The organism is Enterococcus silesiacus (assembly GCF_001886225.1).
GTDB lineage: Bacteria > Bacillota > Bacilli > Lactobacillales > Enterococcaceae > Enterococcus_L > Enterococcus_L silesiacus.
The window spans coordinates 1-57671 of record NZ_JXLC01000014.1 but is presented as its reverse complement, the minus strand read 5'-3'; the positions used below and the strand labels follow the sequence as shown (position 1 = coordinate 57671).

Genomic DNA, 57671 nt, shown 5'->3' with positions numbered 1-57671 from the left:
TGGTAAGTACAAAGTTGCTGTAATAGCACCAATTGCTGAACTTCCATGAATACCAAACCACCATAAAATCTCTCCAAATCCAACGATGACCAACATCGTTATAACCGAATCACTCATATGTTTTAATGGAGTCTGTAATACTGTGTAGATTGCCGTGTGAATATCACCAAATGGCGTTGCCGCAAATAGGCCATTAAAAATAATTGCACCTGTTGCTAGTAAAATCACAGGAATCAGAGCAGAAAATGAATTTGCTACCATTGGTGGAACAGCATCTGGTAGTTTGATACGCCAATTTCGATCCAATATTTTTGAATATAAATAAGGAATCAAAATCGCTACAATCATCCCTACGAACATGCCTTTTGAGCCTAGCACACTAAAATCAAAAGCCTGAACTGTTTTTTCGCCAACTTTAACTGTTGTCGTTGGGGTAATGATAAAATAAACTAGAAAGGCTGACATGATTCCTTCATACTGGCTTCGTTCCAAATTTTTGGCCATCGCAGCTGATAAAGACAAAATCACATAAACTGTGATCAAGTCTGTCGTCATTGAAGAACCTAATTGCAGCAAATGTCCCAAGCCACTGCTTTCCAAGAAATCAAGATACCATTGAAATTGAATTCCATTTAATAAAATAGCAGCGATTGAACCGACCATCGTTACTGGTAAAATCCGAACCATCCCATTGGCAATCGTTCGAATGACCAATAAGTTGGTAAACTTCACAACAAATTGCTGTAGCTTTGCATTAAAATTTCCCTTTTTTGTCATTTTTATTCCTCCTCGTATAACCTGGGTAGTAACGTTCCTTTTAGTCTCCTCGTGTAATTAACATCAAGCATTGACTTCAGTGCACTTTTGCTCATTTTATTTCTAGCTTTTTTACGAAAGACTAGCTTGTACAAGTAGAGAGAGTTATTCGCTATATTTTTCCAAGGCCTTTTTTAAAACAGCAGCGCCTGCTAGACTGCCGTAATCTAGCCCATCAATCAGAAGAATCGGCATATGGTATTGTTCTTTTAAGGCTTCTTCCAAATGAGCGGTTTGTGGTGCTAGTAATAAAATATTGTAATGCTTAAAATAAGACACATCTCCTGTACCACACGCCTCAATCTGCACACGAACTCCTTGTTCGTCTGCGGCTTTCTGCATTTTTTGAAGCAGCATACTCGTTGAAAAGCCTCCTGCACAAACTAATAAAATGCTGCACATAGGATCAATCCCTTCTCTCCTTTAAATTTTCAATGATTTCTTTTGACAGCTCATTGACAGTTAAAGCATTCATCAAATGGTCTTGTGCATGGATTAATAGCAGCGAAATTGGGATTGATTGATTCGCTATCTCAGTTTGAATAAGTTTAGTTTGGTAATTATGGGCTTTTTTTAGTGCGTATTTCGCTTCTCTCATTAACATTTCACTCTTAGCAAAATCACCTGCTCTAGCAGCTCGAATCGCTTGTAAACTTTTAGCTCTAGCACCACCCCCCTCTGAAATAAGTGTCATAATAATCGTTTCTTCGTTCATTCAAATCCCTCCTGATTACATAGTGAGAAGAGAATCTGATAAAACTCTTCAAAGGAGGTCACTTGCAGTAACTGCTTCCTCAAATGATAATTTTCCATTATCGCTAACAACAGATTACTAATTTCTTTATACAAGAAATTATTGCCTTTTTTTAAGTTTAATAAAAAAATCAGCTGGACCTCTTTGCCTTGATAAATCAGCGGCTTCTCTAAAATACAAGCACCAATGCAGTTACGTTTGGCTTCCATTAACATACTATGAGGTCCTGCCACTCCATTTTCGTAAATCGTCGTAAACCGTTGTTCTCGCTGTAAGACCAATGCTGGAAATCTTTCATAGGCGTACTTTTTCTGGACCATCTCCTCTGCCATTTTTTCTATCACTTGCAGATAACTATCTGTTGAACTTTTTTTCAAATAGAAAAATTGCTCTGAAAATAGCTCAGTCATTTGATGTTTTTCAACACTGTTCATTTCTTTTTTCAGTAATAGTGCTTTCTTCATATAATTCAATTCAGCTTCTGAGGGAATCACAGGAATTGATAACATGGAATAGTTTTTTTCAAGTTCTGGCTCTGTCTGGGTTGCGTTTAAAATAATGTCGGCTTCCTCAAAAACTGGATTTGTAGCATCAAAATATGGATAGTGTAAAATTGACGCTTTCGGGAAAAGCTTGGTTATTTTCGAATTTAGTAAGTAATCCGCTGCGCGTCCATGATTAGACAACAGTACAACACGCTTAAATTGTTGAAAAAAAGCTTCTTGCGCTTTTTCTAAACTTGCCGCAAAATGTAATGCTAAATAACCAATTTCATCTCTGGATAATTGCAATACAATGTTATCCAATGTATGGGTTTCCCATAGTTGGGTAAACTTTAATGCAATCAGGAATGTGTTTGCATACTTAGTCGATACAAGGTCAATCAGCGGATTCGTCAATGTCAGTGAAAAAGCAATTCGCTTCATCATCGGATAAATATGTAATAACAAGGCTTCAATCAGCTCTTTATCATCCGAAAACGACGTTAAAAATTGCTGATCCAGCAACTTTAAGATTGCAGATATCTGCTGCCTGATCTTAATCGTATTTTCAATTGTTCCATTGGCAATAGATGTTTTGCCAATCAGTTGTGCTGCTAAATATTTTCTTTCTAACGCTGGAATTTGTATTTTATAATACTCTTCAAGCCTATTTGCTAACGCATCCGCTAATTCTAGGTAGCTGTTGTGAATAGGATTTTCCATTTGAAAATCAGAAATCCAATTTCTATTTTCCAATCGATAAATCAGAATTTCCAGATGGATAATCAGGGATGAGAACCCCGCATCTGATATACTAATTTTCTTTTGACGAAACATTTCCGATACCATAGGCTTTAATCCATATAGATCCATAGATGATCGGAAACAAAAAAAGTCATCTTGGGTTGGATAGTACTTATTTATTTCATTTAAATGATGAATAAAAGCTTTTCGATACGCTATTTCTGTTCCGTTGATTTTGACACCATAATGCGATTTTGATTCTAATTGAAGTTCTGCTTCTTGCAATTTTTTATGAACAAGCTGAAGATCTCTTTTTACAGTGGATTCGCTTACATTAATATATTTAGCTAATTCTTTAATTGTTATGTAGCCATGTTGCTGAAACAATAAAAACAAAATAATTCCGACACGAAACTGTTGATGATTGATTCTTTCATCTAATTCATTTGACTGGTCTAATAAAAATTGTTGAAAGTACGCTTGTTCTGTAACAAGTAAACGATAGCCCCTACCATAAATGGTTTTAATTTCGAATCCATGACTTCCCCCAATTTCTTTTAGCTCTTTTATTTGTTCTCTAGCTCTTCTTTCTGATACCCTCTCTTTCGTTTTTATTTCTGCTAAAGTCACCAGTTTAGACTGTTGAAACATCTTCAATAAGCGCTTGTTCTGTTTCATGATCTCCCTCCTTCATTTAATTCTATTCGAGATTACTTAGATAGAACAGAAGCAGTTTTGCAGTATCTTTCTGCAAAGTTAGCCTGAAGGATGATCTATCTGAATGATCTTTGCCCAATCTCATCTCATACAAACAGAAAAAGCACAAAACAATCTTCTAGAACAGAAGTCTGTTTTGTGCTTTTTCATGTTTTAGTTACTCATAATCGCCATCTTCAGCGAATTGGCTATTATATAATTTTTCATAAAAGCCGCCTTGCTCTAAAAGCTCAATATGCGTTCCTTTTTCAATGATTTCACCTTGGTTCATCACAAGGATCAGATCCGCTTCACGAATAGTTGATAAACGGTGAGCGATCACAAAACTTGTGCGCCCTTCCATAACTCGTTCCATCGCTTTTTGGATCAATGCTTCTAAACGAGTATCAACTGAACTTGTTGCTTCATCTAAAATCAATATTCTTGGATCAGAAATCACAGCTCTAGCAATCGTCAATAATTGCTTTTGTCCAAGGGAGACATTGTCTCCTTCAGAATTGATTTCCATCTCATAACCGCCAGGCATAGTTCGGATAAAATGATCAACATTCGCAGTCTTAGCTGCATCTACTACTTCATAATCAGTCGCATCCAATTTACCGAAACGGATATTATCAGCAATTGTGCCTTCATATAGCCAAGCGTCTTGCAAGACCATTCCAAAAACGGAACGGACATCACTACGATCCATTTTCTTCGTATCGATCCCGTCGACTTTGATTGCTCCATCAGTGACATCGTAAAAACGCATCAATAAATTGATCAAGGTTGTTTTTCCAGCTCCAGTTGGTCCAACGATTGCGACCGTTTGACCTGCTCTTACTTCAAAGTTCAAGTTTCTGATCAATGGTTTTGCAGGATCATAGCTAAAGCTGACATTATCAAACTGAACAGAACCCTGAACATTTTCCGGTAATGGAATATCGTGCTCGTTTAATTCTTCTTCTGGTTCATCTAAAATTTCAAATACACGTGTCGTCGCAGCTGAAGCACTTTGCAACGCCGCCGACAATTGTGTGATATTTCCCATTGGCTGACTGATCTGCCAAATATACTGGATAAAAGCTTGTAGCTGTCCAACCACGATAGCACCTGTAATAACATAGTAACTACCTAAAACGGCCATACCAATATACGTTCCATACGCTGTCATTTGGACAAGCGGCAACATCAATCCTGAAATAAAGGTTGCTTTAAAACCGAAACTATTTAGGTTGTGATTGACCTTTTTAAAGCCTTGTAACGTTTCTGATTCACGACCATAAAGTTTCAACACACTAAAACCAGTCATATTTTCCTGTACGTAGCCGTTTAAATTTCCAAGCGCATTTTGCATTCCTTGAAAGTATTTTTGTGAAATGCCAACAATCGTTTTTGAAATAAGTAATGATAAAGGAATCATTATGATCGAAATCAACGCCATCAGCCAATTGATATAAAACATCATTACAACGGCCATTACGATACCTAAAATAGCTGAAACGATATTAATGAAACTTTGCTGCATCGCATTGCTCACAGCATCCACATCATTGGTCACACGTGATAAAATATTTCCTTGTTGATTTTTATCAAAATAGGAAACCGGCAAGCGATTGATTTTTTCATCAATATCTCGACGCAAATCTCGCATTGAGTGTTGCACAACTGCCGCCATCAAAAAGCCTGATAAAAATTGAGCCACACAATAACCAATCCCAACGATCAAGATCCAAATTAAACATTGGATGATATATGAGTAATTCAAGCCTTCCCCTGCTGCAACATTTTTACTGATCTCAGTGATCGGCAAACCTGACACATAAGGCATCGCTGCATTAAATGCCACCGTTAGAACTGTAAACAAGATCACTAAAATAAAAGTCCCTTTATAAGGATTGATATATCTGCCTAAACGTCTAATAGAAGAGAGTGCGTTTTTCATGCTAATTCCTCCTCTGACAATTGAGAAGCGGCAATATCATAATAGATAGGGCAATTCTCAAGTAATTCACGATGGGTACCGATGCCAACGACATCCCCTTCGTTTAAAACAACGATCTTATCTGCATGCATGATCGTCCCCACACGTTGAGCTACGATCAATACAGTTGATTCTGTTGTTTCTTTTTTCAAACGAGCTCTTAAATTCGCGTCTGTCTGATAATCTAGTGCTGAGAAACTATCATCAAATATATAAACTTCTGGACGGCGGATCACAGCTCTAGCAATCGCCAAGCGCTGTTTTTGCCCTCCTGAGAAGTTTGCTCCACCTTCTGAAAGAAGTTCATCGTATCCATCAGGTTTTTGTGAAATAAACTCAGTTGCTTGGGCAATATCTGCTGCTAATTCCATTTCTTCGATCGTTGCATCTTCTTTCCCATAACGCATATTTTCTGCGATCGTTCCTGTAAATAGCAAAGCTTTTTGTGGAATATAACCGATTTTATTGCGTAATGCACTCAACTTGTAATCACGTACATCTACTCCATCCAGCAATACTTCACCTTCTGAAACATCATAAAAACGTGGAATCAATTGGATCAAAGTCGATTTCCCGCTTCCAGTACTACCGATAAATGCAACGGTTTCTCCAGGAGAGGCGGTAAAACTAACATTACGGATCACCGGACTTTCTGAATGCCCAGGATAAGCAAAAGTTACGTTTTTAAATTCTAAGTAGCCTTTTGTCTTCGTTTCTGTAATACCAGCTTCATTTTCACGAATCACAGGTTCCATATCAAAAGCTTCTTGGATTCGGCGAGCTGAAACAGCTGCACGAGGATACATCATAAAAACACTTGCAAATAGCATAAATGAAAATAGTGCATGGAAAATATATTCGATAAACGCAATCAGGTCCCCAACTAATAAGCTACCTTGATCGATCTGAAGTGCACCATTCCAAATAATCAACACCATCACGATATTAAATAGAAAGAAAAATCCTGGTTGTGCTGCTGCCATCAAGCGGAAAAGGCTCTTCGAACTTTTCGTATAGTCTTCATTAACTTTACTAAAACGACTTTCTTCAAACTTTTCGTTTACAAAAGCGCGAATCACTCGTAAACCCGAAAGATTTTCTCTTAAGATTCCGTTGATTCCATCTAAGTTTTTTTGCTGTTTATTGGATAACGGCTCAGATACTTTAGCAATCAATACCACAGCTGCTAATAGAAACGGCAAAGCACCTAAAACGAACCAACCTAATGACGGACTTGTTCGCATAACCATATATAAGCTGACAAAAAACATCATCGGTGTCATGAAACCGATTCGTAAAATATTCCCCATAAACAACATGATTTGATACGCATCATTCGTTGTTCTAGTAATCAATGAAGAAACACCTATTGTTTCATATTCACGATGGGAAAAAGTCTGTACTTTTTCAAATAGATCATCCCGAATATCACGGACAATATTTGTTGTCATTCGTGCGCCAAAATACCCCAACATAATGTTCATCACTACGCCAATAACTGTGATTCCGATCATGAACAAGCCTTGTTGTTTTACATAATCATAATCATTGTTTTTGATTCCAACATCGATCATTCGTGCTAAAATCGTTGGTAACCCTAGTTCTATCAATATAAATCCAAAAACACAAATGAAATCTAAAAACAATAATTTCTTATATCTCATCGTGTAACGCCACATCAATTTCAATCAATCATCTCCTATTCCAATTTTGATCCAGTGCTTCCACTATAGCATAAAACCAATAGTCAGGTAAATTATATTTGAATGAAAATCCCAGTCTTTTTTTTTGAATGATCAACTGGACCATTTTAACTATGTTATAATGGTAGCAACTTTAATTTTTTTATTAAAATAAACTGAAGGTGATGGGATCAAATTAATGAAAAAAATACTCTACATTTCTTTGGGTTCTCTTACGTTTGTGTTAGGAACTTTAGGCATTTTTCTGCCGATTTTGCCTACGACGATTTTTTATATTTTAACGGCATTTTTCTGGATGCGTAGCTCTGATTATCTATACACAAAATTTATTGAATCTACCTATTATCAAAGATATATTCAGGCATCAATTATAGAAAAGAAAATCACACCATTTGGGCGCGTAAAATTATTTTCAACGCTATTTATTGTTTTCGCGATCCCTTGTATAATCATCCGCAATCCCTTCATGACAACTACTTTGGCCATTGTCTATTTAGTCCATTTGGTTGCTTTAAATTTGTATTTCAATAAAAAGAAAAAAACACCGTTAAAAGAACCTAATGGATCGTAAGTTTTTCTTTAAAGCTGTAAGTCTGTTTCTATACTTATTTGCCTTTTTGTGATAAAATACGATTAATTGTTGTACAACACAACACGAGGAACGGTTGAAAGAAAGTACAGTTTCCATAAAATCAGTAAAGTGAAGCAAAGTCGAGGCTTCATGTCATCATCAACTGAAGTTTTTGATGCCAATTGTTTTTAAGGTGGGCAACCACCTCATTTTGTTGTGTTCAAATTTACAGTAAAACAATCTATAAAAATAAATAATTAACTGCTTAGGCAGATAAAGGAGAAAAAACTATGATTTATAAAGTTTATTATCAAGAAACAAAAACAAGAAACCCAAAAAGAGAAGATACAAAATCTATTTACGTTGAGGCAAAAGACGATGTTATCGTACGCCAACAAGTAGAAGAAAATACCCCATATAATATTGAATACATCCAAGCGCTTGATGAAAATCATTTAGCTTATGAAAAAGAACATGCGGAATTTTCTTTAACGGAGTTTTAATATGAAAGTAAATATTAAAAATAATGAGACTGGCGTTTTTGCGATTGGTGGCTTGGGCGAGATTGGGAAAAACACTTATGGGGTTCAATTCCAAGATGAGATCATCATTATTGATGCTGGAATCAAGTTTCCAGAAGATGATTTACTTGGGATCGACTACGTTATTCCAGATTACAGCTATATCGTTCAAAATCTGCACAAAGTCAAAGCGTTAGTTATCACTCATGGACATGAAGATCACATTGGCGGCGTTCCATATTTATTGCGTCAAGCCAATATTCCCATTTATGCTGGACCATTAGCATTAGCGCTGATCACCAACAAATTGGATGAACATGGTTTATTGCGTGATGCTGAGTTACATGAAATCAATGAAGATACCGTGATTCGTTTCCGAAAAACTGCTATCAGCTTTTTCAGAACCACCCACAGTATCCCTGATGCATTAGGTGTCGTCGTTAAGACGCCGTCTGGTAATATTGTTGCAACGGGCGATTTCAAGTTTGATTTCACACCCGTTGGAGAACCAGCAAACTTGCATCGTATGGCAAAATTAGGTGAAGAAGGTGTTTTATGCCTACTTTCAGATAGTACGAATGCAGAGATTCCAACGTTTACTAAATCAGAAAAAACGATTGGCTCTTCTATTTTGAAGATTTTCGAAAAAATCGAGGGTAGAATTATCTTTGCTAGTTTTGCTTCAAATATTTTCCGTCTACAACAAGCGGCAGATGCTGCCGTTGCAACTGGTCGTAAAATTGCAGTATTTGGACGCAGTATGGAAAATGCAATCGTTAACGGTGAACATTTAGGCTATATCAATGTGCCAAAAGGAACGTTTGTGGATGCTAGTGAGCTAAATCAGCTTCCTGCTGGCGAAACAATGATTTTATGTACAGGATCTCAAGGTGAACCGATGGCGGCTTTAAGTCGAATCGCTAACGGAACACACCGCCAGATTTCAGTACAACCTGGGGATACAGTGATCTTCTCAAGTTCACCGATTCCTGGAAATACAACAAGTGTTAACCGTTTGATCAACTTACTGTCTGAAGCTGGTGCTGAAGTTATTCATGGAAAAATCAATAACATCCACACTTCAGGTCATGGTGGTCAAGAAGAGCAAAAATTAATGTTGAGCTTGATGAAGCCTAAGTATTTTGTGCCTGTACATGGTGAATTTAGAATGTTGAAAATCCATGCATCGTTAGCACAAGATGTTGGTGTTCCAGCGGACAATTGTTTCATCATGGAAAATGGTGATGTTTTAGCTTTAACGGCTAATGAAGCTCGAATCGCTGGTCATTTCAATGCCAGTGATGTTTACGTAGATGGTAACGGTGTCGGTGATATTGGTAATGTTGTCTTGCGGGACCGCCGCATTCTTTCAGAAGAAGGCTTAGTTTTAGCAGTCGCAACAGTCGACATTAAAAACAAAGAAATTTTAGCTGGTCCAGATATCTTATCTCGCGGATTTGTCTATATGAGAGAATCAGGCGAAATGATTCATGAAGGACAGCGTGTACTATTTAATGCGATCCGTGAAGCATTACGTGATGAAAACTGTACAGAAGCGAAGTTGTGTGATGCTATAACCGCTGCACTACAACCCTTCCTATTTGAAAAAACAGAACGCCATCCAATGATTTTACCTATGATCATGACTTCATAAATTTAACGATAAAAAAAAAGAGCACTTGGGACAAAATACCAAGACAAACAAAATAGAAGGAGGATGGGACAGAAGTGTTTAACCCCGAGAAATAAGAGGGAATTCACGAAAATTGTTCTTCAAATTTTTGTGAATTTCAGCTTATTTCCGAAGGGATTGCTTCTGCTTCCACCGTTTATCCGGATTCCAAGTGATTGGGTCGTAACTCGTAGAGTTATGTCCCAATCACTTTTTTCATCTTTTTGCCAATTAATGTTATCAAAAAAAGAAAAAGCCTAACTTTTCAGGATCGCTACAATCATCAGGAAGCATAGAGCCTTTTTATTCATATGGTGATTAGGTATCATTTTTGACAGTATTGTACTATAGATACCTAAAGTCTATAATAAAGTACATACAAAGGAGGGGAAATTTGATGAATGAATCAATAAAAAAACTAACAGAGCATGCTTCAGTAAGAGACTTTAAAGAAATTCCTTTATCTGCTGAAACAAAAAAAACGTTGATAACTGCAGCGCGAAGTGCATCTTCTTCTCACTTCGTTCAGTCATTTTCGATTTTAGAGATTACAGATGAGGCGTTAAGAGCACAATTGGCAGAAATTACGAATAGTGCATCTTATGTCAACAAAACAGGTGCATTTTATGTATTTATTGCGGATTTGTATCGACAATCTAGACTATTAATTGAACAAAAAAAATCATTAGATGGGCTAAAAAATATGGAGTCTTTACTAGTCTGTGTAGTCGATGCAGCAATTGCTGCACAAAGTATGGTGGTAGCTGCTGAGTCCATGGAATTAGGAATTTGTTATATTGGTGGCATTCGTAATGATGTAAGGGAAGTTTCTAAGCTTTTGAAATTACCTAAGTATACGTTACCATTATTTGGATTAACAATTGGTGTTCCGGCTAGTAAGAATCAAATTAAACCTAGACTATTAGAAAAAAATCAAGTGGGTGAAAATTATTATCCAAAAGAACAATTTTCTGATTTAAGTGAATACGAAGATTTGTCAAAAAAATATTATGCCTCCCGAGAAAGTAATCAACAGGCAACCTCCTGGTCAGAAAAAAACATTGCTTTTTTTGAAGAAGTTAGAAGACCAGAAATTGCTGGATATTTAAAAGAACAAGGATTTGAATTGAATTAAACTGACAAATAGAGAAAAGTAATTGAAAACATAAACAAGCTTTCAATAAGCCGAAAGTAGGCGCAACGTCAATTTTTCGTTAGCGATAGATTTTACCTGTTTCTTTTTCTGAAGGTGGCTGTTGATTCGTTTTTTTCTAACTGAACGCTAAAATCTAGAGGAAGAACGACTTGATTCGTATTATAATTTTTAAGCATAAGAACATCTCACTAGTTTATTGGCTTAGTCACTTTTATTTTAGCAAAGGTGTTCTTATTTTTGTACAACAAAATAATCCAGATGCCAATCAAGTTGACTGGTATCTGAATTTTTCGTTCAGACTTATATCCCAAACCTTTTTGCTTTTTTTATTTAGCATTCGCAGTTACGAATTGCAGCAATTCTTTGGCAGCCATGGTACTTCCTTCCATTGACTGAAGCTCTTGCTGCAATTTTTTAGCTTGTTGCCTATAGATCGATTCTTCTAAAAGCTTTTGGATATTTTTTTTAAATAGATGTTGATCTTTCAATTTATTTTTCTTTATTTGGATCGCATTACCATACTTAACACAGCAGTCAATATTATATTCTTGTTCTTTTTGTAAGCCAATACCAATAAATGGTTTTCCAGCGAAACACGCCGTTTGAACAGTTCCTTCGCCGCCATGAAGAACACAAGCCATGACTTTATTTTGAACGGCCATTGCAGGCAGCCAATCAAAGAGATGAACATTCTTCGGAAGTTGCTTTATTTGTTCTTCTGTTAAGTAGCTTTTCATTGGGCTGATTACTTCAACAGCTAGTCCATCAAAGCTTTGTAACAGGTCAAAAATAAGTTGGTGATTAGCTGAGCTGCCCATACTACAATAAATGAGCGGTTTTGTACTTATCTCCAATAACTGCTGTAAGTCTCGAGGTATTTCTTCATTTAACTTTGCAAAAATGGGCCCTACATAGACGCTATTCTTTGGTAAAACAGGATTTTTCGTTAAGAGTTCCGGAGTCGTAATACAATTTAAATCTGCAGACATCGCATCAATTGTATATTCAAAATGGTCTTTCACTCCAAATTCTTTTATCAGCTTTTTAATGTCTTTTGGGAGCCATTTTAAGTTTAAAAGAAGTGCTTTCACTATTTTTTTTATATACGGCTTTGATTCTTTCATAAATAGTGGACCTTCTATATGCGCTCGGCTATAAGCATACGGTTTAACATAAATCAGTGGAACTTTTTTTACACGGGCACTGATTAGTAAACTGATCGTAGAACCGATAATGATTCCATCAGGGTCGATTTTTTCAATCAATTGCAATTCATTTTCGATCCTCATTCTCAACATATTATAAGTAAAAGGAATTCTGACGGTTTTCATTTGATCAAATTTCATAATATTTTGGATATCCGTCTCTGCTAAATGAGGCGTTAAATAGTTAAACTCAAAGCCTTCTTTCTCGATAAAAGTAGCAAATTTCCGACTATACCCCATAAAAATACAGATGGCTTGAGACTGACATGCTTTAGCGACTTCAATCATTCTAGTCGTTTCCGCTAGATTAAAGGTTTCAGGTGCAAATAATAATGTCTTCATTGGTCCATCGTTCCATTTTCTGAGATCATCTGATAGATTTCCTCAATGTATCGATCGATTTTGCTCTCGTCTTCCACATTGAAGTCGTTTATTTCCGGAATTTTTTCGAACAACGATAACATTTGCTTGTAGTAGTCGATTTTATCTTGAAAGAACTTTTTCTTTGAGTCAATTAATCGCTCTGTTTGTTCTTTGCAGCTAGCCGTGGTTTCTACTCCCATCATCTTCAAAATCAACTGCATTTCTTCAAGACTAAACTCACCATATTTCATGACTAATATGTACTTGATCATGATAAGATCCAGCTCTTGGTAAACCCGGTAGCCGTTTTCTTTTCTGGTTGGTTTTAGAAGATCGACTTTGTCGTAATACCTTAATGTTGATTTTGGAATATTAAGAATTTCCGCTACTTGTTTTACTGTTTTCCCTGTCATTTTATACCTCCGATTGCTTTTGTTGTACTATAACATGAAACCTAACTTTAATGTCAATATAAAAAAAGGCTGTGATAACAGTCGTTTAGGCATGAGCAATTGGACCAAAAGAGGCTGAGTCATAACTCGAAGAGTTACATCTCAGCCTCTTAAAATTCGGATAAACGGTAGTAACGTTAATATAACTCAAAGAGTTTGTTCCAGGTGTTTTGAAATACGCTGTAGCTTTTACACGATATTATTAACCACCAAAACATTGGCTTTCGTATGATTAACAACATAAGAAGTCGTTGATCCCACCATCAATCGTTCAAAACCATTTAACCCTGTTCTGCCGATTACAATCAGATCAATCGGTTCCTTTGACTCTGTAAAATCTGCAATCAACGATTTAGGATAACCGTACATAACATACGTAAATACATTCGTTATGCCCTGTTCAAGTGCCTTTGTCTCACGTTTTTTCATTTCTTCTTCTTCTCTTGAACGAAGCTCTTCCATCACTGTTCCCATCGACATCGTCAGTTCACCAAAGTAATTGCCCATCTCTTCAATAACAGACAATATATGCAAGGTAGCACCGTTTCGTTTAGCAATTTTTATTGCTTCTTGAAAAGCATTTTCTGACTGATCAGAGCCATCTACTGCAACTAAGATATTCTTGTATGATTCTCCCATGATAAAAACCTCCTTCTTTGCTAGTTCTATTATACTACGTAAAAGGGCTTTCACCAAAAAATACTACCGAATTAAAAAACTTTCTACTTTACACGGATAAAAAGCCATGTTATAGTAATCATGGAATTTCGTTATCAGATATCGTTGCCTTTCATAAGAATCAAGAGAGGAGAATTATTATGACATTTGGTAATAAAGTATTAAAATACCGTGTAGCACTTGATACAAAGAAAAATTTGTTTATGGCTATTGATGCAAATAACCAAGCAAATATCGCTTATGGTATCACAATTACACAAGCAGTAAAAGAATTGAAAAAATCTATTTAAGGAGTTATCAACCTAAATGAGCACTTCAAGTTCTAATACGATTTAAAGGCATCTCGTGAACGTTCGATCACAGATGCCTTTTTTGTTTGCTTATTTATGATTCAATGTTCTCCACGTTTTTTTCTTGATAGAATGTCGCCAGCTCATTTGGATAAATAGTACAATGAAAAAGAGTACGGCTATGATTGCAATTGATATCATCCTCAATCCAACTGTCTGCTCTGCGCCGCTTCCATCTACCACTCTATTTAAGAGATGAATAAGTCCACTGATAAATACTACCAACCAAACAACATTTACTGCCCACCATTTTTTCATTTTTCGGCCCCCTTTTATTTAACTATACTATTTTTTTCTAAACTAGGTAATCAGACTTTAGTCTAGTTTTTGACCCCTTAGGTTATTAGTCTTTAGGGATTGATAAAGTTATGTCCACGCGCTTAGTTTGATTGTGATAGACAAAAAAACATCTGACATATGTCAGATGTTTTGGAATGGATGAATTAGTTTTTTACTACGTTTACCGCTTGAGGTCCACGATCTGAATCTTCAACGTCGAAGCTTACTGATTGACCTTCTTCGATTGTTTTGAATCCTTCTCCTTGGATAGCTGAGAAGTGTACGAATACATCGCTTCCGTCTTCGCGAGAGATAAATCCAAATCCTTTTTCTGCGTTAAACCATTTCACTGTTCCTTGTTCCATTCTTTGTTCCTCCTCGTGCTTAAGCACTAAATATTGTAACATTGCCCGTGTACGATAGAGGGTTTTAAAATTAAAACTTCTATATTGTCCCAAACAAGATTACACCTACATTGTACATGTGAACCCTTATTTTTGCAAGAATTCTAGCTAGTCTGCAGCAAAAAAGTTTTCTTCTCTCATACTGATGTAAACTTGTTCTCCAATAATAATATGATCCAAAACCTCGATGCCCATCATTTTTCCACATTCCTGCATTCTTTGCGTAAAATGAATATCACTTTCCGAAGGTGTTGGATTGCCGCTGGGGTGATTATGCGCAAGAATCAAACGTGCAGCAGAATACTTTACTGCGCTACGAAAGATCTCTCTTGGATGCGCAACACTTTGATTTAATGAGCCTTTAAAAACAGTTTCTTGCTTGATCACTTCGTTTTTGGTATTTAAATATAAACAAACTAAATGCTCTTGCTGAAAATCTTGTAATTCGTAGATTAAACTTTGGGCAATTTGATAACTGGAGGAAACCCTTCCTAGCTTCAACTGAGTACTTTGCTGAATGCGGTACCCAAACTCGATAGCCGCCCTTAGTTCAATCGCTTTGATTCTACCAATCCCTTTGATCTCCATCATTTCAGTCAGTGTGGCATTTTTCAATTCGTATAAATGATTGAAATAATTCAAAAACTTTGAAGCAACTTCCATAACATTCCTATTTTTAGAGCCTGTTCTTAATAAAATCGCTAACAGTTCTTGATTGGATAAGGCCTTCTCCCCTACAACTTCCAACCGTTCTCGTGGTAAACAATCCTCCGGCATTTCTCTAATAAATAATTTTTCTTCTTTGATCAAAAAATCACTCCCTTATACGCTTCTACTTATAAAATACGCAAAGGAGTGATTCATTTATTTTATTTTTTTAAATAGGTAGGAACTTGGCTTAGGCTTTCAAATATCTCTATTGTTTTTTCTTTGATTTCATCGGTTGGGGCCAACAAGTCTGGTACCATAATCACAGGAATTCCAGCTGCATCGGCTGCTGTTACACCATGAAATGAATCTTCAAAGATCAATGTATTTTCTGCTTTTGTTCCCAAATTAGCTAAAGCTTTTTTAAATATTTCTGGATCTGGTTTTGCTCGAGTCACATCTTCTGCTGAAACGATCCCAGAAAAACGTTCTTTAATTCCAGCGCCATCTAATAATAACTCAATTGCTGGACGAACATTACTTGAAGCGACTATTTTGGGAATCTCTTGTTGCTCAAGAAAATCGAGTAACTCTAAGACACCCTCTTTTAACGGTACTTTCCCCGCTTCAAATACCTGATAAGTATCATCATATGAACGTTGGATAAACTCATCCACTTTTTCCTTACCGAAATCCTGATAAATTCGATGATAATTTTCTTGTACCTCTTCATCTGACACACCTAAAAACTCTAAATAAACTTCTTTGCTATAAGGAAAGTTCATCGCATCCGCTATTTTTTGGGTCGACTGATAATAAATCAGTTCCGTATCGAATAATAATCCATCCATATCAAATATTACGCCATCAATTTGTTTCATAATTTCCTCCCGTATAATAATTAATGATCAACAGTTTCTTTGAAGCTCTTGTACTTTCCAACATCCGTTCATTTTATGCATTGTATTTCAAATTAAAAGAGAAACAGACTCGTTCACTCTCGACAGGAAAATAGGAAAAAATAAATATGGTGCTCTTTACCACAATTATTTTTTATCTTTTTCCCGAGAGAGTAGCCCGCGTAGCTAGATAACATATAGCACACTCGACTTCGTCTTGTTGAGACTAGTCCTCATCGCCAGATCCTATGTTCAACAACAATTCCCTTACCTGTGAAACAAAATAAAGCGAGCCTGTCACTAACATCAAATCATCTGCTGACATTTTTTCTAAAATTTCACCTAACCCAAATTGCCACAGTGAAACGATTTCCGTTTTATCATCTTCAAAATGTTCCATTTTTGTTAATTCGATTGCTCTAGGATAATCAAAAGTGGTCAAATATAAATGAACATTAGGAACTTTTCTTAATATAGATATCATCTGATCAATATTTTTTGACGCTAGTGCTGAGAATAAAATATGGATCTCACGATTGGGAAATTCCTTTTTCAAATTGTCAGCCAAACGGCGCATTGCATGATCATTGTGCGCACCATCTAAAATGATCAACGGTTCATCACTGATTTTTTCCATTCGAGCAGGCCACTGAGCCTGAGCCAAGCCTTGATAAACATCTCTATCAGTAAAGTTGATTTGCTGCATTTCACAATAGAGATAAAATAATTGAATAGCTACTGCCGCATTTTCTACTTGATGACGACCTAATAAAGGTACTTTGACCTTAGGTAATTTGCCTGCTTCACCATAAAAATCAAAAATCTCGCCCCAATTTTTGTCTGGATGGCGGTATTCAGCCTTGTAGTCTTTTTCATAGCGATACACTCTGCTATTTTTTTTATCGGCGACTTCATTAATCACAACAAACGCTTCTTCTCCAATATTTCCAGTTACAACCGGTATGCCCTCTTTAATGATTCCAGCTTTTTGAAAGGCAATTTCTTCCAGTGTATCGCCTAAAATTTCTGTATGGTCTTTGCCGATCGTGGTAATTGCTGTTAGCATCGATTTTACTACATTGGTACTATCTAATAAACCACCAAGTCCTACTTCAACAATGGCGATATCGACTTTTTCATCTAGAAAATAATCAAGTGCCATCACAGTCAACGTTTCAAATTCCGTGATTCCTGCACTTGTTGGCTGTTGATCCATTTCTTTGATCAGCTCTTGATATTTTTCTACGTACTGAATGATATGATTGTCTGAAATGCCTTTTCCATTGATCGCAATTCGTTCATTGAAGTGTTCGATATAAGGAGAAGTGAACGTTCCTACCTTTAACCCCAATTCTTCTAACATACAGCGTAAATACGTTACTGTAGAGCCTTTTCCATTTGTACCAGCAATATGGATCGTTGGTACTTTTGCTTCTGGGTTCCCGACTCTGTTTAATAATGCTTCCACTCGATCAAGACCTGGTCTGGAACCAAATGGCAGTCTGCTATGAATCCAATTAATCGCTTCTTCTATCGTTAATGACATCTGATCAACTCCTCATTATCTATTATATCGAAAGCTGAAGTGCTTTTCACTAATTAACGTCTATAATTCCATAAATGATCAATTTGCTGTAAAAAAAGAACGATTCTATAAAAAAGAGTAAACAAATAACCCAGCACTTTTAAATAAAAACGGTTGTGATAAAATAAATGAGGTATCTTCTAAAGTGAACACTGATTCTTTTGCATCTTTACCAAGTCACATGATAGACTAGAATCTTAGATAGATAGCCAAATAAACTTGATTAAAAAATAATTATTGTTGTAGGTAGTTCGTTTGATTTCACACGATTGATTGGACCTTTATCCTAAAGCAGTTACTAATCATTAGAATAGAGGAGCAGTATAAAATATGTTAAAAATCAAAAAATATTTGTTGGTCGGTGGAAGTTTCTTCCTGCCATTCTTGTTATTAGCCATACTCTGGTTTAGCTTAGGATTAGCCCCTTTAGGGAATAATAATCTTCTAGTAAGCGATCTAGGTACACAGTATATGCCTTTTTTAAGTGCATTTAAACAGTTTTTCCAAGGCGAGACTTATTCCCTTTATTCATTTTCTGACGCATTGGGGGGAACGATTTTACCATTAAGTGCATATTATTTATTAAGCCCCTTCAATTTGTTCGTCTTACTATTTTCATATGAACAATTGCCGATTGCGATCTTATTGATCATTACGCTGAAAATTTCGCTGATGGGTAGTTCGATGTTTTATTATCTTCAAAAGACCTATCAACGATCAACTGTTGCCACTTTACTTTTTTCAACATCATATAGTTTATGTGGGTTTGTAACTGTTTATTGTTTGAATTTTATGTGGTTGGACGCGCTGATTTTACTTCCTTTACTTATTTTGGGGATTCAACGTTTATGGGATCAGCAGAAATATGTTCTTTATTCTGTCGCCTTATTTTTATCTATCGTGACGAATTATTATATGGGCTATATGCTCTGCATTTTTGCTGTCTGCTACAGTTTGTATTGGTATTATCAAAAAACAGACGCTTCAAAAAAGAAATCAATTTGGCAGTTTCTTAAGGAAGGTCGTTTGTTTTTTGTTACTTCTTTTCTAACTGGGATCAGCACTAGTTTTATTTTGATTCCTGCTGTAGAAGGGATGTTAGCGACAAAGAAAACAAATTTCGAGTGGCAAACGTTTTTACCTACACCTAATTTTGGCTTTAGTTTTCTTTCACAATTAGGTCTTGGTAGTGTTAATTTTGAGTGGCGCTTAGAGCATCTACCGACGATTTTTTCTGGAATCTTGATGGTCTTGCTTTTTATCACTTACTTTCAGCTGTCGGCTATTTCTAAGAAGGAAAAAATTGGCGCTGCGTTTTTGGTTGGGTTTATTTTCTTAAGTTTCTGGTTGGAGCTAGTCAATACGATTTGGCATATGTTTCAAAGTCCTGCGGGATTTCCGTATAGAAATACGTTTATCTTTAGTTTTTTGATGATAAAATTTGCGTATGAAGCGTTTCTTAAATTGAAGGATGGAGCAAAATTAACGTTCATTGTTCCTAGTATTTTTTCTGGATTGTTGCTTTTTGGTTATATTGCTTTAAAATTTTCAAAAGAGAAAATCTTTTTATTGTCCGATTATTATGTTGTTATCAGTCTAGTTAGCATTTGGTTGACCTTTGGGTTGGTAGTCTTGATTCAAAAAAGACGCGGATCAAAAATAAATGGCCTCTATATGATCTTGTTCTTAGTGGTTTGCTCCGAACTAGTCTTTAATTTTTGGATCAGTTTTAAGGATATTCCTTTTGGGAATCAAGAAAAATTTGCACAGACCTATCAAATTCAGGATAAAATCATTTCTGATCTACAAAATGAACATCCTCAGTTATTCCGAATAAAACAAACGATCGATTCCGATGCTGCAGGGTATAACGAGAAAAATAATGGCTACAATAATCCGATTCTATATGGCTATGCTGGTGTTTCCAGCTACACCTCTACACTGGATGCTAAGACCCAAGATACGTTGCATGCTTTAGGCTTATATCAAAAAAACGATCGTAGAATCGCTTATGTGGATGAGTCAAAAGTGATCAACTTACTGTTAAATGTGAACTATCAGTTGACACCAGAAGTAAAATCGCACCAAAAAAATATTTCAAGCGATCCTTCAACGAATGTTTATGAAAATGAAGAAGCAATCGGCATGGGATTTTTAGTTTCCAAAGAATTTGGCGATCTGAAGTTAGTTAAAAATCAGCCTCTAAAAAATCAGGAAATGATCTTACAACAGATCCAAGAAAATAAACAAGGTTATTTTCAAGAGACACAAAAAGTAGCCTGGACGGCTCAAGCTGATCATCACTACACACTGACTACAAAAACGACAACAGATGGTGAGCTATATCTTTATGCACCAGAATTTAACTGGAAGAAAATCACTTCGTTTAGAGTAAATGGGGAAAAAATACAGCCTGCAGTTTATATCGCAACGAATCAATTGTTTAATCTTGGTTACTTCAAAAAAGATGCTGTCGTTCAATTACAACTTGAATCTGAAAAAGAGCTTGAGGAAAAAGCGATTGAATTAAAAACCTTGCAACAAGAAACCTTTCATTCATTTATTACCAAACAAAAGTCCCAAGCAATTCAGCTTGAAGAAGAAGTTTTAGGCACCTTGACTGGAAAAATCACCGTAACTGATTCAGAAAATTCATTGCTTTACTTGGCGATTCCCTATGATAAAAATTGGCAGATCACAGTTGATGGCAAAAAGGTCAAAGCTAAATCGGTTTTAGGCAATTTTACAGGCATTGAATTAACTTCTGGAAAACATCAAATCACGATGCATTATCAACAACGGAACTTTATCGTGGGCGTTTTGATTAGCATTTCTGTTCTTTTGAGCGTATTATTTTATCAACTAATAAAATATGTTAGACGACGAAAATCAAAATAGCAGCGAGAGGAAATTGCAGCCATGGGGAGAAAAATTCTGAAACGAATTATCTATGTACTGCCTATTCTAGGCGTTATTTGTTTTACTGGTTTGGTGATTTATGGCTATTATAAAGGTATTTTTCATTCTGTACAGTCTTTACAGGATTTTATGAAACAATTTGGAGAATACGCCGTCTTGATCTTTATCTTTTTACAAATGGTCCAAGTGATTGTGCCGATTCTTCCTGGAGGGATTTCAACCCTTGTGGGAATGTTGATGTTTGGTAGCATCCCAGGATTGATCTACAGCTATATCGGTTTGATGATTGGCGATGTTATTGTCTATTGGTTGGCACGTTATTACGGGAAACCATTTGCTCAGCTGATTCTTTCTAAAAAACGGTATTTAAAATTCGAAAAAATGTTAGACCGTCCTGAAAAAGGCATTAAGAAGTTGATGATTGTTACATTGTTGATTCCTTTTGCGCCAGATGATTTAACTTGTTTGGTTGCAGGTCTGGCTGATCTGCCGTTCAAGGAATATATGAAAGTCTTGCTGATTTTTAAACTTTGGTCAGTTGGGACTTATGGGTATGCGTTGTTATTCTTGTTTAATCGTTTTTTGATTAGTTAGAAAAAATAAAAAGACAGAAGTGACCTAAAAACGTCATTTCTGTCTTTTTATTATTCATTAATTCACCGTACGTAGCTGTGCAATTCGTTCTTTCACAACGACTTGTTTCTCTAAATAATCTTTTTCTTTTGCTTTTTCAGCTTCCACAACATCATCTGGCGCATTAGCAACAAAACGTTCATTCGCTAATTTTCCTTGTACACGTTTGACTTCTTGCGTCCATTTGTCTAATTCTTTCTCTAGACGAGCTATTTCTTCTTCCACGTTGATCAAGCCAGCTAATGGTAAATACAGCTCTGCTCCGGTTAGAACGGCGGACATCGCCAATTCTGGTGCAATGATGTCACTTGCAATCGTCAACTCTTCTGGATTACAGAAACGCTCGATGTAATTTGTGTTTTCGATCAAGAATTTATCAACCGTTTCATCACTTGTTTTGATCAACAATGTAATTGGTTTTGAAAGTGGTGTATTCACTTCTGCACGAATATTACGCACCGCACGGATCACTTCTTTTAAGACTTCCATACCGCGAGCGGCAGTTTCATCTGAAAACTCTTCGTGAACCACAGGATAATCTGCAACAACTAAGGATACACCTTCATGCGGAATATTTTCCCAGATTTCTTCTGTCACAAATGGCATGATTGGGTGCAATAGACGTAAAATCTGGTCTAGTGTATAGACTAAAATACTGCGTGTTGTTTGTTTTGCTCCTTCATTTTCACCGTAAAGGATTTCTTTACTCATTTCAATATACCAATCACAAAAATCATCCCAGATGAAATTGTATAACTGACGGCCTGCTTCACCAAATTCAAAACGGTCAAATAAATCAGTCACACGAGCAACAGTTTCATTTAAACGTGTTAAGATCCAGCGGTCTGCTACAGTTTTCTCTCCGCTAAAGTCGATATCTTCATAAGACATTCCTTCAACATTCATGATCACAAAACGGCTGGCATTCCAAATTTTATTGATAAAGTTCCAAGATGCATCCATTTTTTCATAGCTGAAACGCATATCTTGACCTGGTGTTGAACCATTTGACATAAACCAACGCAAAGCATCTGCCCCATATTTATCGATAACTTCCATCGGATCGATTCCGTTACCTAAAGATTTACTCATTTTGCGTCCATCTTCTGCTCTGATCAAGCCATGCATCAAGACATTTTTAAATGGTGCTTGTCCTGTAAATTCTAAACTTTGGAACATCATACGGCTCACCCAGAAGAAAATAATATCGTAGCCTGTTACTAATGTGCTAGTTGGGAAATAACGCTGATAATCAGCTGCTTCTTCATCAGGCCAACCCATTGTTGAAAATGGCCATAATGCTGAACTGAACCATGTATCAAGTACATCAGAATCCTGCGTCCAATTTTCTGCATCGGCTGGCGCTTCCATGCCAACATACATTTCACCTGTTTCTTTATGGTACCAAGCAGGAATTTGATGTCCCCACCATAATTGACGTGAGATTACCCAGTCATGGACATTTTCCATCCAACGCAAGAAGGTTTGGTTAAAACGTGGTGGATAAAATTCTACTGCATCTTCTGTTTCTTGATTTTTGATGGCTTTTTCAGCTAAAGGCGCCATTTTAACAAACCATTGTGTGGATAAACGAGGTTCAACAACAACACCAGTCCGTTCTGAATGACCAACGCTGTGATTCATTGTTTCGATTTTAATTAAGCGACCCATTTCTTTTAGATCAGAAACGATTAATTTACGTGCAGCGAAACGATCCATCCCTGCATATTTACCAGCTAAATCATTCATAGAACCATCTTCATTCATTACATTTACGCGAGGTAAATCATGACGATTACCGACTTCAAAGTCATTGGGATCGTGAGCTGGCGTGATTTTTACCACACCTGTTCCAAATTCCATATCTACATATTCATCGGCAATGATCGGGATTTCTTTGTCTACTAATGGTAATGTGACCGTTTTTCCGATCAATGCTTGGTAACGCTCATCATCAGGATGTACAGCAATTGCGGTATCACCTAACATTGTTTCAGGACGAGTCGTTGCGATTTCCACAACGCCTGTTCCATCCGTCAGTGGATAACTCATATGGTAAAACGCACCTTCGATATCTTTGTGGATAACTTCAATATCAGATAAGGCTGTTTTGGCTTTCGGATCCCAGTTGATGATGTATTCGCCACGATAAATCAGATCTTTTTCATATAGAGAAACAAAGACTTTGCGCACAGCTTGTGATAAACCATCATCTAAAGTAAAACGTTCACGGCTATAATCTAAAGATAAGCCCATTTTTGCCCATTGTTCACGAATGTGAGAAGCATATTCTTCTTTCCAATCCCAGACTTGTTCGACAAATTTTTCACGGCCTAAATCATACCGAGAAATATCTTGTTCTGCTAATTTTTCTTCCACTTTTGCTTGTGTCGCAATACCTGCGTGATCCATTCCAGGCAGCCATAAAGTATCAAAACCTTGCATTCTTTTTTGACGGATGATCATGTCTTGTAACGTTGTATCCCACGCATGACCTAGATGAAGTTTCCCAGTAACATTTGGCGGTGGAATCACGATTGAATAGGGTTTTGCTTCTTTGTTGCCGTTTGGTTTGAATAAATCTTGATCCAGCCATTTTTGGTAACGGCCTTGTTCCACTTCTGTGGGTTGGTATTTAGTTGGCAGATTTTTTTCTTCTGTCATGTAGATTCCTTCTTTCTATATCGTGTTAGTATCCTTTGGAAATATCTGTGATGGACATATAAAAAAGCCCTAAAATACTTTCGTATTTTAGGGCGTATATACTATACGCGGTACCACCTAAATTGTGTCTGACGATCCAAACACCGCTTATTCGTGAGGTAACGATCACTACTCGAATCATTCTACTTCATTCAAATCATTGACTCCCAAGCTACCTTCTTACTGGTTATGTGAAAATCTTCCACCAAGTGATTTTCTCTCTATGACGATGCCAGTAGTACTCCTCTTGATCATGGTCTTTGGTTTATTCTAACATTGAAGTGAGCGATAAGTCAATTTGAACTAAATTAGCGGACTGCTTTTACTTTTTCTAATGCTTGATTATAATCTGGCTCTTCCGCAATCTCTTGAGAAATGGCTTCATAAATAATCTTTCCATCTTTATCAATTACAAAAATCCCACGAGCTAAACGGCCCATTTCAGGGATAAATAAGCCATATGCATCACCAAAAGTTCCTTCTGTATCGTGTAAAAGCTCCATATCAACACCTTCAGCAGCACACCAATTCGCTTGTTCTTCTTTCGTGTTGTTAGAAATCGTAATAAATTTTACACCTTCTACTTTAGCGGCTTCTTGGTTAAAACGTTTTGTTTGCAGTGAACAGATTCTAGTATCAATATCAGGTACAACACTGATCAAGACCGGAGTACCAACGAAATCTGATAGTTTTACTACTTCATCGTTTAAATTTTTTAATGAAAACTCTGGAGCTTTGGTACCTACCTCAGGTTGAATACCGACAATTTCTACTGCTTCGCCTTTTTTCGTTACTTTCATTATTCTTTTCCTCCTTTAATTTAAAAGCTGAAAGAGCTCAATCAACCTTGACAGGAAAATAGGAAAAATAACTGAGGTGTTTTTTACCTCATTTATTTTTATCTTTTCCCCGAAACCTTCAATCACTAGAGCTTTAGCTCTTAGGAATTGATGTGATCGAAGCAGAGCGTAGTGCTAGCTCCTGAAGCTAGATAACATTCAAAATGCCTCCCACTCTTAAAGCTCAGCCAGTTAAAATACTCTCTCTCTATTTAGTATAGAGGAAGGACGATCAGATGACAAAGTTCTTGCTTTCTACGGTTTAGCTTTTGAAAATGTTTCATCAAAATAGATCAAGGTCTGCAGCTCTGTTGTCAAATCAATGTACTGCACATTCACATTGTGTGGTACAGTTACGCGATCTGGTGCGAAGTTCAAAATTGCTGTAATTCCTGCATCGACGATTTTATCGATCGCTTCTTGAGCAAATTGACTAGGCACTGTAGAAATTGCAACGGTTACACCTGTACGCTTGACTTCTTCTGCTAGCTTTTCCATAGGCTGAATCATTATGTCATCGACCGATAAACCCACAAGTTCTTCTTCTGTATCAAATGCACAAACAATATTCAAATTTTCATTTCTTCTGAAATTATTTTTAACCAATGCTTTGCCTAAATTACCACAACCGATCAACGCAATTCGTTTTTCTTCTTTGGTGTTTAAAATATGGCTAAAAACTTCGATCAAATATGGCACATCATAGCCGTAACCGCTACGTCCCAACTCACCTAAGTGAGAAAAATCACGACGAATAGTTGCAGGCGGTACTTGAATGACATCACTAAATTCTTTTGATTTGATTCGCGTCACTCCAGAGTCCCCTAGCATTTTTAAGTAGCGTAAATACAGTGGCAGTCGTCTCGCAGTTGCTTTGGGCATTGCTTTTTCTTTATGTAATTCTTTCATTTTCCAGCTCTCCTTGTTACTTATTTCACATATATAGTTTAGCATGCTTCACGACTAGGAGCAACTTCTTTGTGAAATATATAACTGATATTAGAAAAACCTAATAAATAAAAAGAACAGAATCGATAGCGTTATCAAGTCTGTTCTTTCAACTTTTATAGTAAATCAGAAAACTCTTCGTCTTGTTCGCTTACTTCAGTTATTTCACTAACTTTCAAGCCAGCCATTGATCGTGCCATTAATCCTTCGATATCTAGACGTGCTTCATACGCTTGAGCTTTATCTAGTTTTGGTCTCGTTTTTGGTTGCGGCGGAGCAAATATCGTACAGCAATCTTCAAATGGTTGGATCGCTAATTCAAATGTATCAATTTTTTCAGCAATCTCGATGATTTCACCTTTATCCATCGAAACAACTGGGCGAATGATTGGAGTGGTTGTCACCTCATTGATGGCCACCATGCTTTGTAGCGTTTGTGAAGCAACCTGTCCCAACGATTCACCATTGATGATCACTAAGCCTTTTCTTAATTCACGGATTGCATCTGCTAGACGAAGCATCATTCGACGAGTAACTGTCATTAGATATCCTTCTGGTACAACTCTTTTGATTTCTTCTTGAATCTCTGTGAACGGTACTTCGATAAATTGAATACTGCCAGCATAAGGCGCAATTTTAGCAGCTAAATCTTTTGCCTTTTGTAATGCTTGTTCGCTTGTATAAGGCGGACTAGCAAAATGAACAGCTTCAACTTCTACTCCACGTTTCATTGACAAGTAACCTGCCACAGGTGAATCAATTCCGCCAGAAAGCATCAACATGCCACGACCACTCGTACCAACAGGTAATCCACCAGCACCACGAATCGTTTCATAGGAAAGATAGGCTCCTTCTTTGCGAATTTCCACGCGAATCTCGATATTTGGTTTTTTCATTTGTACAGCTATTTCAGGGAATACTTCAAAAACTGCCCCTCCAAGTTCCCGATTCAATTCGTTCGTATCCAATTCAAAGCTATGGTCAGAACGTTTAGAAGTGATTTTGAACGTTTGGCCAGGCTGATAAGCAGATTTGATGATGGTTTGAACCATTTCACGAATGGCCGGCATTGTTTTTTCTACACGGACACTTGGAGAAAAATTTTGAATACCAAAGACTTTTTCTAACTTAGGTAAGATTTGAGCACTGTCTTCCCCATTTAATAATAGATGCATCCGATCTCGGTCAGCATGGATTTTGACAGCAGGAAAATCGCCAAGTACTCTTTTGACGTTTTGGGCTAATTGGGAAATAAATAATTTTCTATTTTTTCCTTTTGTTGAAAGCTCGCCATAGCGAACCATAATTTCAGTATATTTCACAATTTTTCAATCCTTTTCTATAAAACTTGATTTTTTGAATTTCGCTTAGCAAGTCGTTCAATTTCTCTATAATAACCAGTTATTCTTATTCATGAGCTGATGCACAATTTCGATTAAATTGGATAACTCATCCATTTAATACCAAAAATTTTTTATACAGTTGATTGAAAATAATCATAAATTGTTCTGCTTCTGCAATCGTGTTGCTTTCATCAAGGCTGACACGGATAGCAGAGGTCGCTAATGCGTCTGGAACTTTCATCGCATGTAAGGTGCTACTTGCCAATTTTTTTCGGCTAGAGCAAGCGCTGGTCGTTGATGTATAAATTTGTTTTTCTTCTAAGGCATGTACCAGTACTTCTCCACGGATCCCTTTTAATGCAAAGCATAAAATATGAGGCGCAAAATCCATCGTTTCTTTTGAAAATACTGTCACGTTAGCATATTCTTGTAAGGCTTCAATCAAATAACGGCGAATGGTTGCAGTGTGCTCTGGCTTTTCTATTTTTTTATCCATATACAAACGTAAAGCTTTCGCCATCGAAACAATCCCAGCCACATTTTCAGTGCCGCTTCTTTGATCACTTTCTTGCCCTCCGCCATTCAGTAAAGATGTTAACTTTCGACCATGCTTCCAGTAAATAAACCCAACACCACGTGGTCCATGAAATTTATGGGCAGAAAATGTAGCGAAATCCACTCGCGGTGTCAGCCATTGCTCCTGGCTAATTTTCCCAATAGCCTGAACAGCATCTACATGAAAATGAATCGTTGGATGATCTGCTAAACAATCGCTGATTGCTTGAATTGGCTGGATCGATCCTATTTCATTATTGACAGCCATAACAGAAACAAGAATCGTATCTTTACGAATCAATTTGGCTAGCTCATCGACTTTTACAAAACCACGTTCATCAACAGGAGCGATTGATAGCTCAAAACCATTTTCTGCAAGTTGTCTTGCCGTTTCAGAAACCGCTGGGTGCTCAATATCTGAAATGATAATATGACGACCAAACGCTTTTTTCTCCAAAGCTGTTCCTTTTAAAATCCAATTATCACCTTCGGTACCCCCGCTCGTAAAATAAATTTCATTTGACTTTACTTGAATCAAATCAGCAATTTGCTTACGTGCTTGTTCCAGTAAACGATTCGCCTGATTCCCTAAATCATGTAGACTAGAAGGATTACCAATAATTCGCTGACTTACTTTTATATAAGTATCTAATGCTTGGGGATAAATTGGTGTTGTTGCACTGTTATCGAAATAGATCATCTAAAAACCCTCTTCTTTTGAAATTCTTTCCTATTATATACTTTCTAATTATGTAGTTCAACTAACAAAAAAATAAAAAGGTGGGTAGTACAAAACTCTATAAGTTTTGCTCTACCCACTCAAAATTTAAGTAAACTACATGAAAGAAGCAACTCCTTCGGAACTATGCGCTTCTTTCATAGCCTCTAATTTTAAATCGCATCAAGATTTTTAAAATAAAAATCTTCGATTCTTCTAAATGCTCCTGGCTCCACTCGTTCAAGTGCAGTGCCAATCTCATCTAAAGCATCTTGATATCTGTATTCTTTTGAGAATAGCTCTAAACTATTTTCCATTGCCACACGAATTGCTTCATGTGTATGGCGGTAACGATTCGCATATTGCATCATTTGTTCTGTTAATGCTGCTGAGTTTACCAAGTCTTTTGTCTTTTTATCAAGTAGCTCTAGATCTTCATTACAAAGATCTGATAACTTTTTGATTTCTTCCATATTGATTCGGATTCTATTCAAAGCTTTGCTTAATTCTTCGATACGATCTGTAGCTACAAAGAAAAATTCTAAGTAGTCTGCTGGCAATCCTGGTAAACGTTGTTTTTCAACATAACGTTTGATGTTGCGTAAGCGGAAATCATACTGATCAACTTTTTCTTGAGCAGCTTTTTCACCTTTACGTAAATCTTTCAATGAATCATCAATTTCAACTTGTTGATTTTCAATGTCATCTAGGATTTTATAACAATCCTTAAAGAATGCTTGAACTTCTGAAAAAGGAATTGTGTGTTCTTTTAATTTCGGTTCGAAATCTTCATAACGACGAATCAGTTCTTCGATCTCTGTTTGGAACCCTCTTGAACGACCTAGTTCATTGTGATTCAATGTGTAACTTTGTGAGGTATGATCAAGTTCAATCATTAACTGACGATTGTTTTTCAAAGCATGCGCAATATAGTCACCAACAACTTTATGATTTGTCAGTACATATTTTTTAGCGTTGATTTCACGTTCCATGATTTCGTATAATGCATCGATTGCATTAGCAGTATCACGATTGGCTACCTCAACTGCATCGACTTCCGTCTTCTCTAAATCGACTGTCGAATTTTTCACACGTTTTTGAACGCGTCTTAATTCATCTTCAAAATTCTTTTCTGGGAAAACATAGTGATCTGCAAGCAGACGCTTGTATCCTTCTTCAATCTCTTTTAATTGATCTGGGAAGGTACGGTTCAATTCATCGTACAGCGGTGGAATTCGTTTCATCACATCATCTAATTCATAGGTATGACGTTCAGCATTTTCCAAAACCTCACGCGCTTCGATTGGATCCCCAGAAGTATTCAATGTTACAAACTGAGTAAATTCAATCTCGATATTTTTGATTTGTTTTTGTAATTCAGGATAAGCTGAACCAAATTCTGATTTTTCGTCATGAAGTAATTTACTGATCTCTTCGTATACATCTAAAGCTTTTTGTACTTCAAGTGAATTACGTTCTTCACTTTCACGCAGTTCTTTTAAACCATTACGAATGATTTCAACTTCTGATTCCATCTCAGTCATTGTCTCATCGGCTTCAGCAACTGCTTTTTTCGCTTTCATAAAACGGAAGGTTTCATTTAAATTTTCGACTTCAAAAATCTGACTTTCTAACTCTGCAAAAGAACGAGTAGAAATCTCGGTCCAACGCTGATTCCATTCTCTAAACGTATTCTGACTTTGCCCGACCATGTGCATCTTTTTGACATCATCGACCTCTTCAATCACCGGCAAGTCGAACAGTTCTTCTTTCCTCTTTTCCAGATCATCGAGTTTCATTTGATTTTTCTTTCTCATAAAATAACCAACTAAATACAAAACTGCTGCGATGATTATTATAGCTAAAACTACGATAATGATCAGATTATTCTTCATCCATGGTTCCTCCGTTTATTAGTCCATATATGATATGCAACTGCTGATAAATAACAAAAATGCCTTTATCTGCAACCACAATATTCTCTTATCTACTTAAATTCTCTTAAAAACACCTACAGAAAATTATATCACAAACCACTCAATCAAGCACTAACAATTTGTAATTTTTCAAGAAATGTTTTGACTTTGTAATATTGTAACAAATCATTGTCGATCATTAGCTAGTTTAACCGATTTTCTCTGCTTTTTGCAACTTTTTGCACACATCACTTAAAGTATCCAGTTGGACATCTGCCAATTGCTGATCCATTCCAAAGCGCGTATCTTTCAAGGCCCACACTGTAATACCTGCATCATGCGCTGAACGAATCCCTTTTTCAGAGTCTTCTATCGCTAAACATTGCTTAGGCTCAAGTCCTAATTCTTGAACTGTATAAGTATAAATCTCTGGCGCTGGTTTGCTTTTTTTAAATTGTGTGCCACTTATGACGATATCAAAATAGCTTGCTAATTGGCCTGCTTTTAGCACTTCTTGGATCATATCCATTGTTGATGATGAAGCTAAACCGATTTTAACGCCTTTTCTTTTAAGAAACTGTAGCACTCGTTTTGCATCTGGATCGATCAGCTCACTGTAATCAATAGGATGCTCGATTTTATATTGGAGATATTTTTCATTTAAGAAAGCTTCATCATGGGTCGTATCGTTTACTTCAAGTATCAGCTCCCATAAACTGCGCATATCGGCTCCAACAAATAAAGGGATTGGAATCTGTTCAATCGATAAATCATACTCTTTTAAAAATGCTTTTCTGCGTTGATAATAAAACTCTTCACTATCGACCAACACGCCGTCCATATCAAAAATGATTCCTTCATATCTTGGGGTCATTTTGGTACTCCTTTTTTTTGACTATTCTTATTCAGCTCTACCAGTCTAACAAAAGTTTGAAAAAAAATGAAGAAATTTGTTGAAAAATAACTGAAAAGTATGAATTATTGTCATTTTTACGGTTGCTTTTCTGCGCATATTTCGGTATTCTTTTACTATTATAATGAAAAATCTATTAAAATTAGGAGTGAAAAAAGTGAAAGTCACAAAATTTGGCGGCAGCTCGCTGGCATCCGCTACACAATTAGAGAAAGTTTTACACATCGTAAAAGAAGACACTTCACGAAAGTTTGTGGTTGTTTCAGCTCCTGGTAAGCGTTCTTCTGAAGATATCAAGGTAACGGATTTACTAATTTCCTACTATAATCGGTATTTAAATAATGAAAATACTACTGAAATCATCGGAAAAATTGTGCGTCGCTATGAAGCCATTTTAGATGATCTTGGTCTAACAAAAGAAGTTTTAAACGATATTCAACAAGCCATTCAACAACTGTCTACTTTGTCTAAAGATAATAACCCACATCTACTTGATGCTTTTTTAGCCAGTGGTGAGGATAATAATGCTAAATTAGTTGCTGCTTTCTTTCAACAGCGAGGGCTAAATGCCCGTTACACCAATCCAAAGGATATTGGAATCATCGTTTCAGATGAACCGGGCAACGCACGAATTTTGCCTTCTTCCGCTAAAAAGATCAATCAGTTTAAAACAACAGAAGAAATTCTAGTGATTCCAGGCTTTTTTGGGTTTACAGAAGCTGGAGACATTTGTACATTTTCCAGAGGCGGATCAGATATCACGGGTTCGATCGTTGCAGCAGGTGTAGAAGCTGATATTTATGAAAACTTTACTGACGTCAATGGTATTTTCGTTGCTCATCCCGGAATCATTCATGAACCACGAACAATTAAAGAACTAACCTATCGAGAAATGCGGGAATTAGCGTACGCTGGATTTGCAGTGTTGCATGATGAAGCTTTGATGCCTGCATACCGTGCTAATATTCCAGTAGTCATCAAAAATACGAATAATCCTGAACATCCTGGTACATTGATTACAACTTCAAGAACCGTTAAACACGATCCTGTTGTCGGAATTGCTAGTGATCAAGGGTTTGCCAGTATTTATATTAGTAAGTATCTAATGAATAGAGAGTTAGGTTTTGGCCGCCGGTTACTGCAAATTCTTGAAGAGTTAGGGCTTAGCTATGAACATATGCCATCTGGGATCGATGATATTTCCATTATTTTAAGGGAACGTCAATTAACGATCGAAATCGAAGAAGAATTGATGAAACGCTTAGAACTTGAACTTGAACCTGATGAGTTGCGGATCACGCATGGTTTATCGATGTTAATGGTCGTCGGCGAAGGCATGCGCCAACGAATTGGGGTTATGGCTGATAGTACTGCAGCTTTAGCATTCAATAAAATAAATTTGGAAATGATCAACCAAGGATCTTCTGAGGTCAGTATTATGTTTGGCATTCAAGAGAATCAGGAGAAAAAAGCGATCCAAGCCTTGTATAAAACCTTTTTTGAAGATTAAACAACTAGAAAAACACAGAAAACCCCAGCTGGGTGTTTTTCTGTGTTTTTTTTAAAGAAAGCATTCTCATCATGAAAAGACTGGGGTACAATAAAAATAAGCTACTAAATAAGTAAAGGTGGGAAACAATGTGATCGAATTGACAGGCGTTAGTAAAAACTATGGCACAAAACAAGCATTAAAAGAACTTAATCTAACCATTAAACAAGGCGAGATTTTTGGATTTCTTGGACATAATGGTGCTGGGAAATCAACAACAATTAAAAGCTTGGTAAGCATCATCCAACCTTCCAGTGGCTCTATTACAGTTGACGGTATGGAATTATCAGAAAATCGGCAAGTAATCAAGCAAAAAATCGCTTATGTTCCTGACACGCCCGATATCTTTTTGCAGTTAACCGCAGGCGAATATTGGGATTTGATCGGTGCGGCTTATGAACTTGACGCAACACAAAAACAAAATCGTTTGAGCGAGTTGGCTTCTTTATTTGATATGTTGAGTCATCAAGATGAAACGTTGGCTAGTTTTTCTCATGGTATGCGGCAAAAAACGATTATTATCGGCGCATTATTACCTGATCCTGATATTTGGATCTTAGATGAACCGCTACAAGGCTTAGATCCTCAAGCAGCTTTTGACTTGAAACAAATGATGAAAGCCCATGCGGCAAAAGGGAAAACGGTTATTTTCTCAACCCATGCCTTAGATATAGCGCAGCAGTTATGTGATCAATTGGCGATTCTTAAGAAAGGTGAACTTATCTACAATGGTTCTGTCGATGAGTTATTGGCGCAATCACCCAATGAATCTTTAGAAGGCATTTATTTGAAGATGGCTGGCCGTCAATCGGATGCGCAATTAATTGAGCGTATTGAAGGTGACGCGAATGAATAAAACACAATTACTTGAATTAACACGGGTCAACTTGCGATATGCCAGTCCTCAAGTAACAGATCGAGCGCGAAGAAAGGGCAAAAGTGGAAAAGCCCTGACACGAGCCTTGATCAATCAGTATTTACTTTCTGGTGTTTTATTTTTATTTATCTATGGTGTAACGATGTTTCTTATCGATTTTAGTCAGATGCCTGGTTTCTTCACTTATTATGTGGCCTTATTTAGTATCTTAGCCTTTTCACAAGGGATTTCAGTTATTTATAACGTCTTCTTTGAAAGCCAGGACTTGCCGGCTTATTTACCCCTGCCCTTTAAACAAAGTATGATTTTTACTGCAAAGATTTTGGTTGTTGCTTTGACTGTCACACCTTTTGTTTTCCCAATGTTTGTCGTGTTCTTACTAACTGGCTGGCGAGCAGGGATTTTCTTACCCTTGACTATTATTTTAGCGCTCTTGCTTTTTTTATTCGTTTTAGCTATCGTCTTTGCGGTTTGTTGTTTAATTGTGTTTGGCTTGACTCGAACGAAATTTTTCAAACAGCACAAAAAAGTAGTGACTAGTTTGTTGTTAGGGATTTCAATGACGATTGCGATTGTGGGAATTATTTTTATGAATGGGCAAAGTTCTTATTCTGAAACTGGTCAAATGGATCGTTACCCGATTGCCATCTTATTACCGCTATTTCATATTGTATCTGAACCTTTTTCTACATCTGGACTACTTAGTTTGGCTGGCTTGTTCGGTATCTTGCTACTATTAATGTTAGCAATTAAGAGAATGATTTTACCAAAACTCTATGAACAACTAACCGATGCAACAACTGCCAAAGGAGCTCAACGTCGAAAACATAAGACAGCTCAAACCTTGGGCCAATTACTGATAAGTTATAATACGCAATTATTGAAAGAACCCAACTTAATTATGCAAGTATTGTCAAATTCTTTACTGATGCCACTGATTTTCATCGTAACATTTGCAATCGGCGGTTCCTTGGATTTAAGTCATATCGATTTTCGTTTTATTGGTGTGGTCTTTTTAACTGGAGTTGCTTTAGCTTGCATGACGGTTAATCAGACTTCTTTTATTAGTAATATGATTTCTCTTGATCAAGAAAATTTTAATTTTGTACAGACTCTACCTATTTCAATGTCTAAATATATGAAACAAAAATTTCTCATTGGTGTAATCATTCAATTTATATTAACTGGTGGTATTGCTTTGATTGGAGGTATTCTATTCCGATTACCAATTCTATATATTATAATTTTATTGACCGGCTCATTGTTCGGTAATTATCTACTTTGTTTACATTTTTTCGCTAGAGATTATCGCTTTATCTTGTTAGATTGGACAAGTATCAATCAATTGTTTACACGTGGCTCTGGAAGTGTAGGGTTAGTATTTACAATGATAGCATCTATTTTTATATGCTTGATTCTTTTGGGAGTTTACAGTTTCGCTGCAATGACTTTACCATTTTGGCCACTTAATTTAAGTGTTTTAGCAATCATAATAATTCTAAGCTTTCTATGGATACGGCATTTTCAAAAAACATTTTGGGATTCGTTCAATTAAAACTGAATACACGTTAAGAGAGTGGGAGAATTTTCAGAAAAAATCTAAAAATCCTCCCACTCTCTATCTTTTTATCATTTAACGTTTATTGTTGTCTTGATTTTTCTTCTTGATTAAAAACAAAGCTATACTGATGAAAATCAATCCATATCCGGTCAACGCAATCATTGATTTAAGATATCCAGTCTTTGGTAGTTTATTTGAACTTTTTTCTTCTAGTTCAGCTACGATTACTGAATCTGAACTACTGATACTTTCTTGACTTGATGTATTTGATTCATTTGTACTGCTTGCAATTGATTCTTCAATACTTTCAGTAGTCGTATCAGAAGTTGTAGCAATTTCCTCACTACTTGATTCTGTCGAAGATGTATCGATCGTTTCTGAAGTTGTTTCTTCCGAATCTTTTTCGGTTGTGCTTGATTCTCCCGATGATGTGTCGATGGTTTCAGATGTAGATTCACCTGGATCTCCACTACCACTTCCGCCACCACCTATACCTGGTGTTTCAGCTTCAATCACTACTGGATCCCCGTCACCATCAGCTTGTAGAATAGCTTTATTTCTATAAGGTAGGTTCTTATCACTCAGCTTATTTGATACGTAAGTTAAACTTACAGCATTATTCAATGTTCCTAAATCAATAACAAACCCAACATCCGTAGAACTTATCTTAGAGGGATCAATGGGTTCCAGTGCTTGAAAATATTGTGTTTTTTTGTCGTAAGTTCCAAGTTCTGCTTGGATTAAAAAACCGCTATTCAATTCCTGCATCTCTCCAAGAATATCAGTTAGAATAACATTAGTAATGTATTTCGAATCAGGATTAATAATAATGTTCCAAACAGCTGAAGTATTATCAAAACTATTCCAACCAACCTTGTTCATTACCCACTCTTCATTTTCCATCATTGTTGATCCACGTGCATAAAAAAGAATTTCTCCTTGACGATTCGCTTTATGCAATTCGTAATACGGACCAAAAGTTGCTGTTGCAGTATTGGATAAAGCATCCCCGCTAATCGTCATGATCAAAGTCCCATCATCTGCAACAATATCATATGAAAAGCTACTAGCAATTAAAGTGTTTTCTGGAATTCTTAAGTCCATTGTATCTCCAGCAGTAATGGAAATATTATTTGGAATATTGTATGTGTACGCTAATGAAACATTTTGATGATAATCGATTTCAGTGTTCTCATCAATAATGCTATCACCTTTGAAAATCGTAGGACCAGAAACATAAATATCTCCAAAATCCATATTAGCATAGGAATAGGATGGGAAAAGAATACTAATAATTAGACAAAAAATTGTCGATAAAACAAAACCTTTCTTTTTCATTTAACAACCTCCTTTTTTTAATTTTTTCACTGACGTTTTATAGCTACACTTCCTGCAATAAACAGTCAACGATCCTTTTCGCTGCTTTTCCATCCCCAAACGGAAGGAACGTTCCAGCAGTCTGCATCGCTTCATACTCATCTTGATTAGTCAAAAGAGCCACGATAGTCTTGTAAAGTCTTTGTTCATCTATACCAATAATTTTTAAATAACCTGCTTCGACTGCCTCTTGTCGTTCGGTTACTTCTCGAACCACCAAAACAGGGACCTTATAATAAGGCGCTTCTTCTTGAATACCGCCCGAATCAGTAACCACTAAAAAACTATTCACCATTTCTTGTTGAAATTCCAAGTAATTCAATGGTTCAGTTAAAATAATATTCACTTGATCCGACAATAGTGAGCCTACTATTTTTTGGATTCTAGGATTGAGATGTACAGGATATTTAATAACAACATCAGGATATTCTTTAGCAATCTTTCTCAAAACTTCACAAATTTTTCGTAACTTTTCTTCAGCAAGTTCCCGTCGATGTATCGTAACCAATATTTGATACTGATCACTGGCGATAGTTCGTTCTAAGTTAAGATAACTTAAGGTATCAATACCTGTATTTCCAGTAATTTCAATCTTTGAAGTGACACCTTCTTTTTCCAAATTTTCTTTATTGCTTTTTGTCGGAACAAAATAATAATCAGCGACTCGATCAATCAGTTGACGATTCATTTCCTCTGGAAACGGTGCATACTTATTATTAGTTCTAAGTCCAGCTTCAATGTGGCCTATTTTTTTCTGTTGGTAAAATGCCACCAAACTGGTTATAAAAGCTGTCGTTGTATCACCATGAACAAGTACTAGATCAGGATTTTCCGCCTTTATAACAGGCTCTATTGCAGTCATTATATTGATATTCAGTTCAGTTAAGGTTTGTTTTGGTTTCATAACTTCTAAATCATATTGTGGTTTTATATTCCATTCTTTTAAAAGAATGTCGACCATTTCTTTTTGCTGTCCAGTGTTGACGATTGTTAGTTTGATTTGTTTTGTATGGTTTTGGCACTCCTTAATCAGCGGAAACATTTTTATTAATTCTGGTCTAGTACCAAAAACGATCATATAGTGTTTCATTTGTGACCTCCTATTCATCACATCTAAAAAAAGCCATAACATTTTACCGAAAATTATACTCATTATAATAACGATAAGGGGGAGGATCGAAAACAATCGATTATCAAGTAAACGGTTGAGTTCATTCATTATAAACTTTCTCTTCTCTCTGCGTTTTTATCCAAGACTTTTTTCCTATTAGTTGCCTGACGAATGCCAAAAGAATACTGGGAATCGTTAAGAAGATGTACAGATACATAAGCATTCCTCCAAGATAACTTCTAACTTTGGGAGAATTTTCGATTATTTCAATATCTTGTGTCTCCTTGATATATCTTTTAGAAAACGACAGGCCTGGGTAAACCGTAATAAATGCCATTAGTATTATTGTTAGCACTGATTTAAACGTTATTCCTTCTACTATTGATTGACTCAACAGCTTTATTGAGATCAAAAGGATGATACTATTAGCCAAATTATAATAAGGCTGCAATAAAAAATAAAACATCTCTAGTTTTCCGATTTTTGATAGTGAAGCCGTTTTTAGTATGCGAAACATGTAAGAATGGCATTGAAGACTCCCTTGGATCCAGCGACTTCGTTGTTTGATGTAGCGCTGATAGCTTGTCACTCCTTGCTGGTAAATGATAAGTTGATCTGTGTAAACAATCTGCTCATTATTTAGTAATAAACGAACCGTTAAATCATAGTCTTCGAGCAAACAGTCACTCCAAGGAATACCGTCAAATTTTTTTAGTACAGATAATCGTGTAAGCTGACCATTTCCACCGAGTCCAACCGTTTTCGTCTTCATCCTAAGCTTTTGTATGTTTCCGATTACTTCATAAAATTCAATATCTTGAAGTAATGTCAGCCAGTTTCCACTTTTATAATTGTTGATGATCCGAACTCTTGCTTGTATACCATGGATGTCAGCATGGCTAAAAATGCGATCAGCTATAGTGAAAGCATCCGCACATAAGAAACCATCTGCATCCAAAACTGTGACGATTACTTGCTCTGAATCGATAGAGCGATAGTCTTGAAGAATATTTTTATACGCAAGGTTTAACGAATGTCCTTTACCTTTTTGAGCATCTGGCTTCTTTTTTCTAATTACTTTAATTCTGGGATCAGAAACTCCGTTGATAACTTTTAGTGTGCCATCAGCTGAATCATCATCTACAACGTAAATCGTTAAATTAGGTGTAGAGAAACGTAATAAAGAAAGAAGTGTTTCTTTAATGACCTTTTCTTCATTAAAACAAGGAATAATCACGGCATAATGCATTTTATAACCAGGGATTAAACGCTTTTCAATGTAAACTTCATCAGCACTCTTAATAATTGTGATATAGACGTAATAAACACTAATTGAAACCATGGAAATAACGTAAATGACGCCCATTTTATCACACCTTTCTTTTTAAACTAAAAAGTTTCAATATGCCTTTTATTAACAAATAATTGTTAATAAAATCACTAAACCACTTAATTTTTCCCCTTTTCGTAATTTTATATAAATACTATGTTTTTTTAAGTCGACTATAAGTATGTTATCACAGAAAAAATGTAATTTTTATCATATTATTAGTCTAAATACTAAAATAGTGAGAAAAATAGCTATCTATCTTGTGTAGATGATACAAAAAGAACCCAAAACAAAACGAGTAACGTTCTGCTTTGGGTCATACTTTTATCTATTTTTTTTTGCTTTATATTGACGCTCTAATTCAGCTTTGATCTTGGGTTCCGGCGCAAAATCAGCTTCCCAATTAGCTGGCTTCATGACTTTATGTGTGACTGGATGATAGTGGGGCTTTCCATCTGGGAATATTTTCCCCATGTTGGCTTCATGCACGATCGAAAAAACTTCGGTTGGATCAACGCCTAATAATGAAAATGAACCGTATGTAAAATACAATAGATCGATCAAGGCATCCACTTGCTCTACCAAAGGGTCCGTTACTTTTTTTTGTTTGCTAAGCACTTTTTCTTCAGCCTGGTCGACCGATACTTTCAACTGGTTCACTATCTCTTTAAAGGCTACTGGATCATTATTTACTGATCCGTACAAAAATTCAACTAACTCTTCTATTTTAAACCCAGCTCTATCTGATGCTTGTTTAGCAGAAAAGGGTGTTGGGATTGCTGGTTTTCTATTATCAAATTTTTTATGAAATGCTTCCGTTTTTTCAAAGGGATTATCGATTTTCATATGGGCCTCCTTCTATTCATAACGTATTTGTACAAATGTTCCAGTTTGTTAGATAATAGACAATCCAACTTGCTCTTGAAATTAACTGATCACACCATAATGCATCAACGCTTGATAAATACCATCCTCGTCATTGCTTTTAGTCACATATTTAGCGGCTTTTTTGATTTCTTCCTCAGCATTGCCCATGGCTACACCAAAACCAACATGACTTAACATTTCCAAATCATTCCAACTATCACCAAAAGCCATTACTTCTTCTAATAAAATATCAAAATGTTCAAGACACTGTTGAATGCCCACTAGTTTTGAACCACCCGTTGGAATAATATCTACAGTATAAGGGTTAGAGCGAGTGAAATGGCAATCAGGAAGTTGTTCTTTTAAAAAACTCTCTTCTGACTTCGCACTTAGCAGAACGCATTGATAAATTGGTTCTTTCAAGATAGCAAGATCCTGATAGCGTTGATCTTTTCTGTGCAGCGAAAATCTACTGACTAGATTTTTCGCAAGTGTTACAGGAAAACGTCTGGGTAAAAATCTAGCAAGTTTTTTAGCCCACTTTTTTTGTCCAAAACGCATCAGTGAACTGCCTTCTATACTATCCTTAGAACCAAACATGATTTGGCGATGATGAACATCAGAAAATGTCACAATTGTTCTCAACGTATCACTAGCAAAAGGCTCCGATCGAAGCGCTTCGTCCTTTGTATAAACGAACTGACCATTATACGTAACGAAAACATCCAAATTCAATTTATCGATTTGCTCACTTAAATGAACAGGACCTCGACCGGTTGCTACGCCACAAATGATGCCTTGTGCTTGCGCTAACGAGATTGCACGTTTCGTTGATTCCAGAGCTTTAGCATTTTTATTGACCAGTGTGCCATCGATATCAAAGAAAATAGCTTTTATCATATTTTCCCTTCCCTTGTTTCATTTTATCTTGGTCCGATTAAAATAAATCCATTTGTTTTGGATTTAAATTGTCATATTCTAGCTTAAGAGCAGATTTCATTTCAAGCAGATTACCTGCCGCATCACCGCCAGAATTATTGTTAAAGATCACGCCGACCTCTTTAACTTCACGAGCCACTTTTTCCACGGCTGCACTTAACTCTGCGATTTCTTCAGCCTTATAACGATATAAAGTCCGTTTTTTGCGCCAATCTTTATCGTTAGCCATCCAACCAGCTGCATTTCGCCCATGGAAACGGAACAAAGAAAATTGATTATTTGTCACGTAAGGGAAAAAAGGAACTGGATTAGTAGGAATCTGCGGCTCATCAACTGCAACCAGTGAAAATTCATTATGCTTCATAAACGATAGCGTTTGTTTAATATATTTGGCCGTATACCATGAGCCATTGCGCAATTCTATTGCAATTGGAAAGCCCGCAAACCAACGGCGAATTTTTTCTAGATAGTGCACATTTTCCTTCGTACAGCCAAAGGTGCCTGAAAATTGAATGAGGAAGGCAAAAAGTTTGCCGCTTTCAACCATGGGAGCCATGCTTGTTAGAAAGGCTTCAACCATTTCTTCTTCATTTTGATAATACTGCTGCCATTCCCCTTGACAACTGATTCCACTGTAGACTTTCATGACAAAACGAAAATTTTCAGGAACTGATTTTGTCCATTCCCTAACAGACTCTTGTTTTGGAACGCCGTAATAGGCTGTATCCATCTCGACCAGAGGTAAATAGCCTGCATATTCATATAAAGTTGAACGCTTTTTTCCGGTTAATTTATCATGTTCATTAAAAGAAGTCAAACCTAATCGTATCATAGAACTAATGTCCTTTCCTTGCTTATTCAAGTTATTCTGTATAAATGTTACATTCGTTACTCTATCTGTTTATTTTATACTAAAAAAGACCAAGACAAAACAAAAAGTTGTCTCAGTCAAAAAATGACCTAGTTTTATGATTTTATTTACTTTCTTTCCATTTCATATTCGCTTCACAGTAGGTTTGACCATCAATCCGAATTTCGTGTCTGGTTGTTTTCCCCTCATCTGTATCTAGGGTTTCATAATGACTTTCTACAACTTGGCCATATTCGACTTCTTTATCAAATTTGACATTGATATAGGTTGGTTCATTGGTACTTAGAAAATCGTATCCTAATACATCCAGCAACCAGTTGAAATAAATCGCATTATTTACATGTTGATTACCGTCAATATCAAAATAACGTACACGATATGGTGAAAACGTTCCATTTTCTACTTTTTCGATCTTTTCACTACGATAAATTTTCTTGATTTTTTCACTTTCATACGGTTCGATGATTTCAGGTAAGACGCTACTCATTTTGCGATTGACTGTATCCATCAACACAAAGGTTGACTTGATCAATACGCATTCATTCCCTGCTTCATCATGAATCCAAAAGTTACGATAACAAAAATATTTATTGTAAGCAATCGCTTGAGTTGTTACAGCAAGTTTTTCTCCAACTTTAGGTAAACGCGTGATATGGATTTCATAGTTGGTAATGACCCAGCCAAGTCCAAATGATGCAACAAAGTCACTTCCTCGATCTAAGGCATCGCTTTGTTCTTCGGATGTTTTGATCACAACGGCTAGCATTGACGGAATCGTCATTTTTCTCGTAATATCGCCATCATAATAAGCTACTTCATAAGGGGTCGTAAATTTTTTTGCCACTGGATCTCCTCCTTTTTGTCTTGTAAAACTAGTTAAATTATAACACAAGATAGCTAGATGAAAACAAGTATCTACTAATCGATCTGTCACGGTTATCGTAAAAATTCAAGATTGTTTCATCATACTAAGAAATCGTATTCATTGTCCCTTTTTTTCTGTTATACTTTGGATAATCATACTTATTTGGGAGGTAACAATGGAAAAAACAAGTATTGTAGGGAAACTTCAGGATCTCGTTATTTCAACGACTGAAGGAAATATCAATACCACGATTGCACGAATCTTGTTAAAAAAAGTGGGGCACGATGCACCAAGTATCACGATTGAGTCATTAGCAGCTGAATGCTTTACCTCCACAGCTAGTATCAGCAGGTTTTCTAAAAAATTAGGGTACTCAAAATTTTCTGACATGAAACAAGCATTCCTTGATTATCAGCTGGATACTAAAAAATTTATCAATAAAAATAATTTTGAATTAACGATTGATGGAACCACTAATGAGCAAACACTCACTAAATATATTAAGCACATCTCTACCTCACTGCAATCGTTAGAAAGCCATCTGGATTTAAATCAGATCGATGCACTCTGTCAACGAATCCACGATACAGAAGATGTCTATTTTTTTGGTACGCATTCTTCTGGGTTATTATTGGAACAATTTCAATATCTATTATTTTCTTGCGGAAAATACGTTACTTATTTTAATGGTCGAATGGATCAACGTAAGGCATTTCAACAAATGACAAAAAATAGTCTAGTGATTATTCTTTCAACTGATGGCAACTACTTTATCAAGTTTAGTGATCTTTTGTTTGACATGTCTTCAAACGATAACTACACAGTGCTGATTACCCAAAATGTTCAAATGAAAATAGCGAATATTTTTGATGAAGTACTTTCCCTTGGACAAAGTTCAATCAAAAAAGCAGCTCCATACCAAGCCCAATTATTAATTGACATTCTCTATTCTCGTTATTACCAACTTTATTCCTAATTTTTTTTGAATAAAAAATAAGCTGGATTATAGTAGAATCGATCATAAAATTCTACTATAATCCAGCTGCTTTAAGATTTTTATAAAAATGTGGCATTGGTCGCAATCACTTTTTGATACCAAGCGAAGCTATCTTTTTTATACCGTTGACGGCTGCCATTTCCTTCATTATCTAAATCGACATAAACAAAGCCATAACGTTTTTTCATTTCTCCTGTACCTGCACTGATCAAATCAATGCACCCCCAAGTCGTATAACCGATCAAATCCACCCCGTCTTTTACTGCTTCAGCCATCTGCTCAATATGGCTGCGAAAGTACTCAATACGATAAGGGTCATGAATAGCTCCCTCAACCAACTCATCTTCCACGCCTAAACCATTTTCAACAACAAATAATGGGAGTTGATAGCGTTGGTAGATTTCATTGATGGTAATCCTAAATCCTAATGGATCGATTTGTCTACCCCAACCGGCATCTTTTAAATAAGGATTTCTAACACTTGCCATCGCATTGCCTTCGATAAGATTCTTTCTTAATTCACTATCTACCGTTTCCAAACGACTAGTATAATAACTAAATGCTACAAAATCTACCGTATTTTCAGCTAGGAGCGCGGCCTCATCTTTTGAAACCGTCAATTGAATGTCCTGTTCTTCAAAATAACGTTGTGCAAAATAAGGATAACGTCCATTGACCTGAACATCAATAAAAAAATACTGCTCTCTACTTCGCTCTATAGCTGCTTGAATATCTTTGGGATTACACGTATACGGATACACGCTGCCTGCTGCCAACATGCAACCAATTTGCATATTCGGATTGAGTTCTTTTGCTAGTTTTGTTGCTTCAGCAGAGGCAAGTAATTGGTGATGTGCCGCCTGGAAAATCGTCCCTTTGTCCAGCTTTTTACCACTTTTTACAATTCCGCCTGCTAAAAATGGATTACGTAAAATCATATTGATTTCATTGAATGTGATCCAATACCTGACTTTTTTATGGAATCGTTCAAAAATAACCTTGCAATATCTTTTATAAAATAAAATTAGTTGCTTATTTTGCCAGCCACCATATTTTTGAGCTAAGTTCAATGGCGTATCAAAGTGATTGATCGTTACAAGCAGCTCAATATCATATTTTAAACATTCTTCAAAGACTGCATCATAAAATGCCAATCCCGCCTCATTTGGCTCTGCCTCATCGCCATTTGGGAAAATCCTCGGCCAACTGATCGATGTGCGTAAACATTTGATGCCTAATTCAGCCAATAAACGAATATCTTCTTTGTAACGATGATAAAAGTCAATTGATTGATGACTTGGATAATAATCGAATGTTTGTTCCATAACACTACTAGGATCTTTTAAGCCGCGCTTCCGTTCAGCTCCTACTGGCAAAATATCAATAATCGATTGCCCTTTTCCATTTTCTAAATAAGCTCCTTCTGATTGATTAGCAGCTAATGCGCCGCCCCATAAAAAGTCTTCTTTAAACTTCTGCAACTGAATCCCTCACTTTTTCCGTTTCTTCTTCTATTTCTATCTCCATTTGTTTTTCCTCAACCATCGCTTGCTTATCTGCAGCTTTAAAAAATGGAAACCATAAAATAATTTGAACAACAATCAGTACAGCCTGCACAATTAAAATCGGCAAACCGCCTTCTAACCAGCCGTATGCTAAAGCCGGTGTTCCAAGTGGCAGCTGAATGCCTCTTAATGTTTCGATCACATGAAATACTTGCAATAAATAAGGGATCACAAACATTATGATTGGCCCTAAAACAAAAGGAATAAAAAAAATCGTATTCAAAACCATCGGAATTCCGAAAATAACTGGTTCATTGATGCCAAAAAATGTGGCTGGTAGTGCCATTCTTCCTAGTTTTTTATAACGATCGCTTTTGGCTGTGAAAGCCATCAGAATTGCCAATCCTAATAATGCACCGGACCCACCTAAATTGGCATAGGTACCGTAATGTTGATATGTGATTGCATTTGGTAACTGTTCACCTGCTTCAAAAGCAGTTAGATTCATCAAACTTAACGGAATAAAAACCGTTTGTAAAATAGGTCGAATGATCATATACCCATGGATTCCAAAGAACCATAAGAGTTGAGCCACAATAATTAAAATGATAAATGACCATGGACTATTTCCTAATGATTGTAATGGTCCACCTAAAATAGTGTAAATAAAGTTATTGGCATCCCCATATGAAGTCATTTCAAAGCCAAAACGAACACAGGAGAAAATACCTGTCAGAATAAAAGCTGGTGCAATAGAAGCAAACGATTTTGCAATCGTTGGTGGAACACTTTCCGGCATTTTAATAATAATTCCTCGTTTAACCACGGCACAATAGATAATGGGAATAATGATTCCTAAAAGAATCCCCATAAACATTCCTTTTGCCCCTAAATATTCTGTTCCTAGAGCATTAGAAACCGAAATGATCTCGCCTGATTCTAATTGATGCGCTACTCCAGCTGGCAACAAAAGGAAAAATAGAACTAATGATATTAGCGCTGAAAAGAAGGCATCTTTTTTAAAGCCTAATTTTATTGTTAAATTGTAGGCTATAGCGCAAACCACATATAGTGCTATCAAATCGGTTGTGACTTTTGATGTATAGCCTAAAATAGTAGCTAAGTGTGTCACTTCTAAGAACTTCTGATACCACTCAAATTGCATACTGGATAACAACGTAAAAATAGCTCCCAGCATCGTGATTGGTAAAATCATTGAGAAACCGTCAGAAATGGCGCTCATGTATTTATTATTTTGAATTTTTATTGCGATGGGCATCAATCGGTTATTAATTATTTCTTCAATTTTATTCATTCATTTTTCTCCTCTATTTTTTGTAATCGATTACAAAAATAGAATATCACAGCATTTGCCTCATAATGTAGACAAGATTTGTACAATTTACAGAAGTGGTAACTTTTACATCTTTTGTAAATAACTCTTTCTTTGCATTCATATAAATTTTTTTTGCAAAAAAATAAAAAAAACTTTTTAAAACAGAATAAAAAATACTTCCATTTTAAAAAGTTTTCGGTTCTAACTAATTGTTTCAAAAAAATCCCTAATAACTAATTTTTTCACACTACACGTGACCTGTATTGCCGTAACCAAGTACTTCACACAATAGATCCAAAAATGTTAACATGCTTATCCCTCCAAAAAATTAGTTGATTCTAAAGGGATAATACCATACTATTATATAAAACTAGAACTATAATGCATAAACATAGAGGGGAAAAATATGAGAATCAAAGGAGACATCATCCGTTCAGTAAGAAAACAAAAAAAATTGTCGCAGGTTACTTTAGCCGCTGGAATTTGTACACAAGGAACTGTTAGTAATATAGAAAATAAAAATGTTTGTGACAGTCTTGAGATCCTTGACGCAATCTGTAAGAGATTAAACTTAAGTCTTGAGAGTGTATTAGATGATAATGATGAAAAAAAACTAACTTCATTATTGAATCACGTAGAAGATTTGTGTAATACATTTAAACATAAAGAAGCTCATTCACTTTTACAAGCAACATCGATCAATCCTGCTGATTTTCAAAACAAAGAGTTAGAAGTTCGCTGGCTATATTTTATGGGTATTACAAATTTGTTGGGCTACAACAATACAACAGATAGCTTATTTTATTTCTATCGTGCTGATGAACTTGGTGATCCTAATTCGATTTATGCGATTCTTTCCGTTAATAGCCTTGGGATTGTCTACGAAATGGCTAACGAATTGGCTAAAGCACAAGTTTATTATGAAAAATCGATCGATATGCTCAATAAAATGACCATCAAAATGCCTATCGAAGCAACGAAAATATTCTTTAATACAGCTAAATTTTATTCATTGATCAAACAGTATGATGCAGCTTATGATTTAGCGACAGGAGGAATGGCTTTAAACCGAACCTATCAATCGTTATATATGCTTGATCTTTTAGCCTATGAAGCAGCATTTAATGACTTTATGAAATCTCCAGATTTGTCAGCACCTGATTTTAAAAGTGCGAAGGTCTTTGCTGCTTTTAATGAAAATCACTCCTTGCTGTCAGTGATTGCAAACGATGAAAAAACATTAGTTCGTTAAAAAAAATCTGATCAACACTCCGCCAGTTGGACATGTAAGCCTACTGACGGAGTTTTTTTTAAAACGCACCCATTCGTTACAAATAAGGACCCTTTTAAAAAAGAGCTTCTCCACAGAACCCCTCACTGTTTTATCACAATAAAAATAATTGCGTATCATTTGAATAATATAAAACGACATGTTACATTTACCATTGTAAGCGCTACAAAAATACTTTTAGGAGGAATCACAATGAAAAACACAATGCTCAAAGCAGTCCTTACACTTGGTTTATTAGCAGGAGGTTTATCTCTTTCAACCACTGTCACCCATGCCCACGGATATGTTTCATCACCTGGAAGTCGTGCCTATTTTGGGAGCACTCAAGGTGGAAAAATAAATAAAAATGTTGGTCGTGCGGAGTGGGAACCTCAAAGTATCGAAGCAACTAAAAATATTTTTACACCAGGAAAATTAGCCAGTGCAGGTGTTAGCGGGTTTGAACCATTAGATGTTCAGACAACAGATCGCTGGTATAAATCAGATATTACAACCGGCCCTCTTGCAATCAATTGGACCTTGACTGCGCGTCACAGAACGTCTACATGGGATTACTATATGACAAAACAAGGTTGGAATCAAAATCAACCTTTAGATATCAAAAATTTTGACTTAATTGGACGTGTTGACGACAAAGCAGCGATCCCAGAAGCTTCTGTCAACCATACAATCACTGTTCCAAGCGATCGTATAGGCTATCATGTGATCTACGCTGTTTGGAATGTTTATGATACAACCAATGCGTTCTATCAAGCAATCGATGTCAACGTAAAATAAGGAATAAAACAAACCCAAAGGAGCCGTGCTTATGAAATTCAAACAATTTATTCCTGCCTTTTTAATCGTCTCAGGTATACTAACAGGCAACTTGTTAGTATCAACCCCCGTTGAAGCTGCGGATTCTGCCAGTGAAATGGTTAGTGTAGCAAATAAAAAAGTCCTTGTCGGCTATTGGCATAATTGGGCTTCTAAAGGTCGTGATGGCTATAAACAAGGAACTTCTGCCAACATTTCATTAGCAGAAGTGAATAAAGCCTATAATGTGGTGCCAGTTTCATTCATGAAAAGCGACGGTGCCAGTCGAATTCCAACATTTGCACCTTATAACAAAACAGACGCCGCCTTTCGTCAGGATGTCGCAGTCCTTAACGGTCAAGGACGTGCCGTTTTGCTTGCATTAGGGGGAGCAGATGCGCATATTCAATTAAAAACTGGTGATGAACAAGCTTTCGCTAATGAAATTATTCGACAAGTGGAAACCTATGGATTTGATGGATTGGATATCGATTTAGAGCAGTCAGCAATTACAGCTGGCGATAACCAAACCGTCATCCCGGCAGCTTTGAAAATTGTCAAGGAGTACTATAGAACACAAGGAAAAAATTTCATTATTACGATGGCACCGGAATTTCCTTATTTAAAACCAGGTGGAGCTTATGAAAAATACATTACTTCCTTAAATGGTTACTATGATTACATTGCCCCACAGTTATATAATCAAGGCGGCGATGGTGTTTGGGTGGATGAAATCAATAAATGGATTCCTCAAAGTAATGATGCTTTGAAATACGAGTTTCTTTATTATATGTCAGATTCAATGATCCATGGCACGCGGACATTCTTGAAGATTCCAAGCGACAAACTTGTTTTAGGTCTTCCTGCTAATGTTGACGGTGCCGGCAGCGGTTATGTGATCGATCCTACGGCTGTTTACAAAGCACTTGATCAGCTAGCTAAAGATGGTAATCCAATCAAAGGATTGATGACTTGGTCTGCTAACTGGGACGTTGGGACTAATGTAACTGGCGTGCCTTACAATAACGAATTTGCTACTCGTTATGCACGAATTTTACAATAATTAAATAAAGCTGAAATAGAAGCGTTTTACGCTCTTATTTCAGCTTTTTTCTGTCTCTTTATATTTCCCTGCTCATGTTGCTTTATTTCTCTTTCACACTACCTACCAATACCTTCCCGCTTTTTGAAACGTCAGTTGTCTTTTTGGTTCGGTAGACGCCCTCTTTTCTCAAATGATGATAGATTGTCGAGATAGAAATACCGCAACGCTTTGAAATTTCTTCTGTTGAAATGTCCGTATTGTGGTAAAGCTCAAGTGCTTCATTGACCTGATTAACAAGTGGTGGACGACCTAGAACGACACCATTTTTTTTAGCTGCACTCAAACCTGCCAGTACCCGCTCACGTATCAGTTCAGCCTCCATTTCTGCAAAAGCACCCATAATCGTAAAGAAGAAGCGTCCCATCGGTGTTGAGGTGTCAATATTATTTTCAATACTAACGAAATTGATATTTTGTTCGTTGAAGCGCTCTAATAAAACCAATAATTGTTTAGTTCCTCTAGCTAAGCGGTCTAATTTAAAAATAACAAACGTATCTCCCGGCTGCAAAATATTCAGTGCCTTATTCAGTTCATTGCGAAAACTTTTACGTCCACTTTCATATTCTTTGAAAATTTTATCAACACCATAATCTTCCAATGCTTGTTGTTGAGAATCAAACTTTTGATAATGTGTGCTGACACGCATATAACCAATAACTGCCATTCTATTTTCCCCCTTAGAGTTCCTCCAAAACCTGTAATCTATCGTCTATTTCTCATTTATTCGGTGACATTCATCGGATCGAAATAGATCGAATGATAATATCCTTCTAGTGCTAATAACTCTTTATGCGTCCCTTCTTCAACAATCCTACCTTGATCCATTACCAAAATACGATCGAAGTGTTTAATTGTATTCAAACGATGGGCCACAATAATACAAGTAAAGTCATAGGTCTTTAAACGATTCATGATGAAGTTTTCTGAAATATTATCTAACGAACTGGTCGGCTCATCCATCAATAATAGACTAGTTTCTTTGACCAATGCCCGAGCAATCGAAATCCGCTGCATTTGGCCGCCGGATAGGTTCATCCCGCCTTCTGAAATTTGGGTTTCTAGCCCTAAAGGTAAGTTCATAATGATTTCATCTACTCGTGAATCAAAAATCGCTTGTTCTACTCGTCCTTCGGGCGCTTCGGTCTGATTCAATACAATATTTTCATAGAGAGAAGCATTAAAAATCGTCGGCTTCTGATTGACGATACTGATACTGTTTTTCAGCGAGGCGTCATCGATTTGCTTTAAATCAACATCATTGAATTTAATCTGTCCTGAAGTCGTATCGTATAAGCCTGCCAACAATTTCAGTAAGGTACTCTTACCTGAACCACTCTTACCAACAATTGCTACTTTATCCCCACGCTCGATTTGAAATGAAACAGAATGAAGAATCTCTTCTTCAAAATAGCTGTATTTAAATGACACATCCTCAACGTTTACTGAATCGATTCCTGAGATTTTTTTTCCTTCGATCGCTAGTCGTGGATTGTCTTTCGCTTCTAAAATTTCATTTAGCTTGCCAAAATAAGAACGTAGTAACAAGAACTCAGTATAGGAATCAAAAACTGTTACGATTGGTGCAATAAAAGCGCCTGATAAAGCATTAAAACTAATTAGCTCGCCTAAAGTCACTTGTCCTTGTGTCACTTGAAATAGCCCTACATAAATCAACACAATCGGTAAAATAAATTGGATCGACGTTTGAATCGTTCTGACCCAAGTAGAAAACCGATTTTTCTCTGCCCGCAACATGATTTGATTTTTGAACTCGTTGCGCCATTTTGTATAAAATTGCTGCTCAGAGCCAGATGATTTCACCGTCTCCATTCCTTCAAATAATTCCACCAAAATGCGCTGAACCTTTGATTGAGCAATCAATTCTTTGTTGGTGATACTTTGCACTCGTTTGGAGTTGACGACTGATATGGCTCCCATCGTAAATGCCCCAAAAATAGCAATCAGCGTTAATTTCAGTGACAAGTTGACCATTAAAATCAAATAGATAAACACGAAGAGAAAATCGACTGAAATCGTCAACATTCGTTGACTCATAATTTGTTGAATGATTACACTCAGGTTCGCTCGAAAAATCAAATCACCCGTTGAACGATTAACAAAAAAGCGCAGTGGTAAATGAATGATTTTTTTCATGAAGACCTTCATCAGTGTTAAATCAAACAAGTTTTCCAGTACAATCAACACAAGTCCTCTAGCCACCTGTAGCAAATAATAGGCAATAAAAAGAATCACGATCGTTGACCCAATTTGAACGATATTTGTCACAGCAACAGCAGAATTATCAATAATCGTTTGTGTCAATCTTGGAATAGCGATTGTCACCATTTGGATTAAAAGAGTTAAAGCAATAAACATGGCTACCTTCGCTCTTTGATTGTTTAAAATCTCTTTTAGAATCGACCAAGTGGCATTCTTTTTTTTCTTTCTTTGCGTGATCGTAACATCGACATCTGTTAAAATCAGCGCAATATTTGAAAAACTAGCTTCAAACTCGGCTCTTTTTATTTTTTTCCGACCGCTTGCAGGATCAAGAATAGTTGCTTCTTTAGCGGTTAGTCTTTCTAGAACGATATAATGACGTTCTTCCCAAAAACAAATCGTCGGCGTGGTCAGTTCCTCTAAAATATCTAAGTCCAAGACTCGAATAGCTTTCGTTTCGATGCCACGATCCGTTAAGATTTGATTTAGATTCGTCAGCGTATTGCCTCCTTTAGGTACGCCATAGACATCGCGCAGGTGATTCAGCGTGACATTGTCATCATAATAGTTCAAGACCATCGTTGTACAAGCTAGTCCGCATTCACTATGCTCACTTTGTTCAGTGAATGGTACTTTCTTTGTCAATAGTATCCCCCCTTACTCTTCTGGTAGCGCCAACGTTAATAAATCTGCTGCTTGGTTTGCATCATGAATGCGGATAAGCTGATGACCGATACCAGATAAGCCTGTAAACAAACCATATTTAGGAATGGTTGGCAGTCCTTCAAAGGTATAGTTACCTTCAATAATCTTCTGATAGGCTTTTTGAACTTTTGCTTGAATCTGCTCTTTTTGTTCTTTAGTGGCTAAAGTCGTTTTTCTGTATTCAATCAAGAATTCCAAATCTCCAAAATTTCCGTGGCATAAACAATCATCTCTTTTTTCCTGATTGATCAATCGTTGTGCTGCAATTTGCACTTCTTCAGCTAATCGCGGATCTTCAAACCCACTATTCAATAGATCCAAATAAGCCAAACCAATCCCTGTTGATCCATAACACCATAAATCATTGACCATTGGAATCATCGGACGCAGGTCTAACCAACCATTTTGACTAGGATCGAACGTTGTTCTTTCTTTTACTAAGCAGGTTTTGATCAGCTGCTTGATTTCGGGATCTTTCTCAATTTTGAATAAACTATTTGCACCATGAATCACACCTGAATAACCATGTGCAAAACCGCCTTGAGTGATCTTTTCAAGATCTAAATCGACTAATAACTGTTTAGCAAAAGTCAGATAATCCGTTTTATCCGTCAACTGATACAGATGGATAAAGACTTTCACGATTGAAGCCGTCCCGCCATTCCAATCATAGCTTTCTATGGTTTCTTGCTCATATCGGCCCATGTATTTTTCTGCAATGGATTCGGCTGCTGTTAATAACTTGGGATCATGATTATATTTATAGGTATATAGCAGTGGATAAACCGCTGCAAAGGAGCCATAAAATGCTGAAATACTATCCACATAGTCTGCTTCAAGCTTCAAGACTAAGGCTTCTGCCAGCTCATAAGGTTTTTGAAATTGTTTATCCCCAGTAATATGATATAACTCACTAAAATACAAATACATTCCCGTAATACCGTCATAAAAGTTTTCATTCATGACATTCACAACATAATTATCAGGAGAGGTTTCTTCAATATCCTTCCAAGCAATCGAATCTTCCCCAATAAAGGCAGCTTCAAGTACTGCTTCTCCCACAGCTACAGCGCCATCTAAGAAGCTCACTTGAGGGACTTGCTCTTTTAACGGAATTGTTTTTTCTTGCAAATCTGTTGAGTGATATAAACCAAATGACGTTTTCAGATAATCCAGTTGCTGTTCTTCTTCTTCTTTTGAAAAATTCTTCAATCGCAAAACCTCAAGGTCAATCGCCGTTTCTTGATACATTCTGGTGATTATCTCGCCTTGACTAGCCATTAAAGCTTTTGTACTTGTCGGATTAAAGAAAATCGGTACATCATGCTGCAGCATATCCCTTACTTCATAAGGCACAGGTTCTGAATTAGAATAGCCATGCATCCATAAATTTTCAAATAGTTTTTCCCGCTCGATATAATCGACCATACAACTAGGATGTGTTGAGTAATCCAATAGATCACCATAGCTTTGGGTTGTTTTTATCACGTTGCGGACGAGACAATCTGAAAAGGTCTTTTCCGCTAAAAACGCTAATGTTTCTCTGTTTTGCATAGCAAACGCTGAAAATTCTTTAAAACCTGCGATGATCGTGTCAATATATGGGACAAAATCAACCTTTTCACCATTAAACATCGGAATGTTTTCTGCTGCATCTGTAATGTGCTCTTGATATTTAAATTGCATATTGATCGAATCAAAGTTGATGAGCTTCAACACTTTATAAGGTAATTTTTGCTCGCCACCGCTAAGCGCACTTAGCTGGATCCCCTTGGTTGTTCCTTCAACATCGGCTTCCGCCCGTTCTTCAAACAAGTAAATTGGCACTAAACCACTCATGACGACGGATTCACCATTTTCCTGGATCACCTTAACGATCGCATTTTCGCCGTCCGGCATTGGAAAATGATTTTGAATAATTGTTTCTAAATCAATCAAAACAGGATATTTTCCAAAAGCCAACACATTTTCTAAGTGAAAATCATTACCATTCAACAAATAAACTAATGCGATCGTTTGGCCAAACTGACGATAGTAATGATTGACATCTTCTTGTGATAAACATTCAGAATAAATCAAGCATTCTTCAAACGTATACTTTTCCTTAACGATTTTTGTTGTCAAATAAAAGTCAAAGATTGGATTCATTGCATTGATTTCTTGAATAAATTGGTCAAAACGTGCTCCAATCACTAAATTTTTTGGTTTAAATACGACATTGATCTCGTCACTTAAGGTTAAAATCGCTACTGATTTGCCTTTATCATGAGAATCTCCTGCGCCCATCTTTAAGCCCGTCAAACAAATTGGCTTCGCTACTTGAAAAACTTTGTTGAGTTCCGTTTCACTTTCAGCAAGTGCTTGAAGCAACTCACGAAAGTTTGCTAGCTGAAAATCGACTGTTTCAGCATAAAGTCTAGTCAATACTGGGTATTGATCGAAAAATGACACTAGCTTCTCTTGTGAATCAAAGCGTGTTATTAAGTATTGACGAAAGCCTTCTTTCTCATCTAGTGATTCTGAGAAAGGCAGTTTTTCTTTTTCTACATGCAAATCATAAACAAATGTCCGCAATCCGATATCCATAAAACGATTGATCACTTCACCTAAATATTCTGTCATCGCCGTTATCTGGATTATAATAGTTGGAAACTCTGCAATGATTTGCTCTAATTGTTTTTCTAAATAATCAATATGCAAACGTAAGGCATAGGTGAAATTCGCTTTGCTTTCATCAAAAACATCCGCAACTAAGTGATCTTCTTGCGATAAGATCACTTTCGTCGTTTTCATCCATTGCTCTTCGGAAATTGCTGTTGCAATATACTCTTTTTCATCGGACGTCAATTCTTTGATTGCTAAGTCAAATCCTTCTTCTGTCAACTTTAATGAATCCAAAATCTCTTTAAAGCGTTCATCCGTCACAGTTGTGGGACGTTTACGCCATTTTTTATAATTTTCAAGTTGATCATCAGCATAAGTTATACGGTTTTTGGAGTAATATTCTTTTAAAATATCATATCGTTGTCGGATTGATGTCGCCTTTGCCAAATTTTTAAAACTCATGTCAAGCTCCTTTTATACGTTTATTTATGTAAAATTTCTGTGATTAAAAACAAGTGCTAGACAAGTTTCCTATCAAGAGGAACTCGTCTAGCAACTCGCTTATTTTAGATTACCAACCGCAACATCTTGAAGAGCAGCAGCTATAGCTACATCTTGTAGAGTAACAGCTACTTGATGATGATGAAGATGATGATGAAGACCAGCTCCAACCATAGCTTCCTTGTACTTTATTCATTTCTTCTGGTGTTAATTCCTCAAAAGATTTCCCAACTTTTTGTTCAGCTTGTTTGTTCATAGTGTGTTTTCCTCCTAAATGATTTTTTCGACAATAAAATGTGCACTTTTATTCCCATTTATTTAAAATAGATCATTCATTAAATAATCTATTTCAAAACAATTTTTCTTTTCACTTCATTCGCTTAGATTTCTAATTTAATAATAGTGAATTTGTTTGCTTCGATCTTGAAGCTTGTTGGTTTAGCAGTAGTTCTGTAGCCTTTTTCAGCAGGTTCAATCGTATACTCTCCTGGTAATAAATAGATGCTGATTTGACCAAAGGCATTCGTCACAACTGTCGTTTCAAAAGCGGCTCCTTTAGTGCTCGTAATAGTGTATTCCAAACCTTTTAAGACTTGTTTTGTATCACTACTTGAAAGATAAACTAAGGCACGGCCTTGCTCTTGTTTTGGTTTATTATAAAAGACTGCTTCTGTAATTGTTTCTGCAACAATTGTTTTGTTTTGAACTGCTGCATCAATTTCATAGCCGTCTGGGGCTTTTGTTTCAGTAATCGTCACTTCACCAACAGGTAGATCTGGGAAGAATAATTCACCCTGGGTATCTGTAGTTCCTTTATGAACATTCCCTGCTGAATCAGTTACTTCAAATTCAGCATTTGGTAAGACATTGGTCGTTTCAAAACCATCTTCGTCTTTTGCATATTTCGTGATTTTTAAACTGCCCAAGTTTTCTTTTTTGATATTTGCATGTCTAACTTCGGCTACTTTTCCTGATTCAACCGATACTTCATAGAAAGTTGAATCTTGTTCGTAGCCAGGCGGTGCTTCGATTTCGATTACATAGTATTTGCCAGGTTGTAAATCAGTTAAAAGAATTTCTCCATTGCTGTCTGTCGTATACGTACCTATTAGCTGAGTATTGCTGTCATACACCTCAAACACAGCTTCTGGTAAATAGATGATTGGATCTGAATCTTTCACATATTTAATGACTTTTAAAGATCCTGTCGCAGGCAGCTCTATTTCTTTATTAATTACATCGATTGAAGCTTTGCCATTGGGATCCGTTTTAGATAAGGTAATAAATTTTGGTGTAGTATCTAATTCATAGCCTTCTGGGGCCTTTGTCTCGATCAATTTATAAGTACCATAGGGTAAATCAGTTAATTGACCAATGCCATTTGCTGCTGTTGTGATTTTTCCAACTAGTTGATCTTCTGAGTTATAGACATCAAATTCAGCTCCAGCTAAGAAAGCGCCAGTTTCGTCTTTCTTCACTACTTCAAGATCTCCTGTTGTTTTTTCCAGCTTATTCGTAACAGTTATGCTAACCACACCATTTGGATCATCTTTGGAAATAACAATCGTTTTAGGTGTTGTATCTAGTTCATAGCCTTCTGGGGCTTTTGTTTCAATCAATTGATAGGTACCAAGAGGCAGATCTTTCAACGTAGCCATTCCGTTTTCATCTGTTGTCATATTCCCAACAACCTTGCCATTGGCATCACGAACTTCAAACTCTGCTCCTGCTAAGAGTTGCTTGCCCGATTCATCTTCTTTGATTACTTCAAGTGAACCCGTAACAACTTTTTCTTTGTTTATTACTGTGATACTTA

At 36.4% G+C, this 57671-nt stretch carries 49 protein-coding genes, 1 pseudogene and 1 other annotated feature (1 of these 51 running past the window's edge); of the genes and pseudogenes, 15 read left to right on the top strand and 35 right to left on the bottom strand.

The window, feature by feature from the left end:
• The 6 genes from RV15_RS10630 to RV15_RS10605 all read right to left on the bottom strand — a co-directional run.
• Positions 1 to 777 carry the 5' portion of a PTS sugar transporter subunit IIC gene (locus RV15_RS10630; protein WP_071878030.1) on the bottom strand. Its footprint begins 498 nt before the window's first position, so only the first 777 of its 1275 coding nucleotides appear in the window; it begins with the start codon at positions 775 to 777; the stop codon falls past the left edge of the window.
• 144 nt (positions 778 to 921) lie between these two features.
• Positions 922 to 1218, bottom strand: a complete 297-nt coding sequence (locus RV15_RS10625; RefSeq protein WP_071878029.1) for a PTS sugar transporter subunit IIB — start codon at positions 1216 to 1218, stop codon at positions 922 to 924.
• A gap of 4 nt (positions 1219 to 1222) precedes the next feature.
• Positions 1223 to 1531 (bottom strand): PTS lactose/cellobiose transporter subunit IIA, encoded by a 309-nt coding sequence (locus RV15_RS10620; RefSeq protein ID WP_071878028.1) that lies wholly within the window; start codon positions 1529 to 1531, stop codon positions 1223 to 1225.
• Entirely contained in the window at positions 1528 to 3474 is a 1947-nt protein-coding gene (locus RV15_RS10615) for a BglG family transcription antiterminator (RefSeq protein ID WP_071878027.1), read from the bottom strand. Before RV15_RS10615 ends, RV15_RS10620 begins: the two co-directional genes overlap by 4 nt.
• A gap of 196 nt (positions 3475 to 3670) precedes the next feature.
• Positions 3671 to 5437: a multidrug efflux ABC transporter subunit EfrB gene (gene efrB / locus RV15_RS10610; protein WP_071878026.1), complete on the bottom strand. Its 1767-nt coding sequence runs from the start codon at positions 5435 to 5437 to the stop codon at positions 3671 to 3673.
• On the bottom strand, positions 5434 to 7164 hold the full coding sequence (locus RV15_RS10605) for an ABC transporter ATP-binding protein (RefSeq protein WP_071878025.1): 1731 nt from the start codon (positions 7162 to 7164) through the stop codon (positions 5434 to 5436). Before RV15_RS10605 ends, efrB begins: the two co-directional genes overlap by 4 nt.
• A 193-nt stretch (positions 7165 to 7357) precedes the next feature.
• Between RV15_RS10605 and RV15_RS10600 the strand changes: the two genes are divergently transcribed.
• The 5 genes and pseudogenes from RV15_RS10600 (at position 7358) to nfsA (ending at position 11078) form a co-directional block, all read left to right on the top strand.
• Complete coding sequence (locus tag RV15_RS10600; protein WP_071878024.1) at positions 7358 to 7750, top strand: YbaN family protein; 393 nt, start codon at positions 7358 to 7360, stop codon at positions 7748 to 7750.
• A 290-nt stretch (positions 7751 to 8040) separates the two neighbouring features.
• Positions 8041 to 8253 (top strand): DNA-directed RNA polymerase subunit epsilon, encoded by a 213-nt coding sequence (locus RV15_RS10595; RefSeq protein WP_071878023.1) that lies wholly within the window; start codon positions 8041 to 8043, stop codon positions 8251 to 8253.
• Position 8254: 1 nt separating this feature from the next.
• Positions 8255 to 9925, top strand: coding sequence for a ribonuclease J1 (rnjA, locus tag RV15_RS10590; RefSeq protein ID WP_071878022.1), 1671 nt, complete (start codon positions 8255 to 8257; stop codon positions 9923 to 9925).
• A gap of 63 nt (positions 9926 to 9988) precedes the next feature.
• Positions 9989 to 10111: pseudogene (locus tag RV15_RS19115) on the top strand (DUF3788 family protein); the annotation flags it as partial.
• 229 nt (positions 10112 to 10340) lie between these two features.
• Positions 10341 to 11078, top strand: coding sequence for an oxygen-insensitive NADPH nitroreductase (gene nfsA / locus RV15_RS10580; protein ID WP_071878021.1), 738 nt, complete (start codon positions 10341 to 10343; stop codon positions 11076 to 11078).
• A 347-nt stretch (positions 11079 to 11425) separates the two neighbouring features.
• Here nfsA and RV15_RS10575 read toward each other — a convergent pair whose 3' ends face one another.
• The 3 genes from RV15_RS10575 to RV15_RS10565 all read right to left on the bottom strand — a co-directional run bounded on the left by RV15_RS10575 (position 11426) and on the right by RV15_RS10565 (position 13758).
• Positions 11426 to 12646, bottom strand: a complete 1221-nt coding sequence (locus RV15_RS10575; protein WP_071878020.1) for a glycosyltransferase — start codon at positions 12644 to 12646, stop codon at positions 11426 to 11428.
• Entirely contained in the window at positions 12643 to 13080 is a 438-nt protein-coding gene (locus RV15_RS10570) for a MerR family transcriptional regulator (protein ID WP_071878019.1), read from the bottom strand. Before RV15_RS10570 ends, RV15_RS10575 begins: the two co-directional genes overlap by 4 nt.
• 228 nt (positions 13081 to 13308) lie before the next feature.
• Positions 13309 to 13758, bottom strand: a complete 450-nt coding sequence (locus RV15_RS10565; RefSeq protein WP_071878018.1) for a universal stress protein — start codon at positions 13756 to 13758, stop codon at positions 13309 to 13311.
• Between the two features lie 179 nt (positions 13759 to 13937).
• Between RV15_RS10565 and RV15_RS18735 the strand changes: the two genes are divergently transcribed.
• Entirely contained in the window at positions 13938 to 14087 is a 150-nt protein-coding gene (locus RV15_RS18735; RefSeq protein ID WP_167364092.1) for a hypothetical protein, read from the top strand.
• A gap of 90 nt (positions 14088 to 14177) precedes the next feature.
• Here the strand turns inward: RV15_RS18735 and RV15_RS10560 are convergent, their stop codons facing one another.
• The 5 genes from RV15_RS10560 to RV15_RS10540 form a co-directional block, all read right to left on the bottom strand.
• Complete coding sequence (locus RV15_RS10560) at positions 14178 to 14405, bottom strand: DUF3923 family protein (RefSeq protein ID WP_071878017.1); 228 nt, start codon at positions 14403 to 14405, stop codon at positions 14178 to 14180.
• A 185-nt stretch (positions 14406 to 14590) separates the two neighbouring features.
• Positions 14591 to 14791 (bottom strand): cold-shock protein, encoded by a 201-nt coding sequence (locus RV15_RS10555; RefSeq protein WP_010760372.1) that lies wholly within the window; start codon positions 14789 to 14791, stop codon positions 14591 to 14593.
• Between the two features lie 147 nt (positions 14792 to 14938).
• Complete coding sequence (gene radC, locus RV15_RS10550) at positions 14939 to 15607, bottom strand: RadC family protein (protein WP_174549277.1); 669 nt, start codon at positions 15605 to 15607, stop codon at positions 14939 to 14941.
• A 92-nt stretch (positions 15608 to 15699) separates the two neighbouring features.
• On the bottom strand, positions 15700 to 16359 hold the full coding sequence (locus RV15_RS10545; protein ID WP_071878015.1) for an HAD family hydrolase: 660 nt from the start codon (positions 16357 to 16359) through the stop codon (positions 15700 to 15702).
• Between the two features lie 244 nt (positions 16360 to 16603).
• Positions 16604 to 17923: a bifunctional folylpolyglutamate synthase/dihydrofolate synthase gene (locus RV15_RS10540; RefSeq protein ID WP_071878014.1), complete on the bottom strand. Its 1320-nt coding sequence runs from the start codon at positions 17921 to 17923 to the stop codon at positions 16604 to 16606.
• A gap of 369 nt (positions 17924 to 18292) precedes the next feature.
• Between RV15_RS10540 and RV15_RS10535 the strand changes: the two genes are divergently transcribed.
• Both RV15_RS10535 and RV15_RS10530 read left to right on the top strand, forming a co-directional pair.
• On the top strand, positions 18293 to 20860 hold the full coding sequence (locus RV15_RS10535) for a YfhO family protein (protein ID WP_071878013.1): 2568 nt from the start codon (positions 18293 to 18295) through the stop codon (positions 20858 to 20860).
• A gap of 21 nt (positions 20861 to 20881) precedes the next feature.
• Entirely contained in the window at positions 20882 to 21475 is a 594-nt protein-coding gene (locus tag RV15_RS10530) for a TVP38/TMEM64 family protein (protein ID WP_071878012.1), read from the top strand.
• A 57-nt stretch (positions 21476 to 21532) separates the two neighbouring features.
• Here RV15_RS10530 and RV15_RS10525 read toward each other — a convergent pair whose 3' ends face one another.
• From RV15_RS10525 to RV15_RS10495, 7 genes are all read right to left on the bottom strand, one after another.
• Positions 21533 to 24178, bottom strand: a complete 2646-nt coding sequence (locus RV15_RS10525; RefSeq protein WP_071878011.1) for a valine--tRNA ligase — start codon at positions 24176 to 24178, stop codon at positions 21533 to 21535.
• A gap of 85 nt (positions 24179 to 24263) precedes the next feature.
• Positions 24264 to 24481, bottom strand: a binding site (T-box leader).
• A 44-nt stretch (positions 24482 to 24525) separates the two neighbouring features.
• Positions 24526 to 25017 carry a thiol peroxidase gene (gene tpx, locus RV15_RS10520; RefSeq protein ID WP_071878010.1) on the bottom strand — a complete coding sequence of 164 codons (492 nt, stop codon included), beginning with the start codon at positions 25015 to 25017 and terminating at the stop codon, positions 24526 to 24528.
• Between the two features lie 294 nt (positions 25018 to 25311).
• A complete protein-coding gene (locus RV15_RS10515) occupies positions 25312 to 25965 on the bottom strand; it encodes a redox-sensing transcriptional repressor Rex (RefSeq protein WP_071878009.1) in 654 nt (217 codons plus the stop codon).
• 155 nt (positions 25966 to 26120) lie between these two features.
• Positions 26121 to 27326, bottom strand: coding sequence for a tRNA uracil 4-sulfurtransferase ThiI (thiI, locus tag RV15_RS10510; protein ID WP_071878008.1), 1206 nt, complete (start codon positions 27324 to 27326; stop codon positions 26121 to 26123).
• 127 nt (positions 27327 to 27453) lie between these two features.
• On the bottom strand, positions 27454 to 28602 hold the full coding sequence (locus RV15_RS10505; RefSeq protein ID WP_071878007.1) for a cysteine desulfurase family protein: 1149 nt from the start codon (positions 28600 to 28602) through the stop codon (positions 27454 to 27456).
• 191 nt (positions 28603 to 28793) lie between these two features.
• On the bottom strand, positions 28794 to 30515 hold the full coding sequence (ezrA, locus tag RV15_RS10500; RefSeq protein ID WP_071878006.1) for a septation ring formation regulator EzrA: 1722 nt from the start codon (positions 30513 to 30515) through the stop codon (positions 28794 to 28796).
• 229 nt (positions 30516 to 30744) lie between these two features.
• On the bottom strand, positions 30745 to 31410 hold the full coding sequence (locus tag RV15_RS10495) for an HAD family hydrolase (protein ID WP_071878005.1): 666 nt from the start codon (positions 31408 to 31410) through the stop codon (positions 30745 to 30747).
• 196 nt (positions 31411 to 31606) lie between these two features.
• Here RV15_RS10495 and RV15_RS10490 point away from each other — a divergent pair, with 196 nt between their 5' ends.
• The 3 genes from RV15_RS10490 to RV15_RS10480 all read left to right on the top strand — a co-directional run bounded on the left by RV15_RS10490 (position 31607) and on the right by RV15_RS10480 (position 35430).
• Complete coding sequence (locus RV15_RS10490; protein WP_071878004.1) at positions 31607 to 32959, top strand: aspartate kinase; 1353 nt, start codon at positions 31607 to 31609, stop codon at positions 32957 to 32959.
• A gap of 130 nt (positions 32960 to 33089) precedes the next feature.
• Entirely contained in the window at positions 33090 to 33854 is a 765-nt protein-coding gene (locus tag RV15_RS10485; protein WP_071878003.1) for an ABC transporter ATP-binding protein, read from the top strand.
• Positions 33847 to 35430: an ABC transporter gene (locus RV15_RS10480; RefSeq protein ID WP_071878002.1), complete on the top strand. Its 1584-nt coding sequence runs from the start codon at positions 33847 to 33849 to the stop codon at positions 35428 to 35430. Before RV15_RS10485 ends, RV15_RS10480 begins: the two co-directional genes overlap by 8 nt.
• A gap of 78 nt (positions 35431 to 35508) precedes the next feature.
• Here the strand turns inward: RV15_RS10480 and RV15_RS10475 are convergent, their stop codons facing one another.
• From RV15_RS10475 to RV15_RS10445, 7 genes are all read right to left on the bottom strand, one after another.
• Complete coding sequence (locus RV15_RS10475) at positions 35509 to 36774, bottom strand: LPXTG cell wall anchor domain-containing protein (RefSeq protein ID WP_071878001.1); 1266 nt, start codon at positions 36772 to 36774, stop codon at positions 35509 to 35511.
• Positions 36775 to 36817: 43 nt separating this feature from the next.
• Positions 36818 to 37903 (bottom strand): non-hydrolyzing UDP-N-acetylglucosamine 2-epimerase, encoded by a 1086-nt coding sequence (wecB, locus tag RV15_RS10470; RefSeq protein WP_071878000.1) that lies wholly within the window; start codon positions 37901 to 37903, stop codon positions 36818 to 36820.
• A 121-nt stretch (positions 37904 to 38024) separates the two neighbouring features.
• Positions 38025 to 39290, bottom strand: coding sequence for a glycosyltransferase (locus RV15_RS10465; protein WP_071877999.1), 1266 nt, complete (start codon positions 39288 to 39290; stop codon positions 38025 to 38027).
• 288 nt (positions 39291 to 39578) lie between these two features.
• Positions 39579 to 40100, bottom strand: coding sequence for a pyrophosphohydrolase domain-containing protein (locus RV15_RS10460; RefSeq protein ID WP_071877998.1), 522 nt, complete (start codon positions 40098 to 40100; stop codon positions 39579 to 39581).
• A gap of 81 nt (positions 40101 to 40181) precedes the next feature.
• Complete coding sequence (locus RV15_RS10455) at positions 40182 to 41021, bottom strand: Cof-type HAD-IIB family hydrolase (protein ID WP_071877997.1); 840 nt, start codon at positions 41019 to 41021, stop codon at positions 40182 to 40184.
• 37 nt (positions 41022 to 41058) lie between these two features.
• A complete protein-coding gene (locus RV15_RS10450) occupies positions 41059 to 41892 on the bottom strand; it encodes a DUF72 domain-containing protein (RefSeq protein ID WP_071877996.1) in 834 nt (277 codons plus the stop codon).
• A gap of 142 nt (positions 41893 to 42034) precedes the next feature.
• Positions 42035 to 42775 carry an acyl-ACP thioesterase domain-containing protein gene (locus RV15_RS10445; protein WP_071877995.1) on the bottom strand — a complete coding sequence of 247 codons (741 nt, stop codon included), beginning with the start codon at positions 42773 to 42775 and terminating at the stop codon, positions 42035 to 42037.
• Between the two features lie 196 nt (positions 42776 to 42971).
• On the opposite strand from RV15_RS10445, the gene RV15_RS10440 reads away from it, so the two are divergent.
• Positions 42972 to 43772 (top strand): MurR/RpiR family transcriptional regulator, encoded by an 801-nt coding sequence (locus tag RV15_RS10440; protein WP_071877994.1) that lies wholly within the window; start codon positions 42972 to 42974, stop codon positions 43770 to 43772.
• 80 nt (positions 43773 to 43852) lie between these two features.
• Here the strand turns inward: RV15_RS10440 and RV15_RS10435 are convergent, their stop codons facing one another.
• Both RV15_RS10435 and RV15_RS10430 read right to left on the bottom strand, forming a co-directional pair.
• Positions 43853 to 45274 carry a 6-phospho-beta-glucosidase gene (locus RV15_RS10435; protein ID WP_071877993.1) on the bottom strand — a complete coding sequence of 474 codons (1422 nt, stop codon included), beginning with the start codon at positions 45272 to 45274 and terminating at the stop codon, positions 43853 to 43855.
• Positions 45261 to 46613, bottom strand: coding sequence for a PTS sugar transporter subunit IIC (locus RV15_RS10430; protein ID WP_071877992.1), 1353 nt, complete (start codon positions 46611 to 46613; stop codon positions 45261 to 45263). The genes RV15_RS10435 and RV15_RS10430 overlap by 14 nt, the downstream gene beginning before the upstream one ends.
• A gap of 427 nt (positions 46614 to 47040) precedes the next feature.
• On the opposite strand from RV15_RS10430, the gene RV15_RS10425 reads away from it, so the two are divergent.
• The 3 genes from RV15_RS10425 (at position 47041) to RV15_RS10415 (ending at position 49783) form a co-directional block, all read left to right on the top strand.
• Positions 47041 to 47886, top strand: a complete 846-nt coding sequence (locus tag RV15_RS10425) for a helix-turn-helix domain-containing protein (protein WP_071877991.1) — start codon at positions 47041 to 47043, stop codon at positions 47884 to 47886.
• A gap of 231 nt (positions 47887 to 48117) precedes the next feature.
• Positions 48118 to 48702 carry a lytic polysaccharide monooxygenase gene (locus RV15_RS10420; RefSeq protein WP_071877990.1) on the top strand — a complete coding sequence of 195 codons (585 nt, stop codon included), beginning with the start codon at positions 48118 to 48120 and terminating at the stop codon, positions 48700 to 48702.
• Positions 48703 to 48733: 31 nt separating this feature from the next.
• Positions 48734 to 49783 carry a chitinase gene (locus tag RV15_RS10415; protein ID WP_071877989.1) on the top strand — a complete coding sequence of 350 codons (1050 nt, stop codon included), beginning with the start codon at positions 48734 to 48736 and terminating at the stop codon, positions 49781 to 49783.
• An 82-nt stretch (positions 49784 to 49865) separates the two neighbouring features.
• Here RV15_RS10415 and RV15_RS10410 read toward each other — a convergent pair whose 3' ends face one another.
• From RV15_RS10410 to RV15_RS10395, 5 genes are all read right to left on the bottom strand, one after another.
• Positions 49866 to 50489: a recombinase family protein gene (locus RV15_RS10410; RefSeq protein ID WP_071877988.1), complete on the bottom strand. Its 624-nt coding sequence runs from the start codon at positions 50487 to 50489 to the stop codon at positions 49866 to 49868.
• 56 nt (positions 50490 to 50545) lie between these two features.
• Positions 50546 to 52690, bottom strand: a complete 2145-nt coding sequence (locus RV15_RS10405) for a peptidase domain-containing ABC transporter (protein ID WP_071877987.1) — start codon at positions 52688 to 52690, stop codon at positions 50546 to 50548.
• Positions 52691 to 52702: 12 nt separating this feature from the next.
• A complete protein-coding gene (lanM, locus tag RV15_RS10400; protein WP_071877986.1) occupies positions 52703 to 55816 on the bottom strand; it encodes a type 2 lanthipeptide synthetase LanM in 3114 nt (1037 codons plus the stop codon).
• Positions 55817 to 55925: 109 nt separating this feature from the next.
• Positions 55926 to 56111 (bottom strand): serine-rich class II lanthipeptide, encoded by a 186-nt coding sequence (locus RV15_RS18620; protein WP_139243016.1) that lies wholly within the window; start codon positions 56109 to 56111, stop codon positions 55926 to 55928.
• Between the two features lie 124 nt (positions 56112 to 56235).
• A partial coding sequence (locus tag RV15_RS10395) for an MSCRAMM family protein (protein WP_281246835.1) occupies positions 56236 to 57671 on the bottom strand: 1436 nt, incomplete at its 5' end.

What these genes read in the sequence shown, in the direction of transcription:
- RV15_RS10625 (WP_071878029.1), bottom strand. Translation starts at nt 1,218, where the DNA reads ATGTGCAGCATTTTATTAGTTTGTGCAGGAGGCTTTTCAACGAGTATG.
- RV15_RS10620 (WP_071878028.1), bottom strand. Translation starts at nt 1,531, where the DNA reads ATGAACGAAGAAACGATTATTATGACACTTATTTCAGAGGGGGGTGGT.
- RV15_RS10615 (WP_071878027.1), bottom strand. Translation starts at nt 3,474, where the DNA reads ATGAAACAGAACAAGCGCTTATTGAAGATGTTTCAACAGTCTAAACTG.
- efrB (WP_071878026.1), bottom strand. Translation starts at nt 5,437, where the DNA reads ATGAAAAACGCACTCTCTTCTATTAGACGTTTAGGCAGATATATCAAT.
- RV15_RS10600 (WP_071878024.1), top strand. Translation starts at nt 7,358, where the DNA reads ATGAAAAAAATACTCTACATTTCTTTGGGTTCTCTTACGTTTGTGTTA.
- RV15_RS10595 (WP_071878023.1), top strand. Translation starts at nt 8,041, where the DNA reads ATGATTTATAAAGTTTATTATCAAGAAACAAAAACAAGAAACCCAAAA.
- rnjA (WP_071878022.1), top strand. Translation starts at nt 8,255, where the DNA reads ATGAAAGTAAATATTAAAAATAATGAGACTGGCGTTTTTGCGATTGGT.
- nfsA (WP_071878021.1), top strand. Translation starts at nt 10,341, where the DNA reads ATGAATGAATCAATAAAAAAACTAACAGAGCATGCTTCAGTAAGAGAC.
- RV15_RS10575 (WP_071878020.1), bottom strand. Translation starts at nt 12,646, where the DNA reads ATGAAGACATTATTATTTGCACCTGAAACCTTTAATCTAGCGGAAACG.
- RV15_RS10570 (WP_071878019.1), bottom strand. Translation starts at nt 13,080, where the DNA reads ATGACAGGGAAAACAGTAAAACAAGTAGCGGAAATTCTTAATATTCCA.
- RV15_RS10565 (WP_071878018.1), bottom strand. Translation starts at nt 13,758, where the DNA reads ATGGGAGAATCATACAAGAATATCTTAGTTGCAGTAGATGGCTCTGAT.
- RV15_RS18735 (WP_167364092.1), top strand. Translation starts at nt 13,938, where the DNA reads ATGACATTTGGTAATAAAGTATTAAAATACCGTGTAGCACTTGATACA.
- RV15_RS10560 (WP_071878017.1), bottom strand. Translation starts at nt 14,405, where the DNA reads ATGAAAAAATGGTGGGCAGTAAATGTTGTTTGGTTGGTAGTATTTATC.
- RV15_RS10555 (WP_010760372.1), bottom strand. Translation starts at nt 14,791, where the DNA reads ATGGAACAAGGAACAGTGAAATGGTTTAACGCAGAAAAAGGATTTGGA.
- radC (WP_174549277.1), bottom strand. Translation starts at nt 15,607, where the DNA reads ATGCCGGAGGATTGTTTACCACGAGAACGGTTGGAAGTTGTAGGGGAG.
- RV15_RS10545 (WP_071878015.1), bottom strand. Translation starts at nt 16,359, where the DNA reads ATGAAACAAATTGATGGCGTAATATTTGATATGGATGGATTATTATTC.
- RV15_RS10540 (WP_071878014.1), bottom strand. Translation starts at nt 17,923, where the DNA reads ATGTCATTAACGATAGAAGAAGCGATTAATTGGATTCATAGCAGACTG.
- RV15_RS10535 (WP_071878013.1), top strand. Translation starts at nt 18,293, where the DNA reads ATGTTAAAAATCAAAAAATATTTGTTGGTCGGTGGAAGTTTCTTCCTG.
- RV15_RS10530 (WP_071878012.1), top strand. Translation starts at nt 20,882, where the DNA reads ATGGGGAGAAAAATTCTGAAACGAATTATCTATGTACTGCCTATTCTA.
- RV15_RS10525 (WP_071878011.1), bottom strand. Translation starts at nt 24,178, where the DNA reads ATGACAGAAGAAAAAAATCTGCCAACTAAATACCAACCCACAGAAGTG.
- tpx (WP_071878010.1), bottom strand. Translation starts at nt 25,017, where the DNA reads ATGAAAGTAACGAAAAAAGGCGAAGCAGTAGAAATTGTCGGTATTCAA.
- RV15_RS10515 (WP_071878009.1), bottom strand. Translation starts at nt 25,965, where the DNA reads ATGAAAGAATTACATAAAGAAAAAGCAATGCCCAAAGCAACTGCGAGA.
- RV15_RS10505 (WP_071878007.1), bottom strand. Translation starts at nt 28,602, where the DNA reads ATGATCTATTTCGATAACAGTGCAACAACACCAATTTATCCCCAAGCA.
- ezrA (WP_071878006.1), bottom strand. Translation starts at nt 30,515, where the DNA reads ATGAAGAATAATCTGATCATTATCGTAGTTTTAGCTATAATAATCATC.
- RV15_RS10495 (WP_071878005.1), bottom strand. Translation starts at nt 31,410, where the DNA reads ATGACCCCAAGATATGAAGGAATCATTTTTGATATGGACGGCGTGTTG.
- RV15_RS10480 (WP_071878002.1), top strand. Translation starts at nt 33,847, where the DNA reads ATGAATAAAACACAATTACTTGAATTAACACGGGTCAACTTGCGATAT.
- RV15_RS10475 (WP_071878001.1), bottom strand. Translation starts at nt 36,774, where the DNA reads ATGAAAAAGAAAGGTTTTGTTTTATCGACAATTTTTTGTCTAATTATT.
- wecB (WP_071878000.1), bottom strand. Translation starts at nt 37,903, where the DNA reads ATGAAACACTATATGATCGTTTTTGGTACTAGACCAGAATTAATAAAA.
- RV15_RS10465 (WP_071877999.1), bottom strand. Translation starts at nt 39,290, where the DNA reads ATGGGCGTCATTTACGTTATTTCCATGGTTTCAATTAGTGTTTATTAC.
- RV15_RS10460 (WP_071877998.1), bottom strand. Translation starts at nt 40,100, where the DNA reads ATGAAAATCGATAATCCCTTTGAAAAAACGGAAGCATTTCATAAAAAA.
- RV15_RS10455 (WP_071877997.1), bottom strand. Translation starts at nt 41,021, where the DNA reads ATGATAAAAGCTATTTTCTTTGATATCGATGGCACACTGGTCAATAAA.
- RV15_RS10450 (WP_071877996.1), bottom strand. Translation starts at nt 41,892, where the DNA reads ATGATACGATTAGGTTTGACTTCTTTTAATGAACATGATAAATTAACC.
- RV15_RS10440 (WP_071877994.1), top strand. Translation starts at nt 42,972, where the DNA reads ATGGAAAAAACAAGTATTGTAGGGAAACTTCAGGATCTCGTTATTTCA.
- RV15_RS10430 (WP_071877992.1), bottom strand. Translation starts at nt 46,613, where the DNA reads ATGAATAAAATTGAAGAAATAATTAATAACCGATTGATGCCCATCGCA.
- RV15_RS10425 (WP_071877991.1), top strand. Translation starts at nt 47,041, where the DNA reads ATGAGAATCAAAGGAGACATCATCCGTTCAGTAAGAAAACAAAAAAAA.
- RV15_RS10420 (WP_071877990.1), top strand. Translation starts at nt 48,118, where the DNA reads ATGAAAAACACAATGCTCAAAGCAGTCCTTACACTTGGTTTATTAGCA.
- RV15_RS10415 (WP_071877989.1), top strand. Translation starts at nt 48,734, where the DNA reads ATGAAATTCAAACAATTTATTCCTGCCTTTTTAATCGTCTCAGGTATA.
- RV15_RS10410 (WP_071877988.1), bottom strand. Translation starts at nt 50,489, where the DNA reads ATGGCAGTTATTGGTTATATGCGTGTCAGCACACATTATCAAAAGTTT.
- lanM (WP_071877986.1), bottom strand. Translation starts at nt 55,816, where the DNA reads ATGAGTTTTAAAAATTTGGCAAAGGCGACATCAATCCGACAACGATAT.
- RV15_RS18620 (WP_139243016.1), bottom strand. Translation starts at nt 56,111, where the DNA reads ATGAACAAACAAGCTGAACAAAAAGTTGGGAAATCTTTTGAGGAATTA.